At 67.5% G+C, this 51,936-nt stretch carries 41 protein-coding genes (1 of these 41 cut by a window edge); 9 read left to right on the plus strand and 32 right to left on the minus strand.

Annotated elements, in window-relative coordinates; translation table 11 throughout:
• A protein-coding gene (proP, locus tag AC5P65_RS10810; protein WP_180832515.1) for a glycine betaine/L-proline transporter ProP crosses the window boundary here: on the plus strand, positions 1-478 show its 3' portion. It extends 1,010 nt beyond the left edge of the window; the window shows 478 of its 1,488 coding nt (coding positions 1,011-1,488); its start codon lies beyond the left edge, outside the window; the stop codon is at positions 476-478.
• Positions 479-577: 99 nt separating this feature from the next.
• Here proP and AC5P65_RS10815 read toward each other — a convergent pair whose 3' ends face one another.
• The 11 genes from AC5P65_RS10815 to AC5P65_RS10865 all read right to left on the minus strand — a co-directional run bounded on the left by AC5P65_RS10815 (position 578) and on the right by AC5P65_RS10865 (position 12,837).
• Positions 578-1,207 carry an ATPase gene (locus AC5P65_RS10815; RefSeq protein WP_021202298.1) on the minus strand — a complete coding sequence of 210 codons (630 nt, stop codon included), beginning with the start codon at positions 1,205-1,207 and terminating at the stop codon, positions 578-580.
• A 3-nt stretch (positions 1,208-1,210) separates the two neighbouring features.
• On the minus strand, positions 1,211-1,552 hold the full coding sequence (locus tag AC5P65_RS10820; RefSeq protein ID WP_010485378.1) for a type II toxin-antitoxin system prevent-host-death family antitoxin: 342 nt from the start codon (positions 1,550-1,552) through the stop codon (positions 1,211-1,213).
• A gap of 71 nt (positions 1,553-1,623) precedes the next feature.
• On the minus strand, positions 1,624-3,210 hold the full coding sequence (locus tag AC5P65_RS10825; protein WP_180832517.1) for a PAS domain-containing protein: 1,587 nt from the start codon (positions 3,208-3,210) through the stop codon (positions 1,624-1,626).
• A gap of 9 nt (positions 3,211-3,219) precedes the next feature.
• A complete protein-coding gene (locus AC5P65_RS10830; RefSeq protein ID WP_019659844.1) occupies positions 3,220-3,624 on the minus strand; it encodes a response regulator in 405 nt (134 codons plus the stop codon).
• 136 nt (positions 3,625-3,760) lie between these two features.
• Entirely contained in the window at positions 3,761-5,215 is a 1,455-nt protein-coding gene (locus AC5P65_RS10835; protein WP_111103256.1) for a porin family protein, read from the minus strand.
• Positions 5,216-5,305: 90 nt separating this feature from the next.
• Positions 5,306-6,070 (minus strand): Slam-dependent surface lipoprotein, encoded by a 765-nt coding sequence (locus tag AC5P65_RS10840; RefSeq protein WP_019659846.1) that lies wholly within the window; start codon positions 6,068-6,070, stop codon positions 5,306-5,308.
• 59 nt (positions 6,071-6,129) lie between these two features.
• Complete coding sequence (locus tag AC5P65_RS10845) at positions 6,130-6,885, minus strand: Slam-dependent surface lipoprotein (protein WP_180832519.1); 756 nt, start codon at positions 6,883-6,885, stop codon at positions 6,130-6,132.
• Between the two features lie 27 nt (positions 6,886-6,912).
• Entirely contained in the window at positions 6,913-10,032 is a 3,120-nt protein-coding gene (locus tag AC5P65_RS10850) for a TonB-dependent receptor (protein WP_456115463.1), read from the minus strand.
• Between the two features lie 182 nt (positions 10,033-10,214).
• Positions 10,215-11,171: a FecR family protein gene (locus AC5P65_RS10855; RefSeq protein WP_495215569.1), complete on the minus strand. Its 957-nt coding sequence runs from the start codon at positions 11,169-11,171 to the stop codon at positions 10,215-10,217.
• An 85-nt stretch (positions 11,172-11,256) separates the two neighbouring features.
• Positions 11,257-11,757, minus strand: a complete 501-nt coding sequence (locus AC5P65_RS10860; protein ID WP_021202290.1) for an RNA polymerase sigma factor — start codon at positions 11,755-11,757, stop codon at positions 11,257-11,259.
• Positions 11,758-11,910: 153 nt separating this feature from the next.
• On the minus strand, positions 11,911-12,837 hold the full coding sequence (locus tag AC5P65_RS10865; protein ID WP_180832525.1) for a LysR family transcriptional regulator: 927 nt from the start codon (positions 12,835-12,837) through the stop codon (positions 11,911-11,913).
• 150 nt (positions 12,838-12,987) lie between these two features.
• Here AC5P65_RS10865 and AC5P65_RS10870 point away from each other — a divergent pair, with 150 nt between their 5' ends.
• From AC5P65_RS10870 to AC5P65_RS10885, 4 genes are all read left to right on the plus strand, one after another.
• On the plus strand, positions 12,988-13,854 hold the full coding sequence (locus AC5P65_RS10870) for a pirin family protein (protein WP_021202288.1): 867 nt from the start codon (positions 12,988-12,990) through the stop codon (positions 13,852-13,854).
• A gap of 72 nt (positions 13,855-13,926) precedes the next feature.
• The gene (locus AC5P65_RS10875; protein ID WP_329866283.1) at positions 13,927-14,607 is read left to right on the plus strand and encodes a hydrolase; all 681 of its coding nucleotides are present in this window, start codon (positions 13,927-13,929) and stop codon (positions 14,605-14,607) included.
• Positions 14,608-14,660: 53 nt separating this feature from the next.
• Positions 14,661-15,302, plus strand: coding sequence for a hydrolase (locus tag AC5P65_RS10880; protein ID WP_024956505.1), 642 nt, complete (start codon positions 14,661-14,663; stop codon positions 15,300-15,302).
• An 84-nt stretch (positions 15,303-15,386) separates the two neighbouring features.
• The gene (locus AC5P65_RS10885) at positions 15,387-15,785 is read left to right on the plus strand and encodes an OsmC family protein (RefSeq protein WP_021202286.1); all 399 of its coding nucleotides are present in this window, start codon (positions 15,387-15,389) and stop codon (positions 15,783-15,785) included.
• 61 nt (positions 15,786-15,846) lie between these two features.
• Here the strand turns inward: AC5P65_RS10885 and AC5P65_RS10890 are convergent, their stop codons facing one another.
• The 6 genes from AC5P65_RS10890 to AC5P65_RS10915 all read right to left on the minus strand — a co-directional run bounded on the left by AC5P65_RS10890 (position 15,847) and on the right by AC5P65_RS10915 (position 22,630).
• Positions 15,847-16,176 carry a hypothetical protein gene (locus AC5P65_RS10890; RefSeq protein WP_005416760.1) on the minus strand — a complete coding sequence of 110 codons (330 nt, stop codon included), beginning with the start codon at positions 16,174-16,176 and terminating at the stop codon, positions 15,847-15,849.
• 97 nt (positions 16,177-16,273) lie between these two features.
• Positions 16,274-18,019, minus strand: coding sequence for a putative porin (locus tag AC5P65_RS10895; RefSeq protein WP_180832529.1), 1,746 nt, complete (start codon positions 18,017-18,019; stop codon positions 16,274-16,276).
• Between the two features lie 42 nt (positions 18,020-18,061).
• Positions 18,062-18,727, minus strand: coding sequence for a cell envelope integrity protein TolA (tolA, locus tag AC5P65_RS10900; protein ID WP_180832530.1), 666 nt, complete (start codon positions 18,725-18,727; stop codon positions 18,062-18,064).
• Positions 18,728-18,766: 39 nt separating this feature from the next.
• Positions 18,767-19,180 carry an ExbD/TolR family protein gene (locus AC5P65_RS10905; RefSeq protein ID WP_005409874.1) on the minus strand — a complete coding sequence of 138 codons (414 nt, stop codon included), beginning with the start codon at positions 19,178-19,180 and terminating at the stop codon, positions 18,767-18,769.
• Between the two features lie 10 nt (positions 19,181-19,190).
• Positions 19,191-20,975 carry a MotA/TolQ/ExbB proton channel family protein gene (locus AC5P65_RS10910; RefSeq protein WP_180832532.1) on the minus strand — a complete coding sequence of 595 codons (1,785 nt, stop codon included), beginning with the start codon at positions 20,973-20,975 and terminating at the stop codon, positions 19,191-19,193.
• Positions 20,976-21,013: 38 nt separating this feature from the next.
• Positions 21,014-22,630, minus strand: a complete 1,617-nt coding sequence (locus AC5P65_RS10915) for a ShlB/FhaC/HecB family hemolysin secretion/activation protein (protein ID WP_180832534.1) — start codon at positions 22,628-22,630, stop codon at positions 21,014-21,016.
• Positions 22,631-22,831: 201 nt separating this feature from the next.
• Here AC5P65_RS10915 and AC5P65_RS10920 point away from each other — a divergent pair, with 201 nt between their 5' ends.
• Positions 22,832-23,167 (plus strand): hypothetical protein, encoded by a 336-nt coding sequence (locus AC5P65_RS10920; RefSeq protein WP_111103330.1) that lies wholly within the window; start codon positions 22,832-22,834, stop codon positions 23,165-23,167.
• 90 nt (positions 23,168-23,257) lie between these two features.
• Here the strand turns inward: AC5P65_RS10920 and AC5P65_RS10925 are convergent, their stop codons facing one another.
• Complete coding sequence (locus AC5P65_RS10925) at positions 23,258-23,707, minus strand: hypothetical protein (RefSeq protein ID WP_495215572.1); 450 nt, start codon at positions 23,705-23,707, stop codon at positions 23,258-23,260.
• 115 nt (positions 23,708-23,822) lie between these two features.
• Between AC5P65_RS10925 and gspH the strand changes: the two genes are divergently transcribed.
• The 3 genes from gspH to AC5P65_RS10940 are packed head-to-tail and all read left to right on the plus strand — an operon-like array spanning position 23,823 to position 25,239.
• Positions 23,823-24,269 (plus strand): type II secretion system minor pseudopilin GspH, encoded by a 447-nt coding sequence (gene gspH, locus AC5P65_RS10930; protein WP_021202279.1) that lies wholly within the window; start codon positions 23,823-23,825, stop codon positions 24,267-24,269.
• Positions 24,266-24,628, plus strand: a complete 363-nt coding sequence (gspI, locus tag AC5P65_RS10935; protein ID WP_111098538.1) for a type II secretion system minor pseudopilin GspI — start codon at positions 24,266-24,268, stop codon at positions 24,626-24,628. Before gspH ends, gspI begins: the two co-directional genes overlap by 4 nt.
• Positions 24,625-25,239, plus strand: a complete 615-nt coding sequence (locus tag AC5P65_RS10940) for a prepilin-type N-terminal cleavage/methylation domain-containing protein (protein WP_134729060.1) — start codon at positions 24,625-24,627, stop codon at positions 25,237-25,239. The genes gspI and AC5P65_RS10940 overlap by 4 nt, the downstream gene beginning before the upstream one ends.
• A 359-nt stretch (positions 25,240-25,598) precedes the next feature.
• On the opposite strand, the gene AC5P65_RS10945 is transcribed toward AC5P65_RS10940, so the two are convergent.
• The 14 genes from AC5P65_RS10945 to AC5P65_RS11010 form a co-directional block, all read right to left on the minus strand.
• Complete coding sequence (locus AC5P65_RS10945) at positions 25,599-37,991, minus strand: filamentous hemagglutinin family protein (RefSeq protein WP_495215573.1); 12,393 nt, start codon at positions 37,989-37,991, stop codon at positions 25,599-25,601.
• 206 nt (positions 37,992-38,197) lie between these two features.
• Positions 38,198-39,394 carry a substrate-binding domain-containing protein gene (locus AC5P65_RS10950; RefSeq protein WP_111103349.1) on the minus strand — a complete coding sequence of 399 codons (1,197 nt, stop codon included), beginning with the start codon at positions 39,392-39,394 and terminating at the stop codon, positions 38,198-38,200.
• A 409-nt stretch (positions 39,395-39,803) separates the two neighbouring features.
• Entirely contained in the window at positions 39,804-41,003 is a 1,200-nt protein-coding gene (gene gspF / locus AC5P65_RS10955) for a type II secretion system inner membrane protein GspF (protein ID WP_111098541.1), read from the minus strand.
• A 7-nt stretch (positions 41,004-41,010) separates the two neighbouring features.
• Positions 41,011-42,444 (minus strand): type II secretion system ATPase GspE, encoded by a 1,434-nt coding sequence (gene gspE / locus AC5P65_RS10960; protein WP_021203912.1) that lies wholly within the window; start codon positions 42,442-42,444, stop codon positions 41,011-41,013.
• Positions 42,441-44,822 (minus strand): type II secretion system secretin GspD, encoded by a 2,382-nt coding sequence (gspD, locus tag AC5P65_RS10965; protein WP_180832538.1) that lies wholly within the window; start codon positions 44,820-44,822, stop codon positions 42,441-42,443. Before gspD ends, gspE begins: the two co-directional genes overlap by 4 nt.
• Positions 44,819-45,346 carry a type II secretion system protein M gene (locus tag AC5P65_RS10970; protein ID WP_180832541.1) on the minus strand — a complete coding sequence of 176 codons (528 nt, stop codon included), beginning with the start codon at positions 45,344-45,346 and terminating at the stop codon, positions 44,819-44,821. Before AC5P65_RS10970 ends, gspD begins: the two co-directional genes overlap by 4 nt.
• Positions 45,343-46,506, minus strand: a complete 1,164-nt coding sequence (gene gspL / locus AC5P65_RS10975; protein WP_180832543.1) for a type II secretion system protein GspL — start codon at positions 46,504-46,506, stop codon at positions 45,343-45,345. Before gspL ends, AC5P65_RS10970 begins: the two co-directional genes overlap by 4 nt.
• A complete protein-coding gene (gspK, locus tag AC5P65_RS10980; RefSeq protein ID WP_180832545.1) occupies positions 46,503-47,408 on the minus strand; it encodes a type II secretion system minor pseudopilin GspK in 906 nt (301 codons plus the stop codon). Before gspK ends, gspL begins: the two co-directional genes overlap by 4 nt.
• Before the next feature lie 9 nt (positions 47,409-47,417).
• Positions 47,418-47,855, minus strand: coding sequence for a type II secretion system major pseudopilin GspG (gene gspG / locus AC5P65_RS10985; RefSeq protein ID WP_111098546.1), 438 nt, complete (start codon positions 47,853-47,855; stop codon positions 47,418-47,420).
• 57 nt (positions 47,856-47,912) lie between these two features.
• Positions 47,913-48,494: a hypothetical protein gene (locus tag AC5P65_RS10990; RefSeq protein ID WP_180832547.1), complete on the minus strand. Its 582-nt coding sequence runs from the start codon at positions 48,492-48,494 to the stop codon at positions 47,913-47,915.
• 120 nt (positions 48,495-48,614) lie between these two features.
• Positions 48,615-49,166 (minus strand): hypothetical protein, encoded by a 552-nt coding sequence (locus AC5P65_RS10995; RefSeq protein ID WP_111098548.1) that lies wholly within the window; start codon positions 49,164-49,166, stop codon positions 48,615-48,617.
• Between the two features lie 58 nt (positions 49,167-49,224).
• Positions 49,225-50,205 carry a DUF4880 domain-containing protein gene (locus AC5P65_RS11000; protein ID WP_180832549.1) on the minus strand — a complete coding sequence of 327 codons (981 nt, stop codon included), beginning with the start codon at positions 50,203-50,205 and terminating at the stop codon, positions 49,225-49,227.
• A 69-nt stretch (positions 50,206-50,274) separates the two neighbouring features.
• On the minus strand, positions 50,275-50,805 hold the full coding sequence (locus AC5P65_RS11005; protein ID WP_026347004.1) for an RNA polymerase sigma factor: 531 nt from the start codon (positions 50,803-50,805) through the stop codon (positions 50,275-50,277).
• A 16-nt stretch (positions 50,806-50,821) separates the two neighbouring features.
• Positions 50,822-51,502, minus strand: a complete 681-nt coding sequence (locus AC5P65_RS11010) for an STN domain-containing protein (RefSeq protein ID WP_180832551.1) — start codon at positions 51,500-51,502, stop codon at positions 50,822-50,824.
• Positions 51,503-51,936 lie beyond the last annotated feature (434 nt).

The following is a 51,936-nucleotide window of genomic DNA, read 5'->3' on the forward strand; positions in this document are numbered from 1 at the left end:
CGCGCTGCTGGTGCTGGCCGTACCCTGCCTGCTGCTGCTCGGCAGCGGCAACGACGGACTGATCTTCCTCGGCCTGATGCTGCTGGGCCTGGCACTGGTGTGCTTCACCAGCTCGATGCCGTCCACGCTGCCGGCGCTGTTCTATACCCCGGTGCGCTACAGCGCACTGTCGATCGCCTTCAATGTGTCGGTGTCGCTGTTCGGTGGCACCACGCCACTGGTGACCGCATGGCTGGTGGAACGTACCGGCGATCCGCTGGTGCCGGCCTACTACCTGATGGGCGCGGCAGTGATCGGCCTGGTCACCATGCTGTTCGTGAAGGAGACCGCTGGCCTGCCGCTGCGCGGTTCACCGCCGGCGGTCGGCAGCGACAAGGAAGCCGCCGCACTGCTGAAGAGCGATGTGCCGGTGACGGTGGACCCGAGCCTGCCGCCACTGCCGGAGACTGCGGAGCCTGAGCAGGTAAAGCCGGCCTGAGGCTCGGCGAAGCCGGCGTTGTTGTACGGCCAAGCCCGCGCGCGGCTGCCTTTCGAGGGATCAGCCGAGCGTGGGCTCGGCTCTACAACGTACGCGCCCTCAATCGCGCGCAGCGTTCAACTCCATCGCACGCATCACGATGGGTTTGGCCCAGTCCGGCGTGTGAAGCAGCTCGGCCACCGAGGCCGGGTACTGCAGCTGGCCGTGCGCCATCGCCAGCACCGGCAGCGGCTCGACGCAGCCGTCGGCGCCGGCGGGAGCGCTGTTGTCGTAGACATGCAGCTCGGCCAGGTGTGGCAAGAGTTCCAGCAGGTTCTCGCGTGCCGAATCGAAGCGGGCGTGGATCTTCTCCACCGGAATGTCATGGCCGCCGGCGGCCACCCGCGCTGCAACACGGGCAATGTGCAGATCCACCGTGGCCAGGCCACAGAACCAGATCGCGACGTGATGGTGCTCGCAGGCCTCGCGCAGCAGGCGCGGAATGGTGTTGCCGCCCAGCGTGGTCTCGAAGGCGAAGTCCGTGCCATCGGCCATGGCCTGGCGCAGGCGGCGGGTGCCTTCCTGCCAGGCCTCGGCATTGGCGTCGGGCAGCGGCCAGCCCGCCTCTACCAGGCGGCGGGTGAACGAATCGGGGTTGAACCAGCCCAGCCCTTCGGCTTCCAGCCAGGTTCCCAGCAGCGAACTCTTGCCGGCGCCGTTGACGCCGGCCAGCACCAGGATCCGCCCCATCGGTCAGAGCGGACGGCCGAGGGTGACCTTGCGGCCGCGGCGGATCGGCTGGCCCAGCACCTTGCCCAGCCCCTCACCGCGCTGCAGGCCAGCCAGGGTCTGGTCGAATTCGCCGCGCAGGCGCAGCAGTTCTTCACTGCGCTCACCGGCATCGCTGCCGGCAGCCTTGGCCAACAGCTCCTGGTAGGTGCGGATATCCACGATCACCGCTTCGGGGTGGTTGTGGTTGGTGATGACCAGCGCCTGCTTCTCACGCACGGTACGCATCAGGCTCGGCCAGCCCCGGGTCTTCACAGACGAGGCCGGAGCCTTCTCAAGTCCAGGCAGATCCAGTGGCAGGGTCATGGCACGGCTCCAGGCAGAAGTGGATAATGTCCACTATACCCAATTTGGCCAAATTGGATATAAATGCCGTTTCACGCGCCGGAGCCGGTCTGTGGCGCATCGGTCTGCAGCAGGCTGTCACGCTCGCGCAGTGGGAAGCGGATCCAGGCATCCAGCCCCTGCGGATCGAAGTGCAGTTCACCACTGCCGGCCAGCTCATAGGGCACGCGCTGCTCGATCAGCGCACGGCCCAGGCCGCGCTGGCGCGGCAGCTCCCAGTCTTCCACGGCGGCATGGCGTTCACACCAGTGCAGGCCCAGCCATGGCTGTCCGTCCTGCACCTGCAGGTGCCAGGACACGTCGATCCGGCCATCCTCATGGGTCAGCGCACCATGCCGCAGGGCGTTGGTCGCCAATTCGTGGATCGCCAGGGACAGCACTTCGGCCGCCTTCGGTGGCAGCAGCACATCCTCGCCCTGCAGGCGATAGGCGGCAGTGACCGGCGTCTGCGCTGCGATCTCCTCATCGAGCATGCCACGCAGGCAGACCCCGGCATTGGCGCCACGGGTAAGCAGGCTCTGCGTGCGCGCCAGCGACATCAATCGTCCGCACAACCGTTCCGCGTAATCATCCACACTGCTGACCGACTCACGGGTCCGCCAGGCAATGGCATGGATGGTCGACATGATGTTGCGCACCCGGTGCTGCAGTTCGGCCAGCAGTACCGATTGGCGCTCGGTGGCACGCTTGAGATCGTCGATGTCCACAGCGATGGCGAATACGCCCGTCACCTCGCCGTCTGCATCGCGCAGCGGCGCGGCGGCCACACGGGTCCAGCGCGCGCGCCCGTCGTCATGCTTGAACTGGAACTCCAGCCCGGGCACTACCGTCTCACCGCGCAAGGCCCTGGCTATGGCGAAATCCCTGGGTTCGATGCGCGAGCCGTCGGGGTGCCATCCCTGCCAGCGGTGGTGGTTGGGCAGATCCGTGGAGGGCACCTTGCCGGTGGGAAGGTAGGTGCGCATCTGGTCGTTGGAGAGCTGCAGGCACCCCTCGGCATCGACGATGCAGACGCCCACCGGCAGTACCTTGAAGGCCAATGCCAGGCGGCGGTCCGCCTCCCGCCGCTTCTGCTCTTCGCGTTCGCGGGCCGACTGGGCCACATGCGCCGCCGTCGTCTCGAACATGGTGACCAGCACGCCGCTGACGCGCCCCTCTTCGCCACGGATGGGGCTGTAGGTAATGGTGAACCACACATCCTCCAACCGCCCGCGGCGCGCGAGGGGATAGAGTTTGTCCTCGTAAGTGATGGTTTCGCCCTGCCAGACGCGCTGGTAGATCGGCCCGTTGATATGCCACACCTCGGGCCAGCATTCACGGGTCGGCTGGCCGAGTCCGCCGGGATGCTTGTCGGCCAGGATCTCGGCATAGCCATCGTTGTAGAGCTGCACCAGCTGCTCGCCCCACAGCACGATCATCGGGAAACCATGCGCCAGCATCAGGTCGACGGTGGCGCGCAGGTGTGGCGGCCACCGCTCATACGCTCCCAGCGGCGTGGATGACCAGTCATGGCGGGCGATGCGCGCAGCCATGCCATCGTGGCGCCCGTGCGGGTGCGCTGCAGGTGGCATGCCGCCACGCAGCTCGGTGGCGCGGACGCCTTCAGGACGGCGCGACATGCCGCGCGATCAGGCGATGCCCGCAGAGACCTGCGGCGTCGCCACCAGCCCGGCCAGCTGCTGCACCAGGGCTTCAATGTGATACGGCTTGGTACAGCGCGGCGCGCTGGCGAAGCGGCTTGGCAGGTTGTCGTCGTAGCCGGAGGTCAGCAGGAACGGGGTGCCGGCCTCGGCCAGCCGGTCGGCCAACGGATAGACCTGTTCGCCGCCCAGATTGATGTCCAGCAGCGCCACATCGATGGGATGGGTATCGACCAGCTGCCCCAACGCCTGCAGGTCACCGGCAGGCCCCACCACCTGTGCGCCTTTCAGCTCCAGATAGTCGACCAGGAACATCGCGATGGCGAATTCATCCTCCGCCACCAGTACACGCAGCCCTTTCAGGCCCTCTGGTTTGTTGCCCGCTTCCAGCACGACCGGCGCTCCTCGATACACGCGGCCCACCTCTGCCGCAACGCCCGCAGGATGCGCGAACCGGGCTACAAGAGCGCGTGATGATGGATGAAGGTCGCGGCCACGGCGCGTTCACCGCGGCATTGCAACGCCGCGTTCAGAAGGCCCGTTCCCACTTCAGGCTGAGCAGGCTGCGGTCGTGGCTGTACAGCCAGCCGACGTTGCTGTCGATGCGCGCGTGGCGCAGGCTCAGGCTGGGTACCAGCCCGGCCACGGCCAGGCGCTCGCTGCGGACGATGGCGATCAGGTTCTGTTCGTCGTCCTGCCTGCGCGCCTCCAGCAACGGACTCCAGGCGTCGTAGTCGCGGTGGCGCAGCGACACGAATACGGTGGCGGTGGTGCCCGTCCACTGGCGCGCCGCCCCCAGGCGCAGGCCATGCTGGCGGTAACCGTTGGCCGGGTCGGCGGCGCTGCTGCCAGTGACATCCAGCCCGGCGAAGACCGTCCAGCGCGGGTTGAGCGCGCGGAACCAGGTGGCATACGCCGATGCCAGCTCGCCGTCGTAGTTGCTGGCCAGGCCCTGCTGGCGATAGCGCTGGCGCTTCCAGTCGGCCTCCAGCTTGAGCAGGCTGCGCGCGTCCAGGGCGTACTGCCATTCCGCGTGCACGCCACTGCCGCCCTGCAGCGCCTGGTTACCCAGGCCCTGGTAGTCATGGCTGGGGGCGAGCAGCACGGTCTGCCGCGCGCTGCGCCAGCTGTAACCCACCTGTACGTTGGCATTGAGCTCGTTGTACGCACTGTGCCCGCGCCATGTCTGACCAAAGGCGAGACCGCGCACGTACAGCCCATGATGCCCGCTGAGCACCCAGCGCCGTTCCAGGCTGGCGTCGTAGTCAAGACCCGGCGCGCGCTGGGCGTCGGGCAGCTTCCGTTCGATGATGCAGGCGTCGCCCACGCCGAACAGGCAGGTGCGGCTGGCCGAGCTGCGGTTGATGTTGTCACTCCATGCCGGGCCGGCGGACAGCGCGCCTTTCCAGCGCTGGCGCGCGTGCAGGGCACCCAGGTAGCCGTCCACGCGCGCGCGGACGCCGGCCGTGGCCGGATCATCGGCATTGATGCCTGCAGCGATGGCCGTGAACAGCGCGACCGCATCGCGATCGCGCTGATCTTCCGCATAGACACGCGCCAGCTCGAGGCGGGCTGGCAGAAAATCCGGCTGCGCAGCCAGCAGGGCTTCGTACTCCTTCGCCGCGCGACGATGGTTGCCGGCCACCCGTGCCAGCGCTCCCTGCGCATGGTGGCGCAGCAGGGGGTCATGCCCAGGCAGTTCGATGTACTCGTCGAGAAACGCAGCGGCGGCCTGCCATTGCTGATGCTGCAGAGACAGGTAGAGAGCCTGGCCCAGATCATCGACGGTGCGCTCCACGCGCAGCGTCTGGCCGTCGATGGTGATGGTTGGCCGCTCCGACTCGGCCTGCTGCAGGCGCTGCTGGTCCTGCTGCTGGTGGCGCAGCTCAGTGCCCTGTTCAAGCACGCGTCGAAGATCGTCCTGCTGGGCGCACACCTCGGTGGCGGCCAACAGCAGTACGACAAGGAAGATGGAATGGCGCATGGTCGATCCGTGGTGATGCATGCAGCGGGCCGAAGCAGGGACTGGCGGATCGCGGCTTGTCCCTGCCCTGCCCCGTCAGGGGCGTGGCGATCAGTTCTTGCTGCCGCCGAAGGCGGTGTCGTACTGGCTGTTGCCGCTGAAGGTGGCGATACCGGCCAGGGTGGCCGCGTTGGCGCCGAAGAACTGGCCCTGGGTGGTGCCGGCAACGCTGCCGTTGGCGGTGGCGGTGCCGGCGAACGAGGCGTTGGCGCTGTTGATGTTGGCGTTGACGTTGATCGACAGGCCGCCACCGCTCAGGCCACCGAGCAGGGTGCCATTGCCGAAGTTGGCGCGGAACGTACCCGACAGCAGGTTGCTGCCATTGAACTTGTTCAGGCCTGCCACGCTGTAGGTGGCCACGCCGGCCGGCAGCGTGGTGCCGGCACGGTCACCGACGAAATAGACCTGGCGGTTGTTGAAGCCACCAGCGGCGCCATCCTTGGACCACTCGCCGAACCACACATCGCCGCTGCCGACCTTCACGAAGTTGAAGTGGCCCATGCCGGAATGGCTGCCAGGGGTACCGGTGATCGGCATGGCCAGCGTGCGTACGGTGACACCATTGACGGTGGTCGGGGCCGAGTAGGCCGCCAGGCCCTGGAAATCGACCGGCTTGGCATTGGACACGGTGCCAACGCCGATACCGGCCTTGCCGGCCGAGTGCGGGCCGCCGTTGACTTCCGACGCACCCACCTTGACGTACAGCTGCGCATCGGTCGCCGGGCTGGCAGCGCCGACGATGTCGGCCGCCTGCGCAGTGCCGGCCAGGGCCAGTGCAGCGGCGACGGCCAACAGGGAACGGTTGATCATTTTCATGGTATTGCTCCTTGGGTTGAGGGAACTACGGGTACAACACAGAAAGGAACGGCGGCTGATCAGTTGCGCTGACCGCCGAAGGACGTATCGAACTGGCTGTTGCCGGCAAAGGTTGCGATGCCGGTCACCGCACTGGCACCGGCGCCGAAGAACTGGCCGCTGCTGGTACCGATGATCGAACCATTGGCGATGGCCGAACCGCTGAACGCACCGGTGGCGCGATCCAGCGTGCCGCTCGCGGCGAGCCTGTATCCGGTCCCGACCAGGCCGGCGGTGACGGTGCCGGTATCGAAATTCGCCCGCAGTGCACCTTCCAGCACGCCGCTGCCATCAAAGCGGTTGATGCCAGCCAAGGTGTAGGTCACGATGCCTGCTGGCAGCGAAGTACCGGCACGGTCACCGACGAAGAACACCTGGCGGTGATTGAAGCCCGCCTGCGCGCCGCTGGATGACCATTCACCGAACCAGACATCTGCATTGCCCACCTGCACGAAGCTGAAGTGGCCCACGCCAGCGGTGGCGAACGGCAGGCCTGCGTCCGGGCCCAGCGTGCGGACCGTGGTTGCGCCACGCACCACCGTGGTGGCGTAGGGCACAAGGCTGGCCACGTCCACTCGCGCCGCGTTGGCATACGGCCCCAACGAAATGCCTGCGCGACCGGAACGGTGCGGACCGGCATTGAGTGTCGATTCGCCTGCGTTGATGTAATGGACGCCGTCCTGGGCCGGGCTCTGCCCGCCAGCGATGTCGGCAGCCAAGACCGGCATGGAAGCCAGCAGGCCGATCGAAAGTACAAGGGTGCGGGGCTGTTTCACGGTTGATTCTCCCTGTCGAATGCGGACTCAGAAGCGTGCGGTGATGCCAAGCTTGATCGTGCGGCCCGGTGCCGGAAGCGTTGAGCGTGTTGCCGGGTCGACGTAATAGCGGTTGCCGAGATTGCTGCCGACCAGCTCGACGCTGGCGTGCTGGTTGAAACGCCAGCGGGCGTAGGCATCCACCGTGGTGATGTTTCCCCAGGTGAAGGGCACGTTCTGCCAGAGCAGGCTGCTGCCCCCGGCGATCAGGCGGTCGCGGTAGGCCTGCAGGTCCGGATTGTCGTGCCGCTGGTAGTGCACGATGCGGCTGCCCAGCTCCAGGCGCTCATCGAACAGGCGGGTGCCGAGTGACCAGTTCACCGACAGCTTCGGCGTGGCCTGGGTCAGCAGATAGCCGCTGACGAAGCCGTCCTGGACGCAGTTGGGCACCCGCCCCTGGTCCGCATCCAGCCGTACCGCCGAGCTTTCGTCGCAGACTTCGTTTTCAAGGATGCGGCTGATGCCCAGATCGGTGAAGAAGCGCCGGTTGTCGAAGCGCGCCTGCAGCTCGATGCCGCGGATGGTCTGCTTGTCGATGTTGTCGAACATGAAGTACGCATCACGCTCGATGACATTGCGGGTCTTGTGCACGTAGTAGGCCAGCTTGACGTCGGCATCGGCGGTGTTGCCGAACAGCCCGGAAAGGTTGTGCACGTACCCCAGCTCGTAGTTGTAGGCATGCTCCGGCTTGAGTGGATACAGCGGATTGAGGCTGCTGGAGAACGCAATGGTGCTTTCGAACATGCTGGGGAAGCGCACCGCCTCGCTGTAGCGCAGATAGGCACGAGCGGCCGGCGAGAAACGCACCGTCGCCGAGAACGTCGGCAACCAGGCGTGATCGCGGTGCCGTTCGTTGCGCCCGGCCACCGACTGCATCGCCCCGCCCCCGATCCTGCAGCGGATGTCGGTGCCGAGGACCATCGGCAGCAGCCCGGGGATGGCGGCGACCTGGCCGTTGAGGCAGGGATTGGTGGCTCGGCTGTAGTTACCGTTTGCATCGGGCAACCAGGGAATGCCGTGCTGGACCTCCCTGGGTGTCTCGTACTTGCGCAGCAGGTCGGCCAGCGACTGATCGACGATCCAGCCCATGCCGATGCTGTCCCAGAATTCCCGCTCACTCTCGAGTGCGTCGATCTCGCCCTGCAGGCTGTCCGGCCGCGGCGGCAGTTCATTCACCCGGTACTGCGCTTCGCGCGGCACGATCGAGGTCGTCTGCAGTTCCGGGTGGGCCTGCAGGAAGTCGTCGAACGCCCAGTAACGGCTGTAACGCACGCCGGCATTGAGGGTCAGGAAGTCGACCGGACGCCATTCCAGAGTGAGGTAGCCCTCGCCCTCCTGGCGACGGCCGGCACGCGGGTACATGCGCCAGCCGTCGGACGGGCCGAAATACGGGTCGCGCGAACCGAGCTTCTCGTATTGCCAGTTGCCGCCCACGGTCAGGTCCAGGGTCGAATGCAGGGCGAAGCGGTTGCTCAGGGTCAGGCCGGTCCGGTCGTTGCTCGCATTTGCCAGCGCGGTGTTGCGCAGAATCGGGCTGGCGCCGGCATTCCAGTCCGGATTGCCCGGGGCGAAGTTCGGAAAGCCGCCTGCGGTGTAGGTATCGCTGTCCGTCTCTGTGCGCCACAGGTTGGCGTAGAGGTCCAGCCAGCGGCTGCCGGCCGGCTGGAAGCGGTACTCCAGGTTCCAGGCATCGGACGCAACCCGGCTGAGTGGCCACTGGATGCGCCCATAGTCCGGCGCGGACAGGATGCGCGACGGCATGATCTCGCCATAGTGCGACAGCGTTCGCCGCCAGGTCGCCTTCAACCGCTGGTCATCGTTGATCTGCCAGCTGCCCTTGACCAGCCAGGACTCCTGTTCGCTGGAAGTATTGGGCACTTCGTCGCCGGGCTTGAAGTAGCGCGCCAGCGTGGTGATGTAGTCGATGCCATGGTACTCGAACTGCTCGCGCCGGTCCTGGTCGTAGTAGGCGTTGCCCCGGGTCCCGGAGAAGTAGTTGCCGCGCTTGCGCCAGGCGTAGGCGGCCATCAGGTCGACGTTGTCGCCACGCACGCCCAGCGCCAGGCGCCAGGCCTGGTCCTCGCCATCGAAGGGGTTGTTGCCACTGCGCGACTTCACCGGCACCACCAGGGTGCGGTCGTCGTAGGGCGAGTTCGGCGAGCCCTGCGGGAACCCCGGCACGGTGCGGTAATCCTCGCCGGTGTGCAGCCGCGGCAGGCGTGGCGCCACCGCATTGCTGCTGCCTTCGATCTTCAGCTCCCCGCCGAAGCGCTCACCCGTTTCCACGATGTCATCGACGTCGATGGTCTTGATCACCAGCGCGCCACCGATCCCGCTGTGCACATCGCGCACCAGCCCTGGCCCCTTGATGACCTGGATGCCACCCATCAGGTTGGGATCGATGTAATTGCGGTTGCTGACGCCGTTGTAGCCGCGCCAGACCGTGAGCGCCTGTTCGCCACCGTCGATGCTGACCGGCACCCGCCCCGGGCCCTGGATGCCGCGGATGTTGATGTCCAGTGCGCCGCTGTTGCGCGCATCGCCACTGAACACACCGACCAGATCCTTGACCACGTCGGCCGGGTTGGAGCCGCGGTAGCGCTCCACCCGGTCGCGCCCCGAATACGCCGTGGTCAGGTCCAGCGCGAACACATCATCGTAGCCGCGCCGATCACGCGCCTCGCCCCCTTCCGACTGCAGGCGACCGGCCACGTCCAGAGTCTCGGTTACCCGCACCCCTTCCCCTTCACCCGCCTCCACTGCGGCCCGCAGGCTCCAGGTGCCGTCCATGCCGCGCTGTGCGCGCACGCCACTCCCGCGCAACAGCTGCTGCAACGCCTGCATCTGGCTGTACTCGCCTTTCACCGCACTGGAGCGGCGGCCCTCCACCAGGTCACTGCGGAACACCACCTGCACATCGGCCTGGCGGCCAAAGGCACGCACAGCGTCGGCCAGGGGCTGTTCCGGAATCGTGTACTGGCGCAACGGCGCGACGACCGCCGGTTGCGCCTGCACGCCCGGCGCCCAGGCCAGCGGCAGCAATGCAGTGGAGATGGCCAGGGCCAGGGCGGTGACGCGACGATGACAGGCGGATGCCGTGGACGGCATGGACAGGAACTCCTCAAGCGTGGCGGAACCACGGGCACATCCGGTGCCGGTGGCATGTCTGGCTTGAGGAGAAACGGTGTTTCGCTCTGGCTATACCTCTATAGACAGGGCGATGTGGCGATTGCCCACGGTTTTTTCATGTTTTTTTTATGCGACCGGTTCATCCGGGCATTGCGCGAGCCTCACCACACCACCAGCGCGCCGCCGGGCAAGCGCTGCACACGCAGCCCTGCCTGCGCGGCCACCGCATCGATGGCGGCCTCCGGTTGCTGCAGATGGAACAGACCACTGACCCGTAAGTCCGCGCCCTGCCCGCCCAGTACCCAGACCGGTGCACGACGGTAGCGCGCGAGATCAGCGATGGCCTGCGCGGCCGGCTGATCGTCGATCACTACCTCGCCACGCCGCCACGGCGCCATCGTCTCGAGATCTTCCAGCTGCACCGGCCGCAGCCAGCGACCGTCACGGAACACCCGTGCCTGCCCGGCATGCAGGCGCTGCACGCTTCCATCGCCTGGGCGCACATCGACCACGCCCTCGCTGACCTGAGTCACGACCGTGGTGTCCCGCAGCGACACGCTGAAGGCGGTGCCGATGTCACGGATCTGGCCACCGCCGGCCTCGACCTGGAACGGTCGCTGTTCATGCACCACCTGGAACCAGGCCTGGCCGCGCAGCAGGCGCAGGTGCCGCCGCTGACCATCGAACTCAACCGCCAATGCGGTGCCCGCATCGAGTACGGCGGTGCTGCCGTCCTCCAGCTGCACCACGCGCGGTGCATCGCTGCTGCGCAGGTCACTGCGTGCCAGCAGCAACGCCTGCGGTGCGGCCGCGACCACCAGTACCACGGCGGCGGTACTGGCCAACAGCCACGGCAGGCGGCGGCGCGGTGCGATCGGGCGCCACCCTTCGCGATCAGCCGTCAGCCCTGGCAGCGCGGCCAGCACCTCTGGCCCGGCGGCATCCAAGCCCTGCCAGAAGGCCTGCTGCTGGCGCCAGGCCAGCGCATGGCAAGGGTCGGCCTGCAGCCAGCGCTGCAGGGTTCGTTGCTGACGTTCCGGCAGCGGGCCTGCACTGCACCGGATCACCCAGCGCAACGCCTGCCTGGCCTGACGCGGCGAGGGTTCGGACGTGTTCATGGTTGTGGCCTGCCGCACCACGAACGGGTGCGCCTTCCTGTTGTGACAACGGCGGGCGCGATCTGCCCACGGCAATCGCAGCTCATCAATGCACTCCCTGCTGATGCTGCTGGATCAACAGCGCCGCCCGCAGCACATTCTTGCCGACCAGGCTCTTGGAAATACCCAGCCTGGCGGCGATCTCGCGCTCGCTCAGGCCCAGGTAGCGGTTGAGCACGAAGCACTCACGCACCTGGGCCGGCAGCGCGAGGATGGTATGGGTGATCTCGCGCAGCTGCGCCTGGTCCAGCGCCTGCGCCTCGCCATCGCGGCTGGCCTCGGCCATGTCGAGGGCGTACTCGGCCATCGCACGCCGCTCGCGGGCGTCGGACTTGCTGCGGTTGAGCGCGTGGTGGTAGGCCATCCGGTACAGATAGCCGCGCGGCTCGAGGATGGGCGGATCGCCGGGCACGCTGCTGGCCTTCAGGTACAGGTTCTGCAGGGTGTCCTCGGTACTGGCCGGGTCGAGATAGCGCGCGATGAAGCGAGACAACGCACGGCGCTCGCGGATCAGCAGCTCGACCAGCGCCAGGGCATTGGGAGACATAGGTGCCAAGGCCGGACCGGGGAATGATGGGCGTGATGGCGACGGTCCGGACGTGGATTGTGGGCTGCGCAGCCGCAGGCGGCAAGCCGCACCCCAAACCATCATCCACGCATGGCAGGTTCAGTAGATCCACGCCATGCGTGGATGGAAGACCTAGGGCTCGTCCAACGCATCGAAACGCTCGGCGAGGTAGTCGATCAACGCACGCACCGCTGGCAGCAGCCCCCGCCGCGACGGGAACACCGCATGCACGATGCCGTGCCTCGGCACCCACTCCTGCAGCACCGGCACCAGCGCGCCACTGGCCAACTCATCGGTGATCATCATCCGCGGCAGCATCAACAGCCCGACCCCGGCCACCGCGGCTGCGCGCAACGCGATCATGTCATCGCTGACCAGCCGCGGGCGATGGTGCACGCTGGCCAGCACATCGTCCGGCCCGGTGTATTCCCAGACATGCTGCTGGCTGGGCGACGCCAAATCGACGGTCGGCATCATCGCCAGATCGGTCGGCACCTGCGGCGCGCCCAGCCGCTGCAACAGCGCCGGGCTGGCACTGGTGCACCAGACCCGGCGCGCCAGCACGCGTACCACCAGGTCACTGTCCTCCAGCGGCGGCGGTCGCACGCGGATCGCCACGTCCACACCCTCGCCCACCACGTCGACGCGCCGGTTGGTGGCCTCCAGCTGCACCGTCACCTGCGGGTGCAGGGCGAGGAAATCGGCCAACATCGTGCCGATGCGTGCATGCAGGATCGCGATCGGGCACGCCAGGCGGATCGTGCCGCGCGGCTCGGCGCGTGACATCGCAATTGCTTCTTCGGCCGCTTCGGCCTCGACCAGCATGGCCTTGCAATGGCGGTAGTAGTCCTGGCCGACCTCGGTGACCGAGAAGCGCCGGGTCGAACGCTGGATCAGGCGCACGCCCAACCGTTCCTCCAGCAGCGCGATACGCCGGCTCAGTTTCGACTTCGGCATGGCCAGCGCCCGGCCTGCCTGCGAGAAGCCGCCGTGCTCGATCACCATGGCGAAGTAGAACAGGTCGTTGAGGTCACAACGGCGGATATCTGCGATGAACACGGGGCGATCTCCTGCGGCCCACGGCCTGCGACCATTGTTCACCAGATAGGACTATGACGGCAAATATTGGCGCCTACCGGCCTCATTGTCGCGGCGATATCGTCTTCGCAACGAAGAACAGCGGCCGGCAGCCCCGGCCAGGAGATCGCCATGAAGCGTGTCACCGGTACCTACAGCGCCCCCCGCCCGCACTGGGTGGGCGACGGATTCCCCGCCCGTTCGATGTTTTCCTACAACACCCACGGCCAGCACCTGAGCCCGTTCCTGCTGCTGGACTATGCCGGCCCCTACACCTTCGCTCCCAGCGATACCCCGCGTGGCGTTGGCCAGCATCCGCATCGCGGTTTCGAGACCGTCACCATCGTCTATGAAGGTGAGGTCGCCCACCGCGATTCAACCGGGGCCGGCGGCACCATCGGCCCGGGTGACGTGCAGTGGATGACCGCTGCCTCCGGCATCCTCCACGAGGAATTCCACACGCCGGAATTCAGCAAACGCGGCGGCACGCTGGACATGGTCCAGCTGTGGGTGAACCTGCCGGCGCGCGACAAGATGGGGTTACCGGGCTACCAGACCCTGCTCGACGCACAGATCCCCTCGGTGGATCTGCCCGATGGTGCCGGCCGCGTGCGTGTCATCGCCGGCCGCTTCGACGGTCATGCCGGCCCGGCGCGTACCCACACGCCGATGGATGTCTGGGACATCCGCCTGCGGCAGGGCCACCACGCCGAACTGCCGGTGGCCGATGGCCGCACGCTGGCGCTGGTGGTGCTGAAGGGCTCGGTGCGGATCAACGGCGGCCAGCCGGTCGGCGAGGCACAGCTGGTCACCTTCGACCGCAGCGGCGAGGACGTGTTCGTCGACGCCGACAGCGACGCCACCGTGCTGCTGCTCAGCGGTGAACCGATCGACGAGCCGGTGGTGGGCTATGGCCCGTTCGTGATGAACAGCCAGGCCGAGATCGCGCAGGCGGTCAACGACTTCAACAGCGGCCGCTTCGGCCAGATCGCGCACTGATCGTTTCAATGCTGCGGGTATTGGCCCGCCGCACCTTCCGGGCCATCGCCCACCTTCTCCAGGAGACTGACCATGAGTACCCCCGGCAACTTCAACGGTGCCCGCCCGGTGATCGATCCGGACAACGCCGCGATGCTGCTGATCGACCATCAGAGCGGCCTGTTCCAGACCATCGGTGACATGCCGTTCACCAGCGTGCGCGCCCACGCCACCGCACGGGCCAGGATGGCCACGCTGGCAAAGATGCCGGTGATCACCACCGCCTCTGTTCCGCAGGGCCCGAACGGCCCGCTGATCCCGGAGATCCACGACGCAGCCCCGCATGCCCAGTACGTGCCGCGCAAGGGTGAGATCAACGCTTGGGACAACCCGGAATTCGTTGCCGCAGTGAAGGCCACCGGCCGCAAGCAGCTGATCATTGCCGGCACCATCACCAGCGTGTGCATGGCCTTCCCGTCAATCGCCGCCGTTGCCGATGGCTACCAGGTGTTCGCAGTCATCGACGCGTCCGGCACCTATTCGAAGATGGCCGAGGAGATCACCCTGGCCCGCGTGGTGCAGGCCGGCGTGGTACCGATGGACACCGCCGCGGTGGCCTCGGAGATCCAGCGCACCTGGAACCGCGACGATGCCCAGCAATGGGCCGAGGTCTACACGAAGACCTTCCCGAACTACCAGTTGCTGATCGAAAGCTACCTGAAGGCGCAGGAGGTGCAGAAGAGCCACGAACCGTTGGATTCTCAACGCAGCTGAGCTGTCCCGGTGCCGGCCGACCGCCGGCACTTCCCCGAACCAGGAGACCCATCATGTCCAGTGAACCGATCCGCGACCCGGTCAGCGACCACCTGCTGACCCCGCAGAATTCCGCCTTCATCATCATCGACTACCAGCCGGTGCAGGTGAACTCCATCGCCTCGATGGACCGCCAGCTGCTGGTCAACAACATCGTCGGCACCGCCAAGGCCGCCGTCGCCTATGGATTGCCGATCGTGCATTCGACGGTGAACGTCAAGACCGGCCTGAACAAACCGCCGATTCCGCAGCTGCGCAAGGTGCTGGGCGACTATCCCACCTACGACCGCACCACCATCAACTCCTGGGAGGACGTCGAGTTCCGCAAGGCGGTGGAAGCCACCGGACGCCGCAAGCTGATCATGACCGCGCTGTGGACCGAGGCCTGCCTGACCTTCCCGGCGCTGGATGCGTTGAAGGAAGGTTATGAGGTGTATGTGGTGGTCGACGCCGTCGGCGGTACCTCGCTGGCCGCGCACGATGCCGCGCTGCGCCGAATCGAACAGGCCGGTGGCCAGTTGATCAGCGTGCCGCAGCTGTTCTGCGAGCTGCAGCGCGACTGGGCACGTTCGGAAACGGTGCCGGCCTTCATGAACCTCTTCATTGAAACCGGCGGTACGGCGGGCATCCAGTTCTCGTACGATCGTACCGAGTGATTGCGTGGCGGCGCCGACCCTGGCTGGCGCCGCCCTTGGGAACGGTCGAGCATGGCTCGACGCTATAGACAGATGGAGAACGTGATGGCCTACGCACGCATTGTTTCGACCGCCGACAACTACCTGCACCACATCAGCAACGGCACATTCGATGTGGATGCGGACGAGCCTGCCTCGCTGGGCGGCCAGGGCAAGGGCTTCGCACCGTTCGACCTGTACCTGGCCTCGCTGGCGGCCTGCACCGCCATCACCCTGCGCATGTATGCGCAGCGCAAGGGCTGGGAACTGGGCGAGTTCCATGCCGAGCTGCGCTCGGAACGTGACGCGGATGGACGCTTCCACGTGCACCGCGTGCTGCATGCCAGCGCCGCGCTGAGCGATGCGCAGTGGCAGCGGTTGCTGGAGGTGGTGGAAAAGACCCCGGTGACCCTGGTGATGCGCGAAGGTGCACGCATCACCAGTGAGCGTGGGGCCGCAGCGTAGCCCCATCCACGCATGGCGTGGATCTACAGACGACGCTAGCCGGGCATGGCCCGGCGGCCGCTCAGCGCCGTGAATGCAGCACGGTGCGCTGGCGCATCGCGTTGAATTCCTGCTCCACCTGCTGGATATCCTCGGCCTGGAACCCGGCCGCGTCCAACAGCTGGTCGGCGGCGGCCGCCGCCAGCGGATCGTCGTCACGCTGGCGCCAGCAGCGCGCCGGCAGGAAGTAACCCACTTCGCTGCGCCCGCGCATGATCACCACCGGCCGGCCTGCATACAGCAGGAACTCCGCCAAGTGCTGGCGCAGCCCCTCCACCGAGACATAGGCCGGCCCGATGCCCAGCGATCGACTGGACGGTTCGGAACTTTCAAACAGCTTGCGACGGCTCATCCACTCCTCCATATGTGCAACGCGTGGTCTCCTTTCCCTAGACGGGCGCATCACTGCGCCCCCGCCACGCACTACCTGATCCACATCACGCCGTCACTCAGAACCCGGAATTGAACTCCAGCTGGAACACGTCGATCGACAGTGGAGCACCGGACACTTCCTTGGCCGCCATCCACTTGCCGCTGATCCAGCTGCGCGCGTCCAGCGCGTAGGCGCCGCCCACGTAGTAGCCGCGGGCGTTGGTGCCACCGAGGTGGAAGTTCGGGTCGTTGTAGGCATCGGGCAGCGCATCGGCCTCGATATGCTTGTAGCCCAGCAGCGCCTGCCACTGGCCCTTCTCCTTCAGGTCGGTGGCACCGAAGGTGGCCTGCACCATCCAGGCGGTGTCGCCACTGCGGAAGGTATCGATGCTGGCGGCGCCACCGGCACCGTAGTTGTTGACGATGCCGTTGTTGGCGCGGCTGAACATGGCCTGCTTGTCGTAGGCCAGGTTGCGGATGTAGTCGCCATCCAGGCGCAGGCCGATGCCCTGGGCCAACTGCGTATCCCAGCGCAGGTTGAGCGTGGCCAGGCGGAATGCCGAGGCCAGGCCGACATACTGCGGGGTCGGCGTGTTGGCCGGGTCCAGCGGATTGCGCGCGATGTCGCGGATCAGCATCAGGGTATTGCCCTTCTGCATGAACGCTGGGCGCGACCAGTCGGTATCGCAGCCCACCGCGCCCGCATATAGCGCGCACGGCGAGGACAGGCGGCCGCTGATGTTCCTGAAATCGTAATAGCCCAGTGCGGCACGCAGCGCATTGTCGTCGTTGAAGCGCCAGTTCATGCCGACCTGTGCACCGGACAGCCACTTGTTCTCGTTCGGGGTCTTGACCCGGCTCTGGCTGGGCGAGCTGTCGGAGGTGTACTCCAGCGGTACCACCGCAAGGTTGCCGAACAGCTCGAGATCTCCCCCGTTGAAGTCGTGTTTCAGGTTGGCGGCCAGGCCGTCGAAGTTCAGGTCGTTGGAGAACAGCGTATCGCTGGTCCAGAACGGATTGCCGAAGCGGCCGCCGCGCACCGTCACCCAATCGGCCGGGCTGTAGGCCAGCCAGGCCTGGTCCAGCCACACGTCCTTCTTGCTCAGGCCACCACCCAGCTGTTCGGTGGTTGACACCGGGCCATTGCTGCTGCCGCTGGCCAGGCGCACGCCGGCCGTGGTGTGCTGGCCGATGGTCGCCTCGATGCCCAGGCGGGCGCGGATGCGCCACAGGTTGCGGCGGTCCTGGCGGGTGTTCAGCAGCGGCGGCAGCTGCAGGTTGGTGTTGGTGTTGGTGTCGAAGCCGTTGCCGGAATTGATCGACGACCAGTTGCTCACGATGTCGCTGTTGCGTTCGGAGAAGAAGCGCGACTCGCTGCGCACGCGCATGTCACCGGTGACCTTGATGCGCTTGGTCCACTCAGCCACTTCGTTCGGTGCCGCCCAGCCCTCGGACCTGGCCTGCGCCATCACGTCCTGGCGTACTTCGTCACGAATGCCGTCGCGCACGCTCTGCGGCACGTAGGGCACGCGCACGTCGCCGGCCTCCAGGGCCACGCCACCGCTGGCGGCCGAAGGTGCGGTGGTCGTAGTGCGCGATGCGGCCGCTGCTTCAGCCTCGGCCTGCACCAGCAATGCCTGGCCGTCTTCGGGCTTCAGCGCGCCGCTGGCGATCAGGCCCTTGATCAGCTTGACCATGGTGGTTTCGGCGGCCATCGCACTGGCCGGGGCGGCCAGGCTGAGCAGCACGGCGCAGCACAGCAGCGCCCGTCGGGCCGGCCGCGGGCGGCGGGAGTCGGTTCGTGCGCGGACGTGGTCGTTCATCACGGTTCTCATCGAAAGAAGGGAAATCACGGAGGTCGGGAATCAGGCCCCGGGCCGGCGGCCCTGGATCAGCACGCGGGCGGGGAAATCGAGCGACGGCGGCGGTGCCTGGTCGACCTTGCCGATGCGTCGCAGCGCATCGAGCACGGCCGCGTCGGCCTCCTCGTTGCCACTGCCGCGCACCAGCTCGACCTTTTCCAGGCGGCCATCGTTGGACAGCCACACATTCACCTGCAGCTGGAACGCCAGGCGCTTGACCTTGTCGTCGCGCGAGATCGCCTGCTGCATCAGGTAGCCGAGGTAGCGCCCGTAGGTGGCATTGCCGGCACCACCGCGGCCGACGCCGGACGAGCCGCCGCCACTGCCGGACTGGATACCGAAGTTGTCACCACCGGCCTGCGCATCGGCATTCATCGTCACCGGGTCTGCATTGTCCGGCGTCGGTGTGGGCTCTTCAGCGGGCGTCGGCTGATCCAGCGGCTCCGGTTCGGGCATCGTTTCTTCCGGCGGCGTCTCCGGCTCCGGTGGCTTTTCCGGCGGCGGTGGCGGCGGCGGAGGGGGGGGCGGCAATGCCAGCATCGGCGGCTGCACCACCGGCCTGCGGGTGCTGGCGGTGTCCTTGAACAGCATCCACCACACGGCGATGCCGAGCACCAGCAAAGCGGCAAGCACCAACGCGAAGGTCACCAGCAACTGGCGTCCGCGCATGCCGGGCTCCGGCCGAGGGGGTTGATGGGCCGTCATGCCTCAGCCCTGCGCCTTGCCGGTGACCAGGCCAACCTGGGCCAGCTCCAGCCGCCGCAGCAGGTCCAGCACCTCGACCACACGGGCATACTGCACCTGCGCGTCACCGCGCACGATCACCGGGAAATCCGGGGTGGTCGCGCGCTCGGTGCGCAGGCGATCTTCCAGCTCGGCCATCGTCACCGGATAGGCATCCAGGAATACCTGACCACTGGGGTCGATGGTGATCGCCTTGGTCTTCGGCTTCTCCAGCGCGACGCTGTTGCTGGCCTTCGGCAGGTTGACCTCGATGCCGGGAATGGAGGCGTTGCTGGTCAGGATGAAGATCACCAGCACCACCAGCAGCACGTCGACGAAGGGCGTCACGTTGATGCCCTTCTCGCGCTTCTTGATGCCGAACTTCGCCTTCTGGCCCATGGCGCGCCCCTCAGCCCTGGACCGCGGCCGGGCCGCGCCCGTCCTGCTCTTCGGCCAGGCGCGCGGCGAACTCGTCGATGAACACCGCCATGTCGGCGCCGATCGCCTCGGCACGTGCTCCCAGGTAGTTGTAGCCGAACAGCGCCGGAATCGCGACGCCGAGGCCGGCTGCGGTACACAGCAGCGCCGCGGCCATGCCCGGTGCCACCGAATTGATGTCCACCGCGCCGGCCATCGCCGCCACCACGAACACCAGCATGATGCCGATCACGGTACCGAACAGGCCCACGTACGGCGCGCCTTCGATGGTGGTCGACAGCCAGTTCATGCGCCGTGCCATCGCTTCCTGCTCGCGCACCATCACCGCATCCATCGAGGCGCGGATCGCGGTGATGGTGGCGCCACTGAGGTAACCGCTGTTGCCATCGCGCTGGTGGCGCTGCTGCATTTCATCGATGGCCACCTGGTAGATGCGCCACAGCGAACCGTCGTGCATCGCGGTGGGTGCCTTGCCCTGGCGGTCCATGTCGGACAGGGTGCGCAGCGGCACACCGGACAGCTTGCCGAAGCTCTCGGTGAACACTGCATTGGCCTTGCTGGTACGGCCGAAGTGCCGCCCCTTGGCGATCATGATCGCCCACGACAGCAGCATCATCAGGCCGAGGATAGCGACCACCACCCAGGCGTCGAACGGCATCGCCTTGAGGATGAAGGCGAAGTGGCTCTGCCCGGCGGACTGCTCGTCGGCACCGTAGCTGATCAGGCGCGAGTCGGCGCCCTGTGCGGTGGCATCGGCCAGCAGCAGTGCCGCCGGTCGTGCCACGCGCGAGATACGCAGCTCATCCAGTGCGCCCTCGAAATTGGCAAGCGGCTGCACCGCGCCCGGCGCATCAGCGCCCACCACCGGCGCGGTGGTCAGCGCTGGCAGCTCGCCGCTCAGCTGGGCGACCACGCGGCCATTGAGGTACAACTGCAGTGCGCCCTTCTCCGCAGTCAGCGCCACATGCGCCCACTGCCCTTCCGGAATCGGCTGCGCCGGCGTGCTGCGCTGGCCATTGAGCTGCACGAACGGCACCCGGTTTTCGATGCCCAGCACCAGTTCGGACGCACCGTCGCGACGGGCGTAGATCGCCTGTGCAGCGTTGTTGCTGCCTGGCTTGATCCAGGCCGAAACAGTGAGCGGCGCGCCCGCCTCCTGCGCAAGCGATGCGCTGGCCGGCAGCGGCAGCGGGGCTGCACCCAACTGAACGCCGCGGCCGATCACCGAGCCTTCCGATGGCGGCACCACGGCACCGGCATTGTTGCCATAAGCGGTGGTGTCGCGTGCCGGCGCATTGGCCTCGGCGAAGTGATAGACCAGCGTATAGTCCGGATCGAACACCTGCTGGCCGTTGCCGCTGGCGGGGGCCTTTTCATTGCCGTAGTACATCCAGATCGTCTGCGGTGCCGCAGCGCTGACCGCCGGCACGTCCACCCAGACCAGCGCCAGGCCCAGCCTGGGATCGAACTGTTCGATCTGGTGGGCCAGCACGGTGCGGCCATCACCCGAGACAAAGCGCAGGTCGTTGCCCGCATCCTGGGTGCCGTCGAAGCCGAAGTTGCCGGTATGCAGGCGCAGCAGCAGCGGCGTGCGACCCGGGTCACCGGCCAGGCCCGCGCCCTGCGGGCCGGCGTCGACAGTGATCGGCTTGCGGTACTTCCATTCGGCCTGCCACCAATTGGCATCGGCCGCAGCGGCCGGCAGCGCAACCAGCGCGGCCAGCAGCAACAACACTCGGGAAAGCAAACGGTCCATGCGAAGGGTCTCCGGAGAACGCATGTTCAAGGGAAGGGTCAGTAGCTGGTGCTGATGTTGAAATGCAGGCGCGGGTCGTCCTTGCGCGTGACCGGGCCATCGGCATAAGGCCAGGCGTAGTCCAGGCGCAGTTGCAGGTGTTCACCGAGGCGCAGCTGCGCGCCCAGGCCGACCGAGGCCAGGTTGTACTTGTCGCGCTGCTCGGGCAGCGGCTGGCGCAGGCGCAGGTAGGCCGCGTCGGCAAAGCTGTAGACACGCAGGTCGGTACCGCTCCACAGCGACCACGCCGGGGTCCGCCATTCCAGGCTGGCCAGGCCGCCGTAGTCGCCGATCGTCTCGGCCGACAGGTAGCCACGCACGGTGTACATGCCGCCAGCAGCGAACTGCTCGGCCGACACCAGTGGCGCATCGGTTACCTGCAGCGCGCCACGCGCATACCACTGCCAGTCACTGCTGAAGGTGTGGGTGTTGGCCACGTCGGCCTTGAAGGCGACGAAACTCGGATCGGCCCAGTAGCGCTTCTGGCCGAAGGCGGTGGCGTCACTGCCATAGCCGAACAGGCGGCGGGTACCGGCCACCAGCTGGGTGTTGATGCTCAACTGATCCTGCTCGCCCTGGCGCACACCGACAAACCCCAGGGTGATCGGCGCGTACTTCAGCGGCGTCTTCAGGCTCTCCTTGCCCATCTGCGTGTCTTCCTCGGTGTCCTTGAAGTCCACGCCGAGGCTGAGCTGGCGCCACCACTGGCTGCTGCCGGCCAGTCGATAGTTGAGCTTGAGACCGATCGAATGGCCGTTGCCTACCACATTGGTTCCGGTGCCGGTACCGACCTGCCCGCCCGCGTTCAGCACGCGGCTGTCGGACTTGTAGCCGGAGGCTTCCAGGCTCCACGGCGTGCCTTCGAACGGCATCGCGTACGAGGCCGAGAACACCTTGGCCTGCTTTGTATCTTCCGGCGCCAGGTACACGCCGATGTTGGCGCTGTGCCCCCGCTTCCACAGGTTGTCGTAGGCCAGCGACGCACTCAGGCGCAGCTTCTCGGTGTCGGCGCTGTGGTCGTTGTTGAGTGACGCGCTGGCACGCCACGGCGACTTCTCTTCGACCTGCAGGTCCACATCCATCGTGCCCGGCACCTGGCCCTCCCGTACCAGCGGCATCACCTGGCGGCGGCCACCTTCGTTCAGCGCGGTCAGTTCCTTCTGCGCCTGGTCGAAGTCCGGCACCTTGCCTTCCGCCAGCGCCGGCACGCGCTCGCGGATGCGCTCGGGCGATTCGTGCTTCGTTCCCACGACCCGCAGCTGGCCGATCGGTGTCTGCTGTACCTTCAGCAGTACCACGCCACCGCTGACCTGCTGCTCGGGCAACTCCACGTAGACCGACTGGTAGCCCGCCTGCTGGTACAACGCATGGATGGCATCGCGCGCCTTTTCGACATCGGCCAGGGTCTTGCCTGGGCCGAGGAACGGTTCCACCGCGCGTTCGATCTGGCGCGGATCGAGCACGGTGTTGCCGCGCACGATGTATTCATTGATGTTCACGCTGGGCGCAGGTGCCGCCTCCTGCGCGAACAATGGCAGCGGCATCACGGCCAGGGCCAGCACCAGCGGATGCAGGCGCAGCGGAAGGCGGACGGCTCGGCACGGAACAGGAGTCATCGAAGGCATCGCGTCGTATCGAAGGGAGTGGCCAGGGAGCGGCGCGTGGGTCTACCAACAGGACGTGCACGTCGCGTCAAAACCGCCAACAGTTTTGTGACAGCACTGTCATCTTCTGACGGCGCCACAACGCACGCAGGCGGACCCCGCCTTCGCCACACGTCTTCATTGCAGAACGGCGATTGCCGCGGGAAGTTCGAGATGCGTGAATCATTGATAATGAAGCTGCGCCCTGCCCTCACCCTTGCGTTGCTGCTGGTGTTGGCCCCGCTTCGCGCCGACGAGGCGAAGAAGCAGGAAGGCGCCGCGCCGTGCATCGAAGTACAGGTCAACGGCGAGCGCATCCCCGCCTGGGAGTGCCTGCAACGCAAACTGGCCCCGGCGCCGAAATCGGCGAAGTCACCGGCGCTGCCTGAAGCCGAACGCGTGATGCGGCAGCCCGGCAACCAGCTGATGCAGTACAACCTGGAAGGCACACGACAGCGCATGGGCGATGCGTTCGGGCGCTCGGTGGTGCCGCAGCGACCTGCGCGCTGAGCCAGCGCCTTTGTAGAGCCGAGCCCATGCTCGGCTGTCTTTGCATTCATCGGCGATGCCGCGCAGGCGCAGCCGAGCGTAGGCTCGGCTCTACGGTGCCGCGGGCACGATGCCATCGGTCGGTACCGGCGGCAGCTCGGGCACCGGGAGGCTACGCGATTGCCCGGCCTGGTTCAGTTCCACCGCGCTGGCACTGATGCTGGCCAGCACCGTGCAGGGTCCGAGCCGTTGGCCGGGCGCATACGCTTCCGCCGGGCGTCCATCCACCGAGAGCAGGGCCAATGGCGCATGGTCACCGGCCATCACGCCCAGCACCACCACCTCGGTCTGCACTGCACCGGGGGACAGCAGCCGTACCAGCGGCAGGCTCGCCACTGCATCGAACATCGGTCGTACCGGCGCCACGACCTTCGCCTCGCTGGCCGCGGCCGCTGGCGCCACGGCAGACAGGGTGACACTCCAATAGGCCACCACGGCCAGCAGCAGGGTTGCCGCCAGCAGCGTCAGTATGCGATTGCGATCCCAGCGCCTGCCATCCATGTTCCGCACCACCGCCACGTTCGTGTCCGCCTACGCTAGCAGCTGTGGCTGACGCTTTTGTTTCATCATGCCGGCCTACGCTGGCAGGTGTCGACACGGACAGGAGGCAACGTCGATGCAGCGCGTGCAGCGTGGTTTCACCCTGCTGGAACTGATGGTGGTGCTGGTGATCATCGGCATCTGCACGGCCGGAATCGGGCTGGGCCTGGGCAGCCTGCTCGACCCGGGCCGGCAGCTGCGACAGGAAGCCGAGCGGTTGGCGCAGCGCCTGCAGGTGGCGCGCGATGAGGCGCGCATCGATGGCCGCCCCCTGCGTTGGCAGGCCGACGCCAACGGCTATCGTTTCAGCCGCCGCGAAGGCAGCGGTTGGGTGACCGTTGAACACGATGATCTGCTGCGTCCGCAGAAGTGGCAGGCAACCGGCATTGCGGTGCAGCCCGCCAACCCCATTGAGCTGAGCCCGGAGTGGATCGGTATCGCCTGGGAGCTTGGCTTGTCGCTGGATGGTCGCAAACTGCGTCTTCGTGATGATGGCAGCGGACAGTTGCAGGTCGTGCAATGAAGCAGGCGGCACGCGGATTCACCCTGATCGAAGTGCTGATCGCATTGGCGATCGTATCGATTGCACTGGCGGCGGTGATGCGCTCGGTGGCAGTGGCGACCGACGATCAGTCACGGCTGCGTGACCGTCGCCTGGCACTGTTGTGTGCGCAGGATCGCTGGCAGGAACTGCGCCTGAGCGGACAGGCACCGCAGGATGACCGGCAGCGCTGCGTGCAGGGGCGCAGCAGCTTCCTGGTGCTTCAGCATCTGGGCACGGGCAGCGACGGCCAGCCGCAGCTGGAGCTGAGTGTGGTTGCCGAAGATGCACCCCGGCAGTCGCTGGCGCGGATGCAGTTGCCATGGACGGCGGCGCAATGACGCGCGCCGTGCGCGGTTTCACCCTGATCGAGGTGATGATTGCGATCACCATCATGGGCGTACTGGCGCTGATCTGCTGGCGGGCGCTCGACAGCGTGGCCAACAGCAATCAGCGCCTGCGCCAGGCCGATGCCGAGACCACGACGGCGCTGCGCGTGCTGCAGCAGTTCCAGCGTGATATCGAAATGCGCGCAGACGATGCGTTGATGAATGGCGCAGTGCGGCCGGCCGATCAACCGCAGCGGTTGCTACCGCCGTCGCTGGTGAGCGAGCGGCACCCGGATGGGAGCTTCGCGCTGGAGATCACCCGCAGTGTCGGCAGCGATGGGCTGCACTGGCAACGGGTACGCTGGTGGCGGCAGGGAAGTACGCTTTGGCGGGCCAGCGGCGCAGCGACGGATCGGTATCCCCTGCCGGCGCCGGATCTGTCGAAGGGCATTGCCGTGGCGCGCGAGGTACAGCGGTTCGAGGTGTGGGCATGGCAGTCCGGTGCCGGCTGGGCGCCGTTGCCGAGCGAAGGCGAAGTGCTGCCGGCCACCGGGCTGGAACTGCGGCTGGGCCTGCGTGATGGGCGTGGGCCGTTGAGTTACCGGCGCGTGCTGGAGCTGTAGGATTCTTCCCAGGCAAAGCATCCAGGCATGGCGTGGATCTACTGCCGAGCGGCTTCTACTGCCCGGCCTGCCCTGGTGGGTGCCGACCGTTGGTCGGCACTGAGGCTGGCCCAGCCATCCACGCATTGCGTGGATCTACTGCCGCTCCTGCCGCCGGGCACTCTCCTGCACCCGGCGGCGTTGTGTCGGTGGTCCTCACCGCTGATGGCCGTTCCCTGCCCTCCGTGCCGTCCTGGCTGGGGCCGCCACCGCTCCTTGGCGGCTGGCCCGATGCTGTCCGTTCTTCCGGCCCGATCGCATCCACGCATGGCGTGGATCTACCTTGGTGCCGACTGTTGATCGGCACCGTTGCAAGAGGCCTACCGGCGCTGCGTGCCCTCGTCGCGACTTGCCTGCGGGAACTGGAAGGCACTGTTGGCGTCATAGCCAGCGTTGGCAGTATTGCCACGCGCCGGCGGGTTGATGCTGCTGGTGCCGCTGCCGAAACCGAGGATCTGCACGCTGATCACCGATGGCTGGTTGCGCCGCGCATCATCCTGGCTCTTGCGCATCACATCCTGTGCCGCCTGGCTGGCGCTGTTGGCTGCTGCACTGGCCGAGGCCAGCGCGTTGACGTTCACCGTGGCCAGCACGGGCAGGCCCTTGCTTTCACCCTGTACCTGGATGTTGGCGGCGTTGAGCACCTGCAGCGCGGCCAGGTTGATGTTGCCCGAGACGCGGATGCCAGCTTCGCCCGCATCGATGGTGCCCAGCGGCGCGATCAGGTCGACATCGCCCGGCCGCACTTCGGCAATGGGGTTCAACGTTGCGATGCCTGCACCACTGGCCGGGGCCTGCGGCGACAGGAGCACATTGCCCCAGCCGTCATAGACGCGGCGCGGTGGCGTGTACAACAAGGTGGTCTGCGAACCACGGCCGGCATTGATGTCACCCTGCTCCGACCAGGCCAGGATGTCACCGCCGAACGTTGTCATCACCCGCGACAGGCCCAGCAGCACGCTGTCCTGGCTGAACAGCCGGATGTCACCCTGCCCCTGGGTCACCAGCCCGGCACTGGCCGGCGGCACCACGCCCTGCACACCCACCACGATCTGTCCGCCCGGCGCCATCAGCTCGATGTTGCCGCCGGCTTCGGTACGCACGCCGGAGCTTCCGTACAACAGGATATCGCCGGTACGGTCGATGGCCGTTCCGGCAGCGTCCTTGTCCGGCATCAGCGTGGCGATGGCCTCGCGGCCGCGCAGGTAAGAACCAACGCGTGGCCCATTCCGATCATTGTACTCGCGCCCACCTTCACGCAGTTCGGCGTAGTAGACCTGGCGCAGGAAGATGCGCTGCTGTTCCTTCGGCAGCCGGTCGAATGCCGCCAGGGCCTCGGCGCCACCAACCGCCAGACCGAAGCGCTGCTGCAGCCACTCCCTCAACTCCTTGTCGTAGATCTTCACCGCCTTGCCCGGTTGCGCAGCCAACGATTGCGAGGGATCGGCGAGGTTGGCCGGATCCAGGTAGCGCGTGCGCAGTGCATCGAAATCAATGGCCTGATTGCCCGCCGTCAAGGCAATGCTTGCGCCCGGGCGCGTATCGCCCTGCACGATGCCGCCCAGGCTGACGATGCTTCCTGCCTCTTCCTGGCGCAGCTGGCGACCGGCGCTGACCTCGACATTGCCCGGGCCGGCCACCGTCAGATTGCTGCGGATGATGTCCCGGCCCGCCTCGATCCCGCTGATATCGGTTCCGCGGGTGTTGAGCGCGGTGACATCGGCGCTGATGACATCGCGGCCGGCGCGCAGCCGTACCGCCGAGCCCGCCTCAAACCAGTCAAATACGGTACGTCCGCCATTCTGGCCATTGCGCGAGAGCTGCCGCCTGCTGCCGCTGCCCAGCCCGATGATATCGCCGGCCACGGCATAGAACCGGCTGACCGCCGTCGGCGTAGCCGACAACGACGCACCAAGCGCGGTATTGGGACCGAACGCGAAATACGGCAGCACGGTGTCAGGGCTGGCGGCGTTCCCATCGACGGATATATTGCTGCGCACCGTTCCCGCGTTTCCGGGCCCCTGCGCGATGAAGCCGGGATCGAACGGACCAGGGATGCGGGCATCACTGCTGGAGCGCGCGATCTGTGTCGCTCGGTTGGCGGCCAGGATCGATCCTCCCGCCAGCACCTCCAGCCGTCCCGACGCCGAGGGCGCCAGCAGGATGACGTCCTGGGCATCAGGCACACTGCCGCTGCGCAGATTGGCGAGATTGATGTTGCCCGAGGCTGCAATGGCGGTGAACCGGGAGGGATACAACCAGTAGTTGAGATAGATGTCGCCATTGCTGGCGTTGATTTCGACCACCTCCCTGGCCTGATTGCTGCCGCTCGCATGCTGCGTGCCCACCAGGCCCAGCGACAGATTCCCGCCGGCGGAGAACAGGTCCAGCGCGGTGCGCGGCGTCCATAGCGAGAACCAGCTCGTGCCAGACGCGCGGCTGCCATCATCCAGCACGATCGTGTTGAAATTGGCCACGGGAACCCGGCCTGGATCGGCGGCACTACCCAGCACCACGTCGCCGCGCGCCTGCAACTGCGCGGTTGAGTCGCCCAGCACCAGCACCGGTCCGGCCATCGCAACCGGGCTGTCGGCCACCAGCGGATCCTTCAGGCCCAGTTGCCCATAGCTGGCCTGGACTGTACTGAGGCCACCAATGCGCGCAGCGTCGATGCGGGTATTGCCACGAACATTGGTCACCACGCCATTGACGTCCAGGTCCTGCTGATCCGATGTGCTGCCACGACTGCTGGCACGCAGGCCCGGATTCAGTGCACCCCCGCTGCGCAGGGCCATGTCACCACCGCCGGTGACATGCAACTGGCCATCGACCACGCGCCCGGTTGATCCGACCGCGACCGAAAGCGCACTCGAATGCGGCGAGATCTCGTATCCCAGCGCGTTGCCCATGCTGTCCAGCATGCCTATATGGCGGCCTGCGTCCAGGCTCAGATTGCCGCCCCCCAACGTCCCTAACCCGGTAAAGCCCACCAGGCGGGGGGTTGCATCCAGTTCGGGCCTCACCGTGCTGTAGGTTCCGAAATTGATCCACCAACTGGTCGGCGTCTGCACGACACCGCCGGTGGTGCCCGTTCCCTGCCGCCACAACCAGTTGCCCACCGCTGCGCTTGAGTGGCCAGCCTGGTCGCGCTGGACCGTGCCCGATTCCGCGCGGAAGCTCCATGTATCGCCGATGATGTCGCGCCCCGCCTCGATGCGCAGATTGCCGCCCTGGTCCGGATACCACGCCTGATAGCTGGCGAGGGCCGCGTCGTAGGCCCCGGAGGCCTGGGTCGAACCAAGCAGCAAGGTGTTCTCCGGCTTCGGCGCACGCGCCGCGTTGAAGCGCGGATCGCTGCCATCACCCAGATGGGTGGGCGTCCCTGCGGTGTAGACACCGAAGCCGGATTTCATGCGCACGTCCTGCGCCGCCAGCAGCGCCAGGTCTCCCTTGCCGGTACGCAACACGCTCCAGGCCGGCGAGCCCAGGCGCTTGCCGTAGGTAGTGACTTCGGTAAGCGTGCCGCCGCCGTAGCAGTAACCGGTGACTGCACAGATATCTTCCTCGGACATGCCCATCTCGGCGCCAAGTTCCGACGCAGGCCTGCCGACCCAGGACTCGTCCCCCCACCACATCAGCGAACCCTCCTTGTCCACCAGGCGCGGCGCCGCGCCGCAGAACGGTCCCAGTTCACAGATGTCACCTTCGGCAACACCCAGCATTTCAGCCGCCTCCCGGGGCGACTTGCCGACCAGACTGTCGTCCCCCCACCAGAACAGCGAACCTTCCAGGTTGACGACACGATCGCCTTTCCATTCCGTCGTGGTGGTCACTGTACCGATGGTGCTGTAGTGGCTGTCGGCGAGCACGATGCTGCCGTCACTGCCCCAGCGACGCGTGCGCGGATCGGCAGACGCTGTATCTGCACCAGCCACCGCAGTCAGGTCCCATGACGTGGTCCCTTCGGGCAACATCGAGGCCAACGCCCAATTGCGCCCCTGTCGGCCGCTGGCGTCGGCCACCCGCAGCTTCACCGGAGCGTCGCCGGCCAGTTCCACCTTGGTCATCGAGGGGATGATGGCACCGGCGTGCAGATCCAGCGCGCCGGAGAGCCGCATCACCATCGGCAACGCCACTCCGGCAGGCCAGACCTGGGCCGCCACCGGTGCCGGACTGCGCAGGCGGAAGCCGGCGCCCAGCCGTGCGCCTGCCTGAAGGGTGAGCGCCTGGGCCAGCACGGTGCCTGCTGCCAGCACCTGGCCGCCATCGGTGGTCACCGCCGCCCCCAGCACACTGCCGGCGGGCAGCGTGAGCTCTGCGGAAAGTGTCATGGCCACCGGCAGCACCGTACCCGACGGCAAGGTCAGCGCCTGGAACGGCAGGTCGTAATTCAGTGTCGCACCGGCGCGGAACTCAGTGCCGATCTGGAGCTTGACGCCCTCGCCGGGCACGATCAGATCGCCACCAAATGCGGTGTTCGGCGAGCCCGCGCTCCGCCCTTCCAGCAGCACCCAGCCGTCCTCATCCGGGTTGGCAGGCGGCGGTGCGAAACCGTCGTTGATGCTGCCGTAGACGTTGATATCGCCCTCGGCGCGCAGCACGAGCGCGGCCGATTCACCGAAGCCACGGCGCGCTGGATCAGTCCGGTTCGACTGCGGTCCATAGCGGTAGCCGGACAGATCGATATCACCGGCCACCACCAGGTCGCCACGCGGATTGTCACTGCTGCTCCGCGCCACCAGCTGCACGCCGGGGCGCAGGCGGTAGCTGCCCAGGGCGCTGGTGCGCTGCTGCAATCCCGTGTTGGCCAGCGCGGCATTCATCCACAGGCTGTTGTCCGGGTCCACCACCGTATCCAGCCATTGCTGGTTGATCACCTGCGGACGATGGCCGTGCACGTCTGGAGCGCTGGCCAGCGGCGCCGAATCGTAGCTGCGGAAGGCGTTGACCTGGAGGTCGCCGGCGCCGGCAATACGGATGCCGCTGGCCACTTCGATTGCTGCATCGTTGCTGCCCACGCGGGGCACGTTGAGCTTGACGCTGCCGCGTGGGCGGCCGTCGTTCTGGCCCGGGCCGCTACCGGTCGCCACCGACGTACCGGCGCGCAGGTCCATCGAGGAAGCCGCACCCAGCTGCAGGCTGCCGTTGGCCGAGGTCAGTTCAATCATGGCCCGGTTCGGGCTGTCGATGATCTTGCCGTAGCTGTCCACGCGCAGGCCGCTGCCATGCGCGTCCAATGTGCCATCGATACGCAGCACGTCGCGGGCGGACAGGCGGATGCTGCCGACCTGTTCGCCACTGGCATCAACGCGGCCATTGACCTGCAGGCTGCCGCCATCGACGCTGATATCAACGTTTCGGGCCTTCACCTCATCGCCGATCACCAGGTCGCCTTCACTCAACTGGAAGGTCCGGCCACCGGTGATGCCACCGGCGGTAAGCCGAGCGTTCAGGCCGGAGAAGTCCTGCAACCGGCGTGCACGCACCACCAGCTCGCCACCGTCATAGGGCACTTCGGTCCCACCGGCATCGTAGCGACCGCTGGCGCCGCCCAGCAGGGTCCCGGCCAGATCGATACGGCCGCCCTGCGGGCCCAGTGCAGCAACGGTCAGGCGGCCGCCGCGGTTGTTGCGGGCGGAAAGATCGATACGCGACCCGGTGTCGGCAACGATGTCACCTTCGCGGCTCGTCAGCGCCACGTCGCCGCCCCAGCTGTACTTGTCCACGTCGAACAGGCTGACCTTGCGGCCGGCCATGTCAAGCACCGCGTTGCTGCCAAGCGTCATGCCCTGGCGGGCATTGGCTTCGAACCGGCCGGACGCCAGCGCCACGCGGCTGTCGATGCCGATCCGTTCGGCCGTGATCGACAACTCTGCACCCAACGCATCGCTGCCCGTGGTCGCCGCAGCACCGCGCAGCTGCACCGTTCCTCCATTGCGGATGGCCAGCTGCGCACCCGCGTTGCCGGTCAGCAGCGGGGTGACGATATCCAGCGCGCCGCCATTCAACTGCCAGCCGCTGCCTGCCACGTAGTCGCCCTGGCGCTGGAAGACGTCCAGGCTGCCCTTGCCGGAGAACAGCATGCGATCCGACGCCGCCAGCGTTACGCCGGCGAAGCCGAGCACCTGGCGATCTGCGGCCACCGTCGAGCTGGACCGGGTGAAGGGCGCACGCCCCAGCTCCAGCACCCGCGTATTGATCTCCAGCTGCCCTTGGCCAAGCCGGCCCACCATCGCCTCGCCGGCTGGTTGGGTCTGCTCACCGCCGGCCAATGCGGTGCCGGCCAGCGTACCGTCCCAGACCAGCGTATCGGCGAAGATGCGCGCGCGGTCGGTAGCGCTGCCGTAGCCGTGAATGGCAGGGGCACCCAGCACCAGACTGCGTAGACTGCTGCGGCCGGTCGCACTGTCACGCGTATCCAGGTCCACGCTGCCGAACACATTGATGGCATCGCGCGCGGTCAGGCTGAGCGCCTCCAGCGCCGGCGCGCCGGTGGCGGTGTTTCCGCGCAGTAATCGCTGCAGTACCTCCTGGTTCATGGTCATGCCGGCCGGCAGGCCACCAGCTGCCGCTGCCGTCGCAATGGCTTCGGCACTACCGAGGTTGAGGGCCGACATGCCCAGGCCGAGCTGGCGCGTGCCATAGCTCACTGCGTCGCCAATGTTCAAGGCGCCGTCGGTGACCACATTGATGCTGCCTGCCGACAGCAACCGGGTCTGGCCACTGCAGTCCACCTCGCATCCGCCGATGTCGATCGCCACCGGACCGGCGGCACTGCCGCCCTGCGCACTGAGCGCCGTCAAGCGCTGGTTGGACACGGCAAGCAGGCCGCCCGACACCAGATAGGGCGCCGTGGGCTGCGCCACGCGCGAGGGATCGGCTGCGGCCAAGGTATCGATCGAAGCGCCCTGCTCGACCAGGATCCCCTTGCCCCCGAACGCAGCCGACAGCAGCACTTCCTGCGCCGTCAGGGTGACGCCGTTGCGCACCACGATGTGCTGCGCGCTGCCCTCCAGCGAATACGTCGTCGCGTCACGTCGCAGCACGCCGCCGATCAGCATCGTTTCCGGGCGGAACGCATTGAGCGCCGAATCGAAGAGGGTGGCACCGCTTCCACTGCCGGCACTAACGCCCTGGGTGGCAATCTCCAGCATCGCCTCATTGGAAGCGAGCAGATTGACCGAAAGCGTGCCGCCCCGTCCGTCATTGCTGCCGGCGTTGAAGCGTGACACGCCCTGGAAGATCGCGGCTGGCACGCTCGAACGTCCGGCGCCATCACCCAGCACCAGGTTGAGGTTGCCGGCATCCGTTGGCCGCCAGCGCAGCGCTTCACCACGCCGCTCGGCCACGCCCTGTACGAACGCGCTGTAGGAGGTCTCGTTGTAGCTGGCATGGCGGCGCACCACATCCGCCGGCGTCAGCACCAGATCAGTGAGCAGCGATGAGACTCCACCCCCCAGGCTCTGCGCCTGGTGTCCACTGACGCGCCAGGAACCGGTGCCGGTCGCCACTGGCTGTCGGCTGCCGACGGCGCTTTCAGCCCCGACTTCGACGCGGAATGCGCCCTTCTGCAGTGCGTAGCTGGCCGGCAGCAGCGTGTAGGTTCCCGCCGGTAGGCCTGGAACCCCGGCAGGGATGACAATCTGCTGGCCAACGCGCGGATCGGCGCTGCCGTCAGCGAGCGCCTGCGGCGCCTGCGTGCCCGAGCGTCCCGGCATGATCGCGTAGACCGCATTGTCACTGCCGCTGAAGCGGTAGCGCGGGTTCGCATCCGCCAGCGCATGCCGCAGGACGTCCACCGAGCCACCCCGTCCGGCCACGAATGCAGCGCCGGACAGCTCGCCGCCGCCGGACATGTCCAGCACGCTGCCCGCCACGCCATTGAAGGCGTTGGCCACGATGTCGATACCGATCGGGATGTTGTTCGAGCCGGGGCCCAGCACATCGAAGTCGGCACCGTTGCGGCGCCAGCCAACACCATCCACGGTGCCGCCAAACGGCAGCTGCAGGCCCGCTCCGCTCACCGACGTCACACTGCCTGCAAGCAGGTCGACGCGGCCGGCGACATCGGCGTTGAACTTCCGGCCGCCGAGCTGCACATGGCCCCACGGCACCTGCACATTGCCGCCCTGCACCACCGTCGCCGCCACCAGCTCCAGGCTTCCGAACGCAGAATCCGGTGCCGGTTGCGCGCCGCCTGCAATGCCATGAATGCGCAGCACGGCGTCGGGGTTCTGCCAGAACGGCTCGCCTGAAGGTCCGATGTCGGGGACGCCGGCCACGATGCGTCCCTTGGCCCGGGCTGCCGGGTAGAGGCGTGCGGCGCTGATGTCGATAGACCCCGGGCTTGCCAGCGTGGAGACCAGCGAACTGCTGGCGACCGGGGCCAGCAAGCGGATGTCACCGCGGCTGCGCAGCGCGACCTGATCAAAGCCCGCCAGCCAGGTCACATCGCGCAGGTCGATCAGATCGGCGCCCACCTCCAGGCGATGCTGCCGGCCGGCGTCGAGGGGCGCCTCCAGCGGGCGCAACGTGCCTTCGCCGGCCGGTTGCCACCAGCGGCCCTGCGCAAGGCGGACATACGGCGCGGCCAGTTGCAGGTGGCCGCCCTCGCTGCCACCCGGGACGAAGCCGAGGTAACGCTCGTTCAAGCCCTGGATGCGCAGGCTCTGGTCCATGCGCAGATTGACATCCCCCTGCGCACGGATGACACCGAACAGGGCCAGATGATCGAAACCACCGGCCTCGATCTGCTCCACCGACAGTGCCGCATGGCCGTACTCAAGGCGTGCAGGCAGGTCCGCCGTCTGCGCGGCGTGCTGGGTCAGTGAGATCATCCGCGGTGCCAGCACGTCCTTGCCGTCTGCCGTCCTGCCGTAGGTGCCACCACCGAAGGCAACCCCCAGGGTGCCGCCGCGCGCGCCGTCGCCGCCGGCCGCTGCGTTCAGTTCACCCTGCAGGTACAGGGAATTGCCGCTGCGCAGCACGATGCTGCCGCCATCGCTGTCCACGCGGGTGCGCCCGCTGCCATCGATATCGAGCAGCGCCGACGCACCGGAGGCATCCAGGCGCGCCCCACGCTCCACCACCACGAAGGTATCGGGTGGCAGGTGGCGTACGTTGTCCTGGTCTTCCCAGTCCAGCGCGCCCCCGATCTCGATCGTTCCGCCCTTGCGCACCTGCCCGCGCAACGTCCCGCGCGCGTCGCGCAGCGAAACGGTATCGCCACTCACGTCCAGCAGCGCGCCATCGGCGATCGTCCACTGGCGCTCGCGGCGTGCATCACCACGTACACCGGATGGATCGAACGCCTCATCCAGGCGGATGCGGCCGCCGGCTGCCCTCAGATGACCGGCCACGCTCAGGTTGCCGGCGCTGGACAGTTCGATCGACTGGCCCGGGTCGACCTCGATCCTGGCCCCCTTGCCAACGCGCAGGTCGGCCGTGGACAGCAGATGCCCCGCGCGCAGTGTCAGGCTCGCGCCGCCACGCTGCGCCACGCGACCACTGCTCGGATCGGCCTCGTACAACGATGGCATCCAGACCTGCACGCCCTGCTCGCGGACCAGAGCCTGTGCTGCGCCGTCGGCCAAGCGCAGCGCAGGTCGTTGCACCTGCAGCGGGGTGCCCTCTTCAACCGTCAAACCGTTGTGACCGGCGATGTCATAGCCGGCGAAGCCGCTGTTGAACAGCGCTGCCTGCAATCGCAGCGAGGCTGCCGATGCTTCCGTGCCAGGCACGCCGATGGACACCGCACCGCCGGTTGCCAATATGAAGTTGCCGCTGCCATTGCCGAGCGCGCTGAAGCGCGCGCCCTCGCCGAAGCCCAGCCGGCCGCTGCCGTCGGTGGCGACCTCGGTGCTGGCCGCGAGCAGACTGACGCTGCCGCCCTTGCCGACGCGCCCCTTGCCGTTGGCATCGATCGCACCGCCGGCATCAACCAGAATCGCTGCTGCCTGGCCCACGTCGATATCGTGGCTGCTGTTGAAGCGCACCTGCCCGCCGTCGATCCACGCCTGTGCGGGACCGCCCTCCGGCGCTGCAAGCGCGTTGCTCCAGCCACCGCCAAGATCGATCCGCGCGCCGGCCGCGACATCCACCGCACCACGTCCGGACGTCAGCAATGCCGTGGGCCCGCCAAGCGCCGCAAGCAGATTTCCGGCTTCCACCTGCCCGCCGGCAATCTGCACCGTTCCACCGAAGCTGACGCGGCTTGCGGTGAGCCCAAGCCGGCCGCCCTCCTGCAACCTGAGCGTGCCATCGAGGTCGATACGGCCGGCCGAAGCGAGGTCCACCTGCCCCCATCGCTGGGCGCTCAGCACCTCACTGTCCAACCACACGGTATTGCGCTGTGCTTCCCCGACCGGCGCCTGCAGCGTCCACGGCCGGGGATCGGCCTTGAGCGCTCCAATGCGGACATTCGAGTCGAACACCGCGCTGCGCCCGCTGTTGTCAAAACGCCCGAGCCACAGCTGGGCGTTGCGGGCCACCGCCGTCTGTGCCTGCGCATAGCCCTCCTGCCCCTGATCGGGCCGGCGCGTCTGCTGTGCGCCCTGGAAGGCCAACGTATCCACCTGGCCCTCCAGGACGGCCGTGGGCGCCGAGATCAACAGGCGGCCAGCATCGCGTCCCACGGTGTAGCCATTGTCGAAGCGCTGGCCCGGGGCAACCAGCGGATTGCGGAACGATTCGGTCACCCCCCAACGTTCCTGCTTCACTTCATAGCCCTGGTACAGGCCCTCGTACAGCATCTCCGCCGGCGCGTCGTCAAGGCGGTACAACTGGCCATCGCGGCCACGCAGCCAGCTCTGCTGCACCACGCCGGACTGCACATCCAGGCTGCCACCGGCCAGATTGATGTGCGAACCGGCGTGGCTGACGACTTCCTTGCCTGCCAACTGGATGGTGCCGCCCTGCGCTGCCCATTCGCTGATCGAATGCCCCTGATTGTCCAGATAGCCACCCACTTCCAGCAGGCCGCCGCCGGCATACCAGCGCGTGCCTTCATAGCCACCGGTACCGGCGGCAACTTCGGTCAACTGGCGGCGGTCGATCCACACCTCGCTGCTGATCAGCTTGCCGCTGTCACGATTGTCCGGCGAGTCGCGCAGCTCGTTGCCCTGCACCTTCACCTTGACGTTGTTGCTTTCCATCGCCACCTGCACACCCACCGCACCGGAGACGTCCACGCGCGCGCCATCATCCAGATAGCTGCGCCGGCTGGCGTCGGCGATCACCTGGCCGCCGGTGGCCACTGCCAGCGAGCCGGCCTGGAAGTTCACATCGCCGCCGGACACGACTTCGATGCGCGATTGCTCGCGGCGGTCCTGCAGGCGCGAGAGATTATCGAAGGTGCCACTGTTGCTGGAACCACGCAGCTTGTCCTGCTCGGCCGATTCCTTGATGAGCGCGTTGCGCTGGCTGTCCAGCGCCGTGCTCTTGCCATCGTCCTCCAGCAGTACTGCCGTGGTCGAGCCGGCGGCCAGAGTCACGCTGCCGGCCGCATCGGACGCCGAGTTCAACAGGTGCACCGTACCGCGCTGGTTCAACGTGGTGGTAGCAACGGCCACTCCAGCCTGCTCGACGGTGCGGCCGGCCAGCGTGACATCGCCTTCGCGCGCCTGGATCAGACCACTGTTGCGAACACTGCCCGCCGTGCTGTCAGCGACGAAGCGCGGGGCAATCTCATTGCCGCGGGTGGTGGACGCGGTGTTCTGGGCGGTTCCCACGCCGCGACGGATCACGAAACTGTCACCGGCGGCCAGCTGGGCCTGTCCCTTGCGGGTTTCAATCTGGCCCGCGTTTTCCACGCTGTGGCCAGCCAGCAGCACATAACCGCCGCCCCGTGTAGCCGTGGTCGGTTCGTGCGTGGTGATGCGCGCACCGCGTTCGACCATGACCTTGCCCACGGCGTCGGTCAGCGCCGAGGTGTTCGCGTCGGCACTGTACAGGCCCTGCTCGCGGAACTGCGCATCGCTGATGCGCGCCGCCGCCGCGACCAGATTGCGGACATTGACCTGGCTGTTGTTGCCGAATACCACACCGTTGCGGTTGGCCACGAACACCGTGCCATCGGCCTTCAGCTGGCCGAGAATCTGACTGGGTCTTGCAGCGGGATCATTGACCCGGTTCAACACGGCCCAGTCGGGGTTCTGCAGGAAGTTCAGCGTGGTGTTGCCACCAATGTTGAAGGTCTCCCAGTTCAGGATCGCCTGGTCGGCGGTCTGCTCGATGTTGACCAGCACCCGCCCCTCGGCGGTCTGCGACTGGATGGCCTCACGGGCGTTGATCCAGCCTCGGGTCAGCGGATTCTCGTCGACCTTCAGGCCATCCTTGCCCAGGCCATCGGCCACTACGAAACCCGCCTCGCGGCGCGCCTGCCGTGCCTGCTCCTGCAGGCGCTGCTGCAGGGCGATGGCCTGCGCGGCCGTGCCGAGGTTGTCGATCGACTGCTGCAGCTTCTGCCGTGCCGCATCCTGCTGCTGCGCGGGCAGCTGGAACTGGATCGGCACGCCATTGGGCATGCGCCCGCTCTGTGCCGCCGCGCCCTGCGCCGCACCGCGCTCGGCGAACCAGCCGGGGCTGAACGCCTGTTGGGCCTGAGTGGCCGGAGCCACTACGCTGCCCAGGGCCACTGCGACGGCCCAGGCCATCGGGTGGCTGCGCCACAGGGCAGCAGGGAAACGGGCGGTGGGCGAATGCGGGTGGGACATCGGGGACCTCGTCAACCTGATGGGCCGCGTCGGCCGCGGCGTGTGTACGGATGGGCCTGCGCCAGGCACGCCCTGCACCTCATAGACGGTGGCGACCGCGTGAAGGCGACAGGCGCATCACTGTCATGCAGCGGACATACGCAGAAGGCGCCGGCATTGCTGCCGGCGCCCTTGTGCATTTCCTGCAACTACAGAAGCAATGGCAGTTACAGCGGACGACCGATGCCCGAGCAGGTGCTCGGATTGTTCACCGCACCGGCATTGCTGGCGGTGGCGAAGCGGGTACGGACCGCATCACGCCAGGTCTTGGTCAGCGGAATGAACTTGTGCGCGCGGATCGCGTCGTCGTTCGGCCCCTTCTCGACGCCGCTGGCATCGACGACACTGCCGTAGTGACGTGCCAGGAAGGCACGCACGTTGGCGCCCACAGTGCCATTCTTGTAGCACTGGCCGAACACGAAGTTGGTGTACCCGGCAATCGGATAGCCCGCGTTCGGGTTGCCGAACACCGGCACCCAGTTCGCCGGGTTCTCGGCGGCGGCACCGGTCGGCGGCGCAGCGGTTTCCAGCGTGGCCTGCACACTCACTTCATCCGGCGAGAAGCCCTTGACCTTGGCGATCTTGGTGGCATCGGTCAGGCTCGGGATCACGTCCGGACCGACATAGCCGACGCGGCCGTCAACGGCATAGACGGCGTTGTACAGCGCGGTACCACCAGTGGCCGGGGCAGCGATGAAGTTCGACGGCACGCTGGTGAACAGGTTGGCGAAGGTCGACTGCACCGAGAATGCCGGCACGCCGTTGGTCAGCTTCAGGTTGGTACCCGACACGTCAGCCGGCTGGCAGGCGCTGGTCAGGAAGCGGGTCAGCAGTTCGCTGGTGCCGCTGCTTTCGCCGCGGTAGACGACCTGGATGGCGCCGGTACGGCCCAGGCCCGCCAGCTGGCTCCAGTTGTTGATCTTGCCGGAGAAGATGCCGCAGATCTGGGTGACCGACAGGTCAACCGCCGAACCAGCCTTGTTGAACGGAATGGTGACCGAGGTGGCGACCGACGGGATCTGCACCAGAGCACCATAGCGGTTGGCGTCGCCGGACACGTTGTAGGTGCTGTTGTAGGTGCTCAGCTCGGTGCTGTTCAGCACCGAATCGCTACCGGCGAAGTGCACGGTACCGGTGGTGGAGAACAGCGCCGAATTGTTTTCCAGGAAGGCCTTCTTGCCGGTGCCCGAACCGGTCACGGCATAGCTGAAGTTGGCCGGCAGGATGCTGTCGGCCTGGCCCTTGTACAGGTCGGCCGGCAGCGAAGCGCCGCCGCCGGTGACGGCGGTCTGGGCCGAAGCGGCACCAGCAGCGGCCAGCAGCGCGGTAGCAACCAGCGCGGCCAGGGTCTTGTACTTGTTCATGATCTTCTCCTGAAGGGTTTACTGCGAAGGGAAACGCCAAGGGAGGAACGGTCACTACACGCCTGCTGCCGCCGAGGGCCTCCCAGCCCACTCTGCGGCGACGTGTCCATGCTGGTCCGCACCGATGACAGGCCGCTTAAGAAACCTGTGGAAGATCGAAAAAAGGTGTGGAGGATTGTGTGGAGAATCGGCCCATGCCACATTCCAACGACGCCGTCCGATCGACTGGATGGGATCGATTCGATGGAATCGACTGGATCGAATCGATTTGATGGGATCGGCTGGATCGAATCGACTGGGTAGAGTCGACTGTTAGTCGACTGCTCTTCACACGCAGCAGCAGTACGAAGCACGCGCGCTGCGCGCTAGTCGACTAACAGTCGACTCTACCTGTGATGCGCTTTGCGCATCACTGCACCAGCTGGTTCATTTCCATGATCGGCATCAGCACCGCCAGCACGATCGTCAGCACCACGCCGCCCATCACCAGGATCATGGTCGGTTCCAGCAGGGCGGTCAGCGCCATCGCGCGACGCTCGATCTCGCGTGAGATGGTCTGCGCGGCGCGATCCAGCAGCGGCGCCAGCGAACCGGTCTTCTCGCCACTGGCCACCAGATGCACCAGGATCGGCGGATATACCTTCTGTACCTTCAACGCAGCACCCAGCGCAGCGCCTTCGCGTACGCGCGCGGACACGTCATCGGCACAACGCGCCAGCAACGCATTGCCCAGTGTCTGCCGGGCAGCTTCCAACGCGCGCAGCAGCGGCACGCCGGCATCCAGCAGGATCGCCAGTGTCGAGGCGAAGCGCGCACTGTTCACACCCAGCACGAAACGCCCGACCATCGGCAGCCGCAGCAGCATCGCGTCCCAGCGCAGGCGCAGCTCGGGCCGGCGCAGCGCCAGTCGCCATGCCACCACCAGCGCAGCGATGCCCAGCCCCGCCCACACGCCCCAACTGCGCACGAAAGCACTGGCCGCCAGCATCACCTGGGTCAGCATCGGCAGCGTCTGCCGCGCCTGCACGAACGCGGTCACCACCTGCGGCACCACGTAGCTGAGCAGGAAGATGACGATCGCCACCGACACCAGGCTGATCGCCGCCGGGTAGATGAAGGCGGTCAGCACCTTGGCCTGCAGCGCGTTGCGCTCTTCGATGTAGTCGGCCAGGCGCTCCATCACTCGCGCGAGGTCGCCGGAGTCTTCACCCGCCCCCACCAGGGCCCGATAGATCGGCGGGAAATCGCGAGGCCGCGCGGCGAGTGCCACGGTCAGGCGCTGGCCAGCACGTACATCCGCACGCACGGCAGTAAGCGCCTGCGCTACGTGCGGGCGCTCGGCCTGCTCGATCACCGCACTCAAGGCACCTTCCAACGGCAGGCTGGCGGCCAGCAGGCTGGCCAGCTGGCGCGTGGCCCAGGCCAGCTCACTGGCTGACAACCGGCGAGCACCCCAGCCACTGCCGGCACTGCGCGCCGCACTGACCTGCACAGGCGTCAGCCCACGCCCGCGCAGCAGCTGACGCGCACCGCGCGGGCTGTCGGCGTCCAGCTGGCCTTTCTCGATGCGGCCCTGCGCGTTGGCGGCCTGATAATCGAACAGTGCCATCGTCGTCTCAGTCGTCGCCGGTGACGCGCAGGATTTCTTCCAGCGTGGTCACCCCGCTGTCGACCCAGCGCTGGCCGTCCTGCCGCAACGTGCGCATGCCGGCGCGCCGCGCGGCCTCGCGCAGCGCGGGCTCGCCCTGCCCTTCATGGATCAATGCGCGCACGCGGTCATCGACCACGAACAGTTCATGGATGCCGGTGCGTCCCCGATAGCCGCTGTTGGCACAGGCCGCACAGCCCACCGCGCGCCACACGGTTCGGCCTTCGCCATCCACCTCGGCACGCCGGCACTGCGTGCACAGCCGGCGCACCAGCCGCTGCGCCAGTACGCCGCGCAGCGACGAAGCCAGCAGGAACGGCTCCACGCCCATGTCGGCCAGGCGGGTCACCGCCGAGATCGCATCGTTGGTGTGCAGCGAGGCCAGCACCCCATGCCCGGTCAGTGACGACTGCACCGCGATCTGTGCGGTTTCCAGGTCGCGTATCTCACCGATCATGATCGAGTCCGGATCCTGGCGCAGGATCGCGCGCAGCGCGGTGCCAAAGCTCATGCCGATGCGCGCGTTGACCTGGATCTGGCCGATGCCTGCAAAGTCGTACTCCACCGGGTCTTCCACGGTGAGGATGTTGCTGGTGCTGCTGTCGAGCTGGCCCAGCGCGGCGTACAGCGACGTGGTCTTGCCGCTGCCGGTCGGCCCGGTCACCAGCACGATCCCGTGCGGCTGCCGGATCAGCCCGGTGAATGTGGCCAAGGTGTCATCGGCCATGCCCAGGCGCTGCAGCTGCAGGCGGCCGGCATCCTTTTCCAGCAATCGCAGCACGGCGCGCTCGCCGTGCCCGGTCGGTACAGTGGAAACACGGATGTCCAGCGGCCGCCCGCCCACGCGGATCGCAATGCGCCCATCCTGTGGCAACCGCTTCTCGGCGATGTCCAGGTGGGCCATGATCTTGATGCGCGACACCAGCGCTGCATGCAGTGCGCGCCGTGGCTGCACCATGTCGCGCAGCGTGCCGTCCACCCGGTAGCGCACCACCGAATGGGTCTCGAACGGCTCGATATGCAGATCGCTGGCACCGTCGCGTGCAGCCTGTGCCAGCAACGCATTGATCATGCGGATCACCGGCGCATCGTCCTGCGCATCCAGCAGGTCGGTGACCTCCGGCATGTCCTGCATCAACCGGTCCAGATCGACTTCACTCTCGACGGCCCCCACCACGGCAGCGGCATCGCCGCCGTCACGGTACTGCTCGCCCAAGTGCTGCTGCCAGGCTGCCGCATCCAGCATCTGGAACGGAAGCGGGCCATGCCGCCGGCGCAGCTCGGCCACAGCCCACGCTGCGGTGTCGGCGGTGCCCAGCAACACGGGCTCGCCGCCAACTTCGGACAGCATTACGCCATGGCTGCGCACCCAGGCGTACGCCAGCGGCGCGGAAGCGCTCACGGCCCGATCACCAGTTCCGGCGTGTAGCCCAGCCCGCGCAGCTGCTGCAGCGCAGGGTCCAGCGTCGCCGGATCGCGCGGCAATCGCACGCGCAGGCGTTGCCCGCTCTCGCCGGGCGTCGCTTCAGCATAGGCCTGCAGGCCCAGTGCCCGCACCTGCGCCACGCCCTGGCTGGCACGCGCCGGGTCCAGCCCCTGCGCGAACTGCACCAGCTGCGCATCGCCGTCACCGGACGGATACAACGCGGCCAGGCTGGTGTTCTGCAACGGCTGGCCCCGGCCATCGCGCGCATTGCCCTGGCCGAGTACAGACAGGTCCTGCGGTGGCAGCTGCGGTGCCGACAGCGCCGGCAAGGCCCAGCTCTGTACTGGCTGCGCGCCCGCCTGCGCGTTGCGCATGTAGTCGTAGCGGTCGCGGGTCAGGCGCTGGCCGGCGGCCGGGTCACGCACCACGTGCGGGCGCAGGAACACCATCAGGTTGGTCTTGGCGCGCTTGCGCGTGTCGCTGCGGAACAAGGCGCCCAGCACCGGGATCTTTCCCAGCCCCGGCACCGCATCACGGCCATGGCTGACGCTGTCTTCCAGCAGGCCACCCAGCACCATGATCTGGCCATCGTCCAGCAGCACGCTGGTATCCAGGGCGCGCTTGTTGGTGATGATGCCGGCCGTGCTGTTCGCGCTCTGCGCGTCGATGCTGCTGACTTCCTGGTAGATGTCCAGCTTCACCGTGCCGCCTTCGGAAATCTGCGGGCGCACGCGCAGCTTCAGGCCCACGTCCTCGCGCACGATGGTCTGGAACGGGTTGTTGCTGCCGCCGCCACCGTCGGTCACGTAGCGCCCGCTGACAAACGGCACGGTCTGGCCGACCATGATGCTGGCCGCTTCGTTGTCCAGCGTCATCAGGTTCGGCGTGGACAGGATGTTGGCGCCGCCCTTGCTCTGCAGTGCGTTGGCCAGCGCTTTCATGTTGAGGATCTGGCCGACACCTGGAAGGTTGATGGTGCCGTCGATCACGCCGATCTTCAGGCCATCCCGGGGAAGCACGTCCAGCGTGGTGCGGGCACCGGTATTGAGCCCACTGCCGCCGGTGGCGCCACCGAAGTGGGTGCCACCAAAGGTGCGTCCATTGCCCAGCATCCACTGCACGCCCAGCTCGGCCGCATCGGTCTGGTTGACCTCCACGATCAGGCTCTCGACCAGCACCTGTGCACGGCGCTGGTCGAGCTGGTCGATCACCCGTCGCAGGTTGCGGTACACCGGCTCCGGCGCCGAGATCAGCAGCGTGTTGGTGGCCACGTCCGCCTGCACCGAGATGCCGTTCTGGCTGAAGCCGGTGCTTCCAGCATCGATCGGGTCACGCCGGCTCGGGTCCAGCCGCTGCGATTCCAGCGCATTGCTTCCGGTCTTGGCCTGCTGCGGTTGCGACGGCTGCGCCGGTGCGGAACGGCTTGCATCGCCAGGCAGTGGCGTGATGCCTTCATTGCTGCCCACTGCCGGCGCATCGCTCTGCCCCGCAACCACGCCGCGCAGCACGCCGGCGAGCTGATTGGCCTGGGCATTGCGCAGGTAGACCACATGCAGGTTGCCGGACTCGTCCTGGGCGCGGTCCAGCTTCTCCACCAGCTGCCGCGCCAGACGGGTGCGGCCGGGGCTGCTGGAACGCAGCAGCACGCTGTTGCTGCGCGGGTCGGCCATCACCACCACCTTCTGGCTGGGCTCGGCGCCCTGCGCATCCAGCAGCGGCGCGACCATCGCCGCGACGTCCACAGCGATGCCCTGCTGCAGCTTCACTACATCGGTGTCCATGCCGGCCGGAGTATCGACGCTGGCGATAACCCGCGCGATGCGCTCCAGGTTGTCGGCATAGTCGGTGATCACCAGGGTGTTGTTGCCGGGGTTGGCAGTGATCGGATTGTCCGGACTGATCATCGGCCGCAGCACCGCCACCAGCGCGGCCGCGTTCTCGTAGCGCAGCGCGAAGGTGCGCGTGGCGACCTCGCCCCCCGCACCGCCGCTGCCAACGCGGCCAGCGAGCAGCTTGGCATCGGCCTGCGGCACCACCCGGCTGACGCCGCCGTTCTCGACCACGGCGAAGCCGCGCATGCGCAGTGCGCCCAGCAGCAACTGGTAGGCCTGGGTACGGCTGACCGGGCCATCGGAAACCACTGTCATCTTGCCGGTCACCCGTGGATCGACCAGGAACTGCCGCCCGGTGAAGCGCGCCGCCATGCGCAGCACACCGCCGATATCGGTATCCACGAGGTTCAACTGCACCGGTTCATCGCGCGTGTCCTGTGCCAGCACAGTTGCCGGCATGTGGGCAATGCCCACGATCAGGGCCAATGCGGTGCTGCAGGCAAGGCTGCGCATCGCCCTCATGGATGGGCACCCGCAGGGGCCACCATCACGATGTGTCCTGAAATCCGTGCCGCCGGCATGTTCGCATCCCCTGTGCGTGTCAATTGCAGCTGCTGCAGCTCGATGGCCGGGTCGGCCAGCAGCGGCATCAGCCAGTTCCATAGCGCATCGGCAGGTACGGCCCGTACCTGCAGGTGCCAGCGCCCGTCGCGCGCTTCGATATGCAGGCCGCCAGCCAGACCGGCGGCCTTGATCTGGTCACGCAGTCCGGCCAGGGTCGGATGCTGGCCCTGCGCCAGCTGCTGGCGCTCACGGGCGTGCAGCAGCGGTGCCAGTGCGCGCTGCTGCGCCTGCAGCCGTGGGAGTTCGGCCTGCCAGTGCGTGCGCTGCTTCAGCAAGGGCTCCAGCCATAACGACCACAGGCCCGCCACCAGCAGCGCCACCGCCATCACCCACAGCATCAGCCGGTCGCGCGGTGGCAGGCGTTGCCAGCGCTGCTGCACGCCCGCCAGCCCCTCGCTCAGCCGCAAGGTTCGCGTCGTCACTGTCCCGCTCCGCTCACCCGCAGGCGTCCACCGGCATCGCGCACCAGCTGCAGCCCCTGCGCCTGCACCGCTTGCTGCCAGCGCTCAAGCCGCTGTGGATCGTCGGCCAATGCCCGAGCATCAGCGTCCAGCTCCAGGTACACCTGCCCGGGTTGGTAGTGCAGGCTGTGCACCTGCCCCGCCAGCTCCGGAACCGCGTGCAGCGTGCTGGCGACCTGACGCTGCAGCGCCGGCAACGGCGGCGCTGGCGGCGGAACCGCAAGCGCTCGCCTTGCCTGCAACACCGGGTCCACCACATCGGTGATCTCCGGGAAGCGTGCGCTGAACTGCCGTGCCATGTCCTGCTGCAGCGCCTCACCCTCGATCCGCCAACGCGAAACCTGCCACTGCAGGCCAAGTGCAGCCAACAGCACCGCCGCCAGTGCCAGGCCGATCGCCAGTCGCGGCGCTTGACGGCCTGCGCCGGGCAGCGGCAATGACCAACCCGGCAAGGGGCCACAGGCCTGCCGTTCATGCGCGACGGCGGTGGCCGGCAGGCTGCCCGGCCACGCCGGCGGTACGCTGTCGATCCATTGCACGGCCTGCACGCCGGCCTGTTGCAGGCGGGTGGCCAACGCCTGCATCACCGTAGACGCATCACGTCCGCCATACCATTGGACAAGTCCCCGATCGCGCCCGCTGCGCACCAGCAGATGCTCGCCGCTGACCTGCAGCGTGGCGTGGCGGTCCTGCCAAGGCAGCAGCAGTGGCGTCGGATACAACGCCTGGAGCTGCAGCGCGCACGAGGCCAGCAGCTGCTGCGCCTGCGTAATGGCCTGCTGGCCGAGCCAGGCCACCGGAACCGTACCGTCTGCCGCCTGCGCACCGTGGGCCAGCGCCACCTCCTGCAGATCATCCAGCAGCATGGCCTCCACCTCGCCCTGCAACGCCGCCTGCAGCCGGCGCCCGGACAGCGGCGGCAGCTGCAGTTCCAGCAGGATCAGGTCGTTCGGATCAAGGCAGGCATGCACCGTGGCCCGCGGATGCCGCAGGCCCAGCGCCGCCAGCGTGTCGCGGCCGTGGGCGAGCACCTCGCCCTTGTGCAGCTGCGCCCAGTGCACCGCGCTGTCAGCGCGCAGGTGCGCCAGCGCCGGCAGGCGCACCCGAAGCTGCACGGTCATGCGCCGATCCTCGTCCACACCCGTTGTACACGCACCCCGTCGTCGCGGTACTCGCGCCAGAGCAGCGCGCGGAAATCAACCGCGCTGCCGTCGGCCTGCACCCGGCCGACGGCCAGGAACCACTCGCTATGGATACCCAGCGGAAGCACGGCCATCTGTTCGTTGCTCAGTTGGAGTCGGTTGGCGATGTCACCGCGGTTGAGCAGCCAGTGGCCGGCGTCGCGCTCAGCGAGCAGCGCCTGCAGCCTTGCCGGTTCCACCGCAGGCGTCACTGCCTGCAGGACGCTCAGGTCGCAGGTATTGGCGTTGACCAGGGTCTGCGCGGGCAACACCACTGTGCGCCGCGCCAGCGCCTGCAACGCCACCGGGTCGGCGCCGGCCAGCGCCTGTTCGATCAGTGATTCGCGCGGCAGCGGCGCCTGCGCCGGCATATCGCCGTCGCGCAGGCGCGCCTGGATGCGGTCCACCGCGGATGCGCAGGTGCCCTGGCCCAGCCCCTGCCCGGCACACAACGCGACGAACGCGCCCCGCGCCTCGGGTTCCGGCCTGCCATGGGCCAGCAGGTTGCGCAGGTTGAACATCGACTGCGCATCGACCAGCTGCACCTGCACCGGCAACGGTGCCTGCAGCTGCAAAGGACGCGCCCAGCGCCCGCCGCGCACCGTGGTCAGCTGTTCCTTGACATCCTCACGCAGCTGCTGCGCCGCACGCTCCAGCGTGGCGTCCACCGCCATGCGCACCTGCGCGCGCAACTGGTCGCCGCGCAGCGCACGCAGCTGCGCCGACTGCCGGGTCAGCAGCGCAGTGGCAATCACAGCCACCAATGCCACCACCAGCAAGGCGACGATCACCGCCACGCCACGCTGGCGGATGCACGAGACCGAACGCGTCCGGGCTGCCATCAGCACGCCTCACAGCTGCCAGGAGCCGATGTCTGCATTCCCGGCGTCGCCACCGGGCTTGCCGTCCGCACCCAGCGAGAACACATCGATGTCGCCATGAGTGCCTGGAACCTGGTACTGGTACGGATGGCCCCATGGGTCATTCGGCAGGCGATCCAGGTACGGCGTCACCGGCAACCCACCGCTGCCCTGCGGTGGCTTCACCAGCGCCTGCAGGCCCTGTTCGGCACTGGGATAGCGCCCATTGTCCAGCTTGAACAACTTCAGCGCCTGCATCAGCGCCGCGATGTCCTGGCGCGCCGCCACCACGCGCGCCTGGTCCGGACGGTCCATCAACCGCGGCACGATCAGCGCGGCAAGGATGCCAATGATCACCACCACCACCATGATCTCGATCAGGCTGAAGCCCTGCTGCCGAGCCCTGCAACCACCTGCCTGCCTTGCCATTGTTCCGCCCTCGTCATCCTGGAAGAGACCGCTGCACCATGGTCAGCGGTGCATGTGTCAGTACGATAAACATCCGCCTGCGATTCGCTGCGCGGTTGCCTGTGCGGGCGCACGTGCAGCCGGCACGCGTGCTGCCTCGAGCAGGTGTGGCGGCACGCTGGCCAGTGTCTGGTCGATGCACTCGCGCAACAACGGATGCACGCACGCCTGCAGCAGGCGCACGCACTGCGTCGGCGACCACGCGGTGCCGTGGTCGAGGCCGATGAACATGCGGTAGGCCTGGTGGTAGCGCAGGTCGTCGTACACGCGCTGCGCAGTGTTGAGATCACGCACGATCACCAGCAGGGCCGCACGTTGCAGCAGTCGCGCATCGGCTGCGCCAAGCGGCAGCGCGCTCATGGCCGCGTCGGGCCAGGGCCACAGCCGCAGGTCGAGGGCCTTTCGAAGTGCCGCCAGTGGATGCGCACTGTTGTCCAGTGCCGCCCAGCGCGCCGCATCCGCCCAGGCGTCACTGGACAGCACCCAGACCCACGAGCGCCCATAGCGCTGTACGTTCAGGGGCGTGTGCCGTGCCTGCTCCAGCGACTGGCTCAGGTGGCGATCCAGCTCCAGCATGCTGATCCTGCGACTGTCTTCCATCTGCGCCGCCCGTGCTCCACGACGCGTGGTGCGTCGTACTCTGGAGAAGACGTCAGCAAGGCAGGTGAAGCGACACCGCGAATGCAACTCTGTGCACGGGGTGGCGCTTCACCGGCAACGTCATCGCAGCGTCATCCGCCTGCAGGCTTCGCGCTGCAGCCGCGGTGCGTCACCCCCACAACGGCGGGCCAGTACCGCCACGTCGCTGCGGGCAGCGAATGCGACCAGTGCATCGGTCATGTCCACGTCATCGCACCATGACGCCAGCGCAACGCGCAGTGCGGGCAGCTGCCAGCCCTCCATCACCCCATGGGCGCCCGCCACGAACCAGTGCCAGAGCCGATGATGCAGTACCTGCTCATGCAGCTGCGTGAGATCGTCGATGCCGTGCATGCCCGCCAACAGCAGTGCGCGTGCGAGCACCGCAGGCGGCAGCGCCCCGGATTCGACCAAAGGCATCTCCTGCTGCTGCAGCCGCAGCAGCATCGCCAATGGGTGTGACTGCGGATTGAAGTCCAGCAGCACCGCCTGCTGCTGCCACTGCGCGTCAGACACCACGCACACCCAGGGCGAACCATAGCGATGCACCATCAGGGGCCTTCGCTGGGTGGTTTCCAGCAATGCAGACAGATTGCGGCGCAGATCGAGCACACCGATGGTCTCGTTGCGCATCCTTGGATTCTCCTTGCTTGCAACAGCCCGGCGCGGCGCGCACGGCCAGCGCCTTCATCTATCCAAGGACGGCGATGCCACCCGGAAAGCGACGCAGATCCAGCGACATCGTCCGTCGCAGCTGCTCCAGCGCCGCGTCCGGATCATCGATGCGGAAGCGGCCGCTGACCGGGGCGCGCGCCAATGCCGATTCGCCCAGCAGTACCTTGCCGCGGCGGTAACGGTTGATCTCCTCCACCACCTCACGCAGCGGTGCGCGGCGGAACACCAGCATGCCCTCCGTCCAGGCACTCACTTCCGACGCCACGGCCTCGGCCACCACACCACTGAGGCGCTCGTCGTACCGGGTCTGCTGGCCCGCCTGCAGCCGCAGCCGGCCCTGCGGATGCTCAATGCGGGCACTGCCCTGCAGGCAGGTCACCCGCACCTGGCCCTGGGTGTTGCGTACGTCCAGGCGCACCGCGCCCTCATCGGCAATCACGCAGCCCGGGCCCGCGAACAACGCCAGGCGCAGACCGGCCTGGGTCTCGATCGCGGCCTGGCCCTGCACCAGCTCGAAGCCTTCGCCCTGCGTGTGCGCGCGGCGGCGCAGGCTGCTCTGCGTATCCAGTTCGATCTTCAGTTGCGGCGAGGGCGCGATCTGCAGTCGCTCACCGGTGCCGGTATGGAAATCGGCTGCCATGGCTGTCACCGAGGGCCACAGGCCCATCGGCGGGCGGATGGCCGCCACCACTACCAGGCTGGCCGGGGCGGCAATCGCGGCGCCCATGAAGGCGCGTCGGCTCCAGCGCTGGGCCGGCGTCGGCGCGACCGGTTGACGCGCGGCCGCTGGCAGCTGCTCGCCGGCCAGCCGCACCTGCTCCCACTGCCGGCGCGCACGGCCAAACGCTTCGCGATGGCGCGGGTCGGACTCGCACCATGCACGGAACCGGCGCCCGTCGGCGGCGGTCGCCTCGCCCGAGGTCAGCCGCACCACCCACGCATGCGCCTGACGCTCGACGGCATCCAGCGGGCGTTGCGGGCGATCGTCAGGATCCATGGGGGCTCATGCCGGACCCGCACGCTGCGGGGTTCTGCTCGGCGTCAAAGTGTAGACGGATGCCGCCGTTCAGAACCGCACCTGGCGCCCCGTTCCGCTGCGCTCGGCCAGATAGTCCTGGGCGGCCTTCAGCTCACGCTGCACCAGCCGCAGCGACACACCGAGGTGATCGGCGACGTCGCGCTGCTGCAGGCCGTCGACACGGATCGCCAGCAGGATGCGGCGACGGCGCTCGGGCATGCGCTGCAGCAGGCCGACCATGTCTTCCAGCGCGAAGTCCAGTTCAGCCGCCTGCGCCGGGCCGGGTGCAGGGTCGGCCATGTCCATCAGCGTATCCACCTCCTCCAGGCTCAGCAGGCGGTGGTCAGCACGTTGGCGGTCGATCACGGTATTCATTGCCATGCGCAGCAGGTAGGCCGCGGGGTTCTGCACGGCATCCAGGCGGTCACGCCGCGCGCTCAGGCGCATCCACGTGTCCTGCAGCGCGTCGCCGGCCAGCTCCTCCGAGCCCAGCTTGCGCACCAGCCGGCGCTTCAGTTCATCGTAGGCACCCAGAAGGTGGTCCATCAGGTCAACTGCCCCAGCCGTACCGTTGCTCATGTTCGAATCCTTGAAGTCATGGAAGGGGCGCGCGCCCGCCACAGTCGTGGTCGGTGCCGGAAGGTCGGATCTGCAGCGTTACCGGCTGCGGTAGCGCAGCGGCATCGGGCGACAGCACCAAGTGCTGCAGCGCCTGCAGCAGGCGCGCATCGCGGCGCTCGCTGCCACTGCCTGACAGCAGCTCGGGCGCATGCACCTGGCCCTCGCTGTCGACACGGAAACGCAGCGTCGCGGCATAGCGGCCGGGAGCGATCTCCGGGTCGTCACAGAACACCCCACGCAGCCGCTCCTGCAGCCCACCATAGCGACGTCGACGTTCCGCATCGGCGAGCTCCGCGCCGACACCGGGTTCGGCAGCCAAGGGCGCGCCCCGGCGCAGCACCACACGCTGTTTGCCGATCACCTCGGCCTCGACGCCGGAGTCCTGCAGCAGCGCCTGCAGGGCGGGCAGCGGCGGCAGGCTGGCGCGCAGCGCACGGCTGCTGCGGCCCGCGGCAAGATCGCCCGGGTACATCACGGACCACCCACTGATGACGCTGAAGCGCTCGACCGCCTGTTCCAGTGGCTGCGCAGGGATGTCGTAGGCATGAACACCGTCCTGCCCGGCAGCGGCAAAGGACAGCAGCAGCCATGCCGCGATGGCCACCTTCCAAGTTCTGACCGCATGGTGTCCATTCAGCCCCCTGACGTAGAACACATGACCCTCGGCAGCGACTGCAGCTGCAGTGGACGCGCGCCAAGACCGGAACCCCGGCCCGCGCGCGACCCGCAAGCGGGCTCAAACCGTACCGGGGTCACATGTCATTGCGATGACCGCCGCCTACAGCCGACCTGAAGCCAGTCACCCATCAGGAATCAATAAATCGAACAGACCACCTCATCCACGCCTGGGGTCAGAGCCCGTTGCGCAGCAACGGGATCCGACCCCGTGCCGACCCAGACGTGTCGACCAAGGTCGACACCCACCAAGAGCAGCTCATGCCGTTCCGGCAGATCGTGGAAATCTGTCGAAGGCGGGGTGGGTCCGGTTGCGGGGGCGTGAGCCGCATGGGCCCGAGGCATGCCTCGGGCGGGTTGGGCAGGACGCCCAACCCCGGTCTTGCCGTGTGCGCAGGACAGCGCACACGAGCA

Source organism: Stenotrophomonas sp. YJH_SMC_48-3 (assembly GCF_059369375.1).

What these genes read in the sequence shown, in the direction of transcription:
- AC5P65_RS10815 (WP_021202298.1), bottom strand. Translation starts at nt 1,207, where the DNA reads ATGGGGCGGATCCTGGTGCTGGCCGGCGTCAACGGCGCCGGCAAGAGT.
- tolA (WP_180832530.1), bottom strand. Translation starts at nt 18,727, where the DNA reads ATGCGCGGACGCCAGTTGCTGGTGACCTTCGCGTTGGTGCTTGCCGCT.
- AC5P65_RS10990 (WP_180832547.1), bottom strand. Translation starts at nt 48,494, where the DNA reads ATGGAAGACAGTCGCAGGATCAGCATGCTGGAGCTGGATCGCCACCTG.
- AC5P65_RS10920 (WP_111103330.1), top strand. Translation starts at nt 22,832, where the DNA reads ATGCGTGAATCATTGATAATGAAGCTGCGCCCTGCCCTCACCCTTGCG.
- AC5P65_RS10875 (WP_329866283.1), top strand. Translation starts at nt 13,927, where the DNA reads ATGAGTACCCCCGGCAACTTCAACGGTGCCCGCCCGGTGATCGATCCG.
- AC5P65_RS10820 (WP_010485378.1), bottom strand. Translation starts at nt 1,552, where the DNA reads ATGACCCTGCCACTGGATCTGCCTGGACTTGAGAAGGCTCCGGCCTCG.
- gspF (WP_111098541.1), bottom strand. Translation starts at nt 41,003, where the DNA reads ATGGCACTGTTCGATTATCAGGCCGCCAACGCGCAGGGCCGCATCGAG.
- AC5P65_RS10855 (WP_495215569.1), bottom strand. Translation starts at nt 11,171, where the DNA reads ATGAACACGTCCGAACCCTCGCCGCGTCAGGCCAGGCAGGCGTTGCGC.
- AC5P65_RS10945 (WP_495215573.1), bottom strand. Translation starts at nt 37,991, where the DNA reads ATGTCCCACCCGCATTCGCCCACCGCCCGTTTCCCTGCTGCCCTGTGG.
- AC5P65_RS10925 (WP_495215572.1), bottom strand. Translation starts at nt 23,707, where the DNA reads ATGGATGGCAGGCGCTGGGATCGCAATCGCATACTGACGCTGCTGGCG.
- AC5P65_RS10870 (WP_021202288.1), top strand. Translation starts at nt 12,988, where the DNA reads ATGAAGCGTGTCACCGGTACCTACAGCGCCCCCCGCCCGCACTGGGTG.
- AC5P65_RS10940 (WP_134729060.1), top strand. Translation starts at nt 24,625, where the DNA reads ATGACGCGCGCCGTGCGCGGTTTCACCCTGATCGAGGTGATGATTGCG.
- AC5P65_RS10950 (WP_111103349.1), bottom strand. Translation starts at nt 39,394, where the DNA reads ATGAACAAGTACAAGACCCTGGCCGCGCTGGTTGCTACCGCGCTGCTG.
- AC5P65_RS10880 (WP_024956505.1), top strand. Translation starts at nt 14,661, where the DNA reads ATGTCCAGTGAACCGATCCGCGACCCGGTCAGCGACCACCTGCTGACC.
- AC5P65_RS10860 (WP_021202290.1), bottom strand. Translation starts at nt 11,757, where the DNA reads ATGTCTCCCAATGCCCTGGCGCTGGTCGAGCTGCTGATCCGCGAGCGC.
- AC5P65_RS10905 (WP_005409874.1), bottom strand. Translation starts at nt 19,180, where the DNA reads ATGGGCCAGAAGGCGAAGTTCGGCATCAAGAAGCGCGAGAAGGGCATC.
- AC5P65_RS10895 (WP_180832529.1), bottom strand. Translation starts at nt 18,019, where the DNA reads ATGAACGACCACGTCCGCGCACGAACCGACTCCCGCCGCCCGCGGCCG.
- AC5P65_RS10850 (WP_456115463.1), bottom strand. Translation starts at nt 10,032, where the DNA reads ATGCCGTCCACGGCATCCGCCTGTCATCGTCGCGTCACCGCCCTGGCC.
- AC5P65_RS10910 (WP_180832532.1), bottom strand. Translation starts at nt 20,975, where the DNA reads ATGGACCGTTTGCTTTCCCGAGTGTTGTTGCTGCTGGCCGCGCTGGTT.
- AC5P65_RS10825 (WP_180832517.1), bottom strand. Translation starts at nt 3,210, where the DNA reads ATGTCGCGCCGTCCTGAAGGCGTCCGCGCCACCGAGCTGCGTGGCGGC.
- AC5P65_RS10885 (WP_021202286.1), top strand. Translation starts at nt 15,387, where the DNA reads ATGGCCTACGCACGCATTGTTTCGACCGCCGACAACTACCTGCACCAC.
- AC5P65_RS10840 (WP_019659846.1), bottom strand. Translation starts at nt 6,070, where the DNA reads ATGAAAATGATCAACCGTTCCCTGTTGGCCGTCGCCGCTGCACTGGCC.
- gspD (WP_180832538.1), bottom strand. Translation starts at nt 44,822, where the DNA reads ATGAGGGCGATGCGCAGCCTTGCCTGCAGCACCGCATTGGCCCTGATC.
- gspH (WP_021202279.1), top strand. Translation starts at nt 23,823, where the DNA reads ATGCAGCGCGTGCAGCGTGGTTTCACCCTGCTGGAACTGATGGTGGTG.
- gspG (WP_111098546.1), bottom strand. Translation starts at nt 47,855, where the DNA reads ATGGCAAGGCAGGCAGGTGGTTGCAGGGCTCGGCAGCAGGGCTTCAGC.
- gspL (WP_180832543.1), bottom strand. Translation starts at nt 46,506, where the DNA reads ATGACCGTGCAGCTTCGGGTGCGCCTGCCGGCGCTGGCGCACCTGCGC.
- AC5P65_RS11005 (WP_026347004.1), bottom strand. Translation starts at nt 50,805, where the DNA reads ATGAGCAACGGTACGGCTGGGGCAGTTGACCTGATGGACCACCTTCTG.
- AC5P65_RS10835 (WP_111103256.1), bottom strand. Translation starts at nt 5,215, where the DNA reads ATGCGCCATTCCATCTTCCTTGTCGTACTGCTGTTGGCCGCCACCGAG.
- gspK (WP_180832545.1), bottom strand. Translation starts at nt 47,408, where the DNA reads ATGGCAGCCCGGACGCGTTCGGTCTCGTGCATCCGCCAGCGTGGCGTG.
- gspI (WP_111098538.1), top strand. Translation starts at nt 24,266, where the DNA reads ATGAAGCAGGCGGCACGCGGATTCACCCTGATCGAAGTGCTGATCGCA.
- AC5P65_RS10995 (WP_111098548.1), bottom strand. Translation starts at nt 49,166, where the DNA reads ATGCGCAACGAGACCATCGGTGTGCTCGATCTGCGCCGCAATCTGTCT.
- AC5P65_RS11000 (WP_180832549.1), bottom strand. Translation starts at nt 50,205, where the DNA reads ATGGATCCTGACGATCGCCCGCAACGCCCGCTGGATGCCGTCGAGCGT.
- AC5P65_RS10890 (WP_005416760.1), bottom strand. Translation starts at nt 16,176, where the DNA reads ATGAGCCGTCGCAAGCTGTTTGAAAGTTCCGAACCGTCCAGTCGATCG.
- AC5P65_RS10915 (WP_180832534.1), bottom strand. Translation starts at nt 22,630, where the DNA reads ATGACTCCTGTTCCGTGCCGAGCCGTCCGCCTTCCGCTGCGCCTGCAT.